This window comes from Shinella sp. BE166 (assembly GCF_051201095.1).
Taxonomy (GTDB): domain Bacteria; phylum Pseudomonadota; class Alphaproteobacteria; order Rhizobiales; family Rhizobiaceae; genus Shinella; species Shinella lacus.
Genome location: NZ_JBPEHL010000004.1, coordinates 112,021 through 168,539 on the forward strand (window position 1 = coordinate 112,021; position 56,519 = coordinate 168,539).

At 63.6% G+C, this 56,519-nt stretch carries 50 protein-coding genes and 1 tRNA gene (2 of these 51 only partly in view); 17 read left to right on the forward strand and 34 right to left on the reverse strand.

The annotated features are described in order from the left end of the window. From J2Y63_RS11190 to J2Y63_RS11240, 11 genes are all read right to left on the reverse strand, one after another. On the reverse strand, window positions 1-941 hold the 5' portion of the coding sequence (locus J2Y63_RS11190; protein WP_256121066.1) for a branched-chain amino acid ABC transporter substrate-binding protein. It extends 178 nt beyond the left edge of the window; 941 of the gene's 1,119 nt are visible here — the first part of the coding sequence; its start codon is at window positions 939-941; the stop codon falls past the left edge of the window. A 114-nt stretch (window positions 942-1,055) separates the two neighbouring features. Further along, complete coding sequence (locus J2Y63_RS11195; protein WP_256121065.1) at window positions 1,056-1,400, reverse strand: DUF6867 family protein; 345 nt, start codon at window positions 1,398-1,400, stop codon at window positions 1,056-1,058. A gap of 21 nt (window positions 1,401-1,421) precedes the next feature. After that, on the reverse strand, window positions 1,422-2,147 hold the full coding sequence (locus J2Y63_RS11200) for an ABC transporter ATP-binding protein (RefSeq protein WP_256121064.1): 726 nt from the start codon (window positions 2,145-2,147) through the stop codon (window positions 1,422-1,424). After that, window positions 2,144-3,064, reverse strand: a complete 921-nt coding sequence (locus J2Y63_RS11205; RefSeq protein WP_435266139.1) for an ABC transporter ATP-binding protein — start codon at window positions 3,062-3,064, stop codon at window positions 2,144-2,146. Before J2Y63_RS11205 ends, J2Y63_RS11200 begins: the two co-directional genes overlap by 4 nt. Beyond that, window positions 3,064-4,452, reverse strand: a complete 1,389-nt coding sequence (gene livM / locus J2Y63_RS11210) for a high-affinity branched-chain amino acid ABC transporter permease LivM (protein WP_435266140.1) — start codon at window positions 4,450-4,452, stop codon at window positions 3,064-3,066. The genes J2Y63_RS11205 and livM overlap by 1 nt, the downstream gene beginning before the upstream one ends. Window positions 4,453-4,455: 3 nt before the next feature. Continuing rightward, a complete protein-coding gene (locus tag J2Y63_RS11215; RefSeq protein WP_256121061.1) occupies window positions 4,456-5,358 on the reverse strand; it encodes a branched-chain amino acid ABC transporter permease in 903 nt (300 codons plus the stop codon). Window positions 5,359-5,640: 282 nt separating this feature from the next. Then, window positions 5,641-8,067 carry a GcvT family protein gene (locus tag J2Y63_RS11220; RefSeq protein WP_435266141.1) on the reverse strand — a complete coding sequence of 809 codons (2,427 nt, stop codon included), beginning with the start codon at window positions 8,065-8,067 and terminating at the stop codon, window positions 5,641-5,643. Between the two features lie 120 nt (window positions 8,068-8,187). After that, complete coding sequence (locus tag J2Y63_RS11225) at window positions 8,188-8,742, reverse strand: sarcosine oxidase subunit gamma (RefSeq protein ID WP_435266142.1); 555 nt, start codon at window positions 8,740-8,742, stop codon at window positions 8,188-8,190. A 10-nt stretch (window positions 8,743-8,752) separates the two neighbouring features. Then, entirely contained in the window at window positions 8,753-11,710 is a 2,958-nt protein-coding gene (locus tag J2Y63_RS11230) for a sarcosine oxidase subunit alpha family protein (protein WP_435266143.1), read from the reverse strand. Beyond that, window positions 11,707-11,982, reverse strand: coding sequence for a sarcosine oxidase subunit delta (locus J2Y63_RS11235; RefSeq protein WP_435266144.1), 276 nt, complete (start codon window positions 11,980-11,982; stop codon window positions 11,707-11,709). The genes J2Y63_RS11230 and J2Y63_RS11235 overlap by 4 nt, the downstream gene beginning before the upstream one ends. Window positions 11,983-11,989: 7 nt before the next feature. Continuing rightward, window positions 11,990-13,240 carry a sarcosine oxidase subunit beta family protein gene (locus tag J2Y63_RS11240; RefSeq protein ID WP_435266145.1) on the reverse strand — a complete coding sequence of 417 codons (1,251 nt, stop codon included), beginning with the start codon at window positions 13,238-13,240 and terminating at the stop codon, window positions 11,990-11,992. Window positions 13,241-13,428: 188 nt separating this feature from the next. Between J2Y63_RS11240 and cysQ the strand changes: the two genes are divergently transcribed. The 4 genes from cysQ (at window position 13,429) to J2Y63_RS11260 (ending at window position 17,355) form a co-directional block, all read left to right on the forward strand. Next, complete coding sequence (cysQ, locus tag J2Y63_RS11245; RefSeq protein ID WP_435266554.1) at window positions 13,429-14,235, forward strand: 3'(2'),5'-bisphosphate nucleotidase CysQ; 807 nt, start codon at window positions 13,429-13,431, stop codon at window positions 14,233-14,235. A gap of 207 nt (window positions 14,236-14,442) precedes the next feature. Then, window positions 14,443-15,852 carry a hypothetical protein gene (locus tag J2Y63_RS11250; RefSeq protein ID WP_435266146.1) on the forward strand — a complete coding sequence of 470 codons (1,410 nt, stop codon included), beginning with the start codon at window positions 14,443-14,445 and terminating at the stop codon, window positions 15,850-15,852. 25 nt (window positions 15,853-15,877) lie between these two features. Next, a complete protein-coding gene (locus J2Y63_RS11255; RefSeq protein WP_256121054.1) occupies window positions 15,878-16,672 on the forward strand; it encodes an ABC transporter permease in 795 nt (264 codons plus the stop codon). Next, on the forward strand, window positions 16,669-17,355 hold the full coding sequence (locus tag J2Y63_RS11260) for an ABC transporter ATP-binding protein (RefSeq protein WP_435266147.1): 687 nt from the start codon (window positions 16,669-16,671) through the stop codon (window positions 17,353-17,355). Before J2Y63_RS11255 ends, J2Y63_RS11260 begins: the two co-directional genes overlap by 4 nt. A gap of 84 nt (window positions 17,356-17,439) precedes the next feature. On the opposite strand, the gene J2Y63_RS11265 is transcribed toward J2Y63_RS11260, so the two are convergent. From J2Y63_RS11265 to J2Y63_RS11295, 7 genes are all read right to left on the reverse strand, one after another. Continuing rightward, window positions 17,440-18,855, reverse strand: coding sequence for a capsule biosynthesis protein (locus J2Y63_RS11265; RefSeq protein ID WP_435266148.1), 1,416 nt, complete (start codon window positions 18,853-18,855; stop codon window positions 17,440-17,442). Window positions 18,856-19,025: 170 nt separating this feature from the next. Beyond that, window positions 19,026-21,053 (reverse strand): capsular polysaccharide biosynthesis protein, encoded by a 2,028-nt coding sequence (locus tag J2Y63_RS11270; RefSeq protein ID WP_435266149.1) that lies wholly within the window; start codon window positions 21,051-21,053, stop codon window positions 19,026-19,028. A gap of 170 nt (window positions 21,054-21,223) precedes the next feature. Next, a complete protein-coding gene (locus J2Y63_RS11275) occupies window positions 21,224-22,441 on the reverse strand; it encodes a polysaccharide biosynthesis/export family protein (protein ID WP_256121049.1) in 1,218 nt (405 codons plus the stop codon). Window positions 22,442-22,785: 344 nt separating this feature from the next. Continuing rightward, a complete protein-coding gene (locus tag J2Y63_RS11280; RefSeq protein WP_435266150.1) occupies window positions 22,786-25,875 on the reverse strand; it encodes an efflux RND transporter permease subunit in 3,090 nt (1,029 codons plus the stop codon). Continuing rightward, window positions 25,872-26,945: an efflux RND transporter periplasmic adaptor subunit gene (locus J2Y63_RS11285; protein WP_435266151.1), complete on the reverse strand. Its 1,074-nt coding sequence runs from the start codon at window positions 26,943-26,945 to the stop codon at window positions 25,872-25,874. The genes J2Y63_RS11280 and J2Y63_RS11285 overlap by 4 nt, the downstream gene beginning before the upstream one ends. After that, window positions 26,942-28,048: an efflux RND transporter periplasmic adaptor subunit gene (locus J2Y63_RS11290; protein WP_435266152.1), complete on the reverse strand. Its 1,107-nt coding sequence runs from the start codon at window positions 28,046-28,048 to the stop codon at window positions 26,942-26,944. The genes J2Y63_RS11285 and J2Y63_RS11290 overlap by 4 nt, the downstream gene beginning before the upstream one ends. 531 nt (window positions 28,049-28,579) lie before the next feature. Then, window positions 28,580-30,898 (reverse strand): methyl-accepting chemotaxis protein, encoded by a 2,319-nt coding sequence (locus J2Y63_RS11295; protein WP_435266153.1) that lies wholly within the window; start codon window positions 30,896-30,898, stop codon window positions 28,580-28,582. A gap of 378 nt (window positions 30,899-31,276) precedes the next feature. Between J2Y63_RS11295 and J2Y63_RS11300 the strand changes: the two genes are divergently transcribed. Next, a complete protein-coding gene (locus tag J2Y63_RS11300) occupies window positions 31,277-32,230 on the forward strand; it encodes a ring-cleaving dioxygenase (protein WP_435266154.1) in 954 nt (317 codons plus the stop codon). A gap of 71 nt (window positions 32,231-32,301) precedes the next feature. After that, window positions 32,302-32,859, forward strand: a complete 558-nt coding sequence (locus J2Y63_RS11305; RefSeq protein ID WP_435266155.1) for an NADPH-dependent FMN reductase — start codon at window positions 32,302-32,304, stop codon at window positions 32,857-32,859. A 56-nt stretch (window positions 32,860-32,915) separates the two neighbouring features. On the opposite strand, the gene J2Y63_RS11310 is transcribed toward J2Y63_RS11305, so the two are convergent. After that, on the reverse strand, window positions 32,916-34,472 hold the full coding sequence (locus J2Y63_RS11310; RefSeq protein ID WP_435266156.1) for a VOC family protein: 1,557 nt from the start codon (window positions 34,470-34,472) through the stop codon (window positions 32,916-32,918). Window positions 34,473-34,630: 158 nt separating this feature from the next. Beyond that, window positions 34,631-34,849 (reverse strand): hypothetical protein, encoded by a 219-nt coding sequence (locus J2Y63_RS11315; protein ID WP_435266157.1) that lies wholly within the window; start codon window positions 34,847-34,849, stop codon window positions 34,631-34,633. 655 nt (window positions 34,850-35,504) lie between these two features. Between J2Y63_RS11315 and J2Y63_RS11320 the strand changes: the two genes are divergently transcribed. Further along, entirely contained in the window at window positions 35,505-36,932 is a 1,428-nt protein-coding gene (locus J2Y63_RS11320) for an efflux transporter outer membrane subunit (protein WP_256121040.1), read from the forward strand. A 3-nt stretch (window positions 36,933-36,935) separates the two neighbouring features. On the opposite strand, the gene J2Y63_RS11325 is transcribed toward J2Y63_RS11320, so the two are convergent. After that, complete coding sequence (locus J2Y63_RS11325; RefSeq protein ID WP_435266158.1) at window positions 36,936-37,610, reverse strand: GntR family transcriptional regulator; 675 nt, start codon at window positions 37,608-37,610, stop codon at window positions 36,936-36,938. Window positions 37,611-37,729: 119 nt separating this feature from the next. Between J2Y63_RS11325 and J2Y63_RS11330 the strand changes: the two genes are divergently transcribed. Beyond that, window positions 37,730-38,569 (forward strand): fumarylacetoacetate hydrolase family protein, encoded by an 840-nt coding sequence (locus J2Y63_RS11330; protein WP_435266159.1) that lies wholly within the window; start codon window positions 37,730-37,732, stop codon window positions 38,567-38,569. A gap of 60 nt (window positions 38,570-38,629) precedes the next feature. Here the strand turns inward: J2Y63_RS11330 and J2Y63_RS11335 are convergent, their stop codons facing one another. Both J2Y63_RS11335 and J2Y63_RS11340 read right to left on the reverse strand, forming a co-directional pair. Beyond that, on the reverse strand, window positions 38,630-38,791 hold the full coding sequence (locus J2Y63_RS11335) for a hypothetical protein (RefSeq protein ID WP_256121037.1): 162 nt from the start codon (window positions 38,789-38,791) through the stop codon (window positions 38,630-38,632). Window positions 38,792-38,901: 110 nt separating this feature from the next. Then, complete coding sequence (locus J2Y63_RS11340; RefSeq protein ID WP_435266160.1) at window positions 38,902-39,543, reverse strand: thermonuclease family protein; 642 nt, start codon at window positions 39,541-39,543, stop codon at window positions 38,902-38,904. A gap of 235 nt (window positions 39,544-39,778) precedes the next feature. On the opposite strand from J2Y63_RS11340, the gene J2Y63_RS11345 reads away from it, so the two are divergent. Then, window positions 39,779-40,468 (forward strand): hypothetical protein, encoded by a 690-nt coding sequence (locus tag J2Y63_RS11345; RefSeq protein WP_435266161.1) that lies wholly within the window; start codon window positions 39,779-39,781, stop codon window positions 40,466-40,468. Window positions 40,469-41,119: 651 nt separating this feature from the next. Here the strand turns inward: J2Y63_RS11345 and J2Y63_RS11350 are convergent. From J2Y63_RS11350 to J2Y63_RS11365, 4 genes are all read right to left on the reverse strand, one after another. Then, window positions 41,120-41,368 (reverse strand): hypothetical protein, encoded by a 249-nt coding sequence (locus J2Y63_RS11350; RefSeq protein WP_435266162.1) that lies wholly within the window; start codon window positions 41,366-41,368, stop codon window positions 41,120-41,122. A gap of 173 nt (window positions 41,369-41,541) precedes the next feature. Continuing rightward, a tRNA-Met gene (locus J2Y63_RS11355) sits at window positions 41,542-41,618 on the reverse strand. 133 nt (window positions 41,619-41,751) lie between these two features. Further along, window positions 41,752-42,948, reverse strand: a complete 1,197-nt coding sequence (gene mnmA / locus J2Y63_RS11360; RefSeq protein ID WP_435266163.1) for a tRNA 2-thiouridine(34) synthase MnmA — start codon at window positions 42,946-42,948, stop codon at window positions 41,752-41,754. A gap of 237 nt (window positions 42,949-43,185) precedes the next feature. Beyond that, window positions 43,186-43,935 carry a LuxR C-terminal-related transcriptional regulator gene (locus J2Y63_RS11365; protein WP_435266164.1) on the reverse strand — a complete coding sequence of 250 codons (750 nt, stop codon included), beginning with the start codon at window positions 43,933-43,935 and terminating at the stop codon, window positions 43,186-43,188. 438 nt (window positions 43,936-44,373) lie between these two features. On the opposite strand from J2Y63_RS11365, the gene J2Y63_RS11370 reads away from it, so the two are divergent. Next, complete coding sequence (locus tag J2Y63_RS11370; protein ID WP_023515011.1) at window positions 44,374-44,649, forward strand: DUF1153 domain-containing protein; 276 nt, start codon at window positions 44,374-44,376, stop codon at window positions 44,647-44,649. 107 nt (window positions 44,650-44,756) lie between these two features. On the opposite strand, the gene J2Y63_RS11375 is transcribed toward J2Y63_RS11370, so the two are convergent. Then, window positions 44,757-45,206, reverse strand: a complete 450-nt coding sequence (locus tag J2Y63_RS11375) for a paraquat-inducible protein A (protein WP_435266165.1) — start codon at window positions 45,204-45,206, stop codon at window positions 44,757-44,759. A gap of 143 nt (window positions 45,207-45,349) precedes the next feature. Between J2Y63_RS11375 and J2Y63_RS11380 the strand changes: the two genes are divergently transcribed. Beyond that, window positions 45,350-45,631 (forward strand): GNAT family N-acetyltransferase, encoded by a 282-nt coding sequence (locus tag J2Y63_RS11380; protein WP_435266166.1) that lies wholly within the window; start codon window positions 45,350-45,352, stop codon window positions 45,629-45,631. 78 nt (window positions 45,632-45,709) lie between these two features. Here the strand turns inward: J2Y63_RS11380 and J2Y63_RS11385 are convergent, their stop codons facing one another. Next, window positions 45,710-46,060: a flagellar export protein FliJ gene (locus J2Y63_RS11385; RefSeq protein WP_256121029.1), complete on the reverse strand. Its 351-nt coding sequence runs from the start codon at window positions 46,058-46,060 to the stop codon at window positions 45,710-45,712. A gap of 527 nt (window positions 46,061-46,587) precedes the next feature. Here J2Y63_RS11385 and ctrA point away from each other — a divergent pair. Next, on the forward strand, window positions 46,588-47,286 hold the full coding sequence (gene ctrA, locus J2Y63_RS11390) for a response regulator transcription factor CtrA (protein WP_024270822.1): 699 nt from the start codon (window positions 46,588-46,590) through the stop codon (window positions 47,284-47,286). A 146-nt stretch (window positions 47,287-47,432) separates the two neighbouring features. Here the strand turns inward: ctrA and J2Y63_RS11395 are convergent, their stop codons facing one another. Both J2Y63_RS11395 and chpT read right to left on the reverse strand, forming a co-directional pair. Next, a complete protein-coding gene (locus tag J2Y63_RS11395) occupies window positions 47,433-47,795 on the reverse strand; it encodes a response regulator (protein ID WP_256121028.1) in 363 nt (120 codons plus the stop codon). 118 nt (window positions 47,796-47,913) lie between these two features. After that, window positions 47,914-48,567, reverse strand: a complete 654-nt coding sequence (gene chpT, locus J2Y63_RS11400; protein WP_256121027.1) for a histidine phosphotransferase ChpT — start codon at window positions 48,565-48,567, stop codon at window positions 47,914-47,916. A gap of 217 nt (window positions 48,568-48,784) precedes the next feature. On the opposite strand from chpT, the gene J2Y63_RS11405 reads away from it, so the two are divergent. The 3 genes from J2Y63_RS11405 to J2Y63_RS11415 all read left to right on the forward strand — a co-directional run bounded on the left by J2Y63_RS11405 (window position 48,785) and on the right by J2Y63_RS11415 (window position 51,066). Next, entirely contained in the window at window positions 48,785-49,366 is a 582-nt protein-coding gene (locus J2Y63_RS11405) for a DUF1134 domain-containing protein (RefSeq protein WP_256121026.1), read from the forward strand. Between the two features lie 148 nt (window positions 49,367-49,514). Continuing rightward, window positions 49,515-50,663 (forward strand): hypothetical protein, encoded by a 1,149-nt coding sequence (locus tag J2Y63_RS11410; RefSeq protein ID WP_435266167.1) that lies wholly within the window; start codon window positions 49,515-49,517, stop codon window positions 50,661-50,663. 19 nt (window positions 50,664-50,682) lie between these two features. Further along, window positions 50,683-51,066 (forward strand): hypothetical protein, encoded by a 384-nt coding sequence (locus tag J2Y63_RS11415; protein ID WP_435266168.1) that lies wholly within the window; start codon window positions 50,683-50,685, stop codon window positions 51,064-51,066. On the opposite strand, the gene J2Y63_RS11420 is transcribed toward J2Y63_RS11415, so the two are convergent. Both J2Y63_RS11420 and J2Y63_RS11425 read right to left on the reverse strand, forming a co-directional pair. Beyond that, a complete protein-coding gene (locus tag J2Y63_RS11420; protein ID WP_435266169.1) occupies window positions 51,063-51,887 on the reverse strand; it encodes a TrmH family RNA methyltransferase in 825 nt (274 codons plus the stop codon). The genes J2Y63_RS11415 and J2Y63_RS11420 overlap by 4 nt on opposite strands. Before the next feature lie 6 nt (window positions 51,888-51,893). After that, entirely contained in the window at window positions 51,894-52,280 is a 387-nt protein-coding gene (locus J2Y63_RS11425) for a hypothetical protein (protein ID WP_435266170.1), read from the reverse strand. 37 nt (window positions 52,281-52,317) lie between these two features. Here J2Y63_RS11425 and J2Y63_RS11430 point away from each other — a divergent pair, with 37 nt between their 5' ends. Together J2Y63_RS11430 and rpoH are read left to right on the forward strand one after the other, a co-directional pair. After that, window positions 52,318-53,361: an RluA family pseudouridine synthase gene (locus J2Y63_RS11430; RefSeq protein ID WP_435266171.1), complete on the forward strand. Its 1,044-nt coding sequence runs from the start codon at window positions 52,318-52,320 to the stop codon at window positions 53,359-53,361. Between the two features lie 241 nt (window positions 53,362-53,602). Next, a complete protein-coding gene (rpoH, locus tag J2Y63_RS11435; protein ID WP_435266172.1) occupies window positions 53,603-54,508 on the forward strand; it encodes an RNA polymerase sigma factor RpoH in 906 nt (301 codons plus the stop codon). A 75-nt stretch (window positions 54,509-54,583) separates the two neighbouring features. Here the strand turns inward: rpoH and J2Y63_RS11440 are convergent, their stop codons facing one another. Next, a protein-coding gene (locus J2Y63_RS11440; protein ID WP_435266173.1) for a hypothetical protein crosses the window boundary here: on the reverse strand, window positions 54,584-56,519 show its 3' portion. Its footprint extends 233 nt past the window's final position; only the last 1,936 of its 2,169 coding nucleotides appear in the window; its start codon lies beyond the right edge, outside the window — the gene reads right to left on this strand; it ends in the stop codon at window positions 54,584-54,586.

The window sequence follows — 56,519 nt, forward strand, 5'->3', positions numbered from 1 at the left end:
GCCTTGGCGCCTTCAGCGATGACCTGGACGGCAGCGTAAGCGTAGAGCGTGTAGGCTTCCGGCTCGAAGCCGGCTGCGCGGAACTTCTCGACGAGGTCCTTGGCAGCTGCGTTCTTGCGCGGATCCGGAGCGAAGGTCATCAGCGTGCCGTCAACGGCGTCGCCGGCGATGGAAGCCAGTTCGTTCGAGACGATACCGTCGCCCGAGATGAACTGAGCCTTCAGGCCCTGGTCGGCAGCCTGGCGCTCGATGAGGCCGAACTCGGTGTGCAGGCCGCCCCAATAGACGACGTTGACGCCGGCTTCCTTCATCTTGGCGATGAGAGCGGAGAAGTCCTTGTCGCCGACGTTGACGCCTTCATAGATCACTTCCGTGATGCCGGCTTCGTTCGTCGCCTTCTTGGTTTCGTCTGCGAGACCCTGGCCGTAAGGCGTCTTGTCGTGCAGAACGGCGACCTTGCCATCCTTGAAGTTTGCAGCGATGAAGGCACCGGCTACCGCGCCCTGCTGGTCGTCACGGCCGCAGGTACGGAAGGTGTTCCACAGACCGCGTTCCGTGTAGGTCGGGTTGGTGGACGCCGGCGAGATCTGCAGAACGCCGTTTTCAGCGTAGATTTCCGAAGCCGGGATGGAAACGCCCGAGTTGAAGTGGCCGACAACGAACTTCACGCCGTCAGCAACGAACTTGTTGGCAACGGAAACGCCCTGCTTCGGGTCGGAGACGTCGTCGCCGAGCACGATCTTGACCTGCTCGCCGTTGATGCCGCCAGCTGCGTTGATGTCGGCAGCAGCCTGCTCGGCACCCTTCTGGAGCTGTGCGCCGAAGGCAGCGTTCGGGCCGGTCAGCGGGCCGCCGACGCCGATCAGGATGTCGGCCCATGCGTTGCCGCTGAATGCGACCATTGCAGCCAAAGCAACAGCCGACAGGAGAGACTTCTTCATTGTGTTACTCCCAAAATTAAACGCGGGCTCGTTTTCAACCGGTCGCAACACCCGCATCATTGCGCCGATATGCTTTATCCCGCGGCCAGGAGGCGGTCGCGGAGTTCCCTCTGGTTATTTAGACTTCCATGAAAAGAGCGAAGCCTTTTCATAGAGCCAGTAGTAGTTGTTGGTCATTTGCCGCGTGCGATAGTAGCGGTAACCGAGCGTAGCAAACAACAAAAGCACGGCGGTGTCCACGACATAGTACTGCACCGTCAGCATGCTGCCGTGGAACAGGGCGTGGTGGATGAAGCGGATGGCGACGCCGAGCAGAGCCACGTAGATCAGCAGCGTCGTATAGTTCTGCCAGTTCTCCGCAACGCTCTTGCCGGTGCGCCAGGCAGTCCAGCCGCCCATGATGACGGTGATGAACAGGAACTGCCAGATGGACGGTTCTTCGTAGAGAATTCCCTGCATTTTTTTCTCCTCTCGACCGCCCTAGTGGCGTCCACCTTCAAGATAGGCGGCGCGCACTTCCGGATTGGCCAGAAGTTCCTTGCCCGAACCGCTCATCGTCACCTGGCCGTTGACCATCACATAGGCCCGGTTGGAGAGCTTGAGAGCGGCGAAGGCGTTCTGCTCGACGAGGAACACGGTCAGGCCCTGCTCCTGGTTCAAGACCTTGATGGCGTCGAAGATCTGCTTGATGATCAGCGGCGCAAGACCGAGCGACGGCTCGTCGAGAAGCAGCAGCTTCGGACGCGCCATCAGCGCGCGGCCGATGGACAGCATCTGCTGCTCGCCGCCCGAAAGCGTGCCGCCGCGCTGGGCCTGGCGTTCCTTGAGGCGCGGGAAGAGCGTGAAGATCTTCTCCACGTCCTCGTTGAAGAACTTCAGATTGTCGAGGCTCGCGCCCATCTGAAGGTTTTCATAGACCGTCATGCGCGGGAAGATGCGGCGCCCTTCCGGCGATTGCGCAATGCGGCGACGCGCGATCAGATGCGTCGGCACGCGCGTGATGTCCTCGCCGTCGAAGGTGACCGTGCCGGTACGCGCCTGCGGACTGCCGCAGATCGTCATCATCAGCGTCGACTTGCCGGCGCCGTTCGCACCGATCAGGCTGACGATCTCGCCCCTCTTCACCTCGACATTGACACCGGCGAGCGCGCGGATGTTGCCGTAGTAGGTTTCCACGCCCTGGACGCTGAGAAGCGTATCACTCATGCGTGCGACCCTCCCTGCGGGCCTTCGCTCTCGGCGATAACCTCGATCTCTTCAATCACCTCTTCGACCTCATCGTCTTCCACACCGAGATAGGCCGCGATAACCTTCGGATCGTTCTTCACATGGTCCGGCGTGCCGTCGGAAATCTTCTGGCCATATTCGAGCACGACGACGTGGTCGGAGATTTCCATGACCACCGACATGTCGTGCTCGATGAGCAGGATCGACGTGCCGCTGTCTTTCCGGATCGAGCGCAGCAGCTCGTTGAGCGTCAGCGATTCCCGCGGGTTGAGGCCCGCCGCCGGTTCGTCGAGGCACAGGAATTCCGGCCCCGTGCACATGGCGCGGGCGATTTCCAGGCGGCGCTGCGCACCGTAGGGCAGGTCGCCCGCCGGATCGTCGGCGCGATCGATGAGGTTCGCCTTCTCCAGCCAGTATTTCGCGATATCGACCGATTCGCCTGCAGCCTTCTTGTAGGTCGGGAAACCGAGCAGGCCGAGGATCGTGTAGCCGGACGCCTTCATCAGCATGTTGTGCTGGGCGACGAGCAGGTTTTCCAGCACGGTCAGGCCCGAGAAGAGCCGGATGTTCTGGAACGTGCGCGCCACCTTGGCATCGCGATTGACCTCGAAGTCGGTCATGCGTTCCAGCAGGAACTCCTTGCCGCCCTTCTGGCGCATGGTGATCATGCCCATGGTCGGCTTGTAGAAGCCGGTCACGCAGTTGAAGACCGTGGTCTTGCCCGCACCGTTCGGGCCGATCAGCGCGGTGATATCGCCGCGATGCGCCTCGAAGGAGAGGTCGTTGATGGCCATGAGGCCACCGAAGCGCATCGAGAGATGCTCGACTTTCAGGATGGGATCGTTCGTCATGGTCTTTGTCGCTGTGTTCGTCGCCACGTTGGTCAGGGTCGCCATCAGCCGTGCCCTTCCTTGGTGAAGCTGCCGGAGACCGCCTTGCGTTCCTTGAGGAACGCTGTCGGCTCACGGCTTCCGACGAAGCCACGCGGCTTCCAGACCATTACCACCACCATCGCGATGCCGAAGATCAGCATGCGGTAGAGTTCCGGCGTGAAGTCCGGGCCGAAGACCGCCTTCAGGAAGGTCATCTCGCGCAGGAGCTCCGTGCCGCCGACCATCACCGCCGCAGCGATCGCGATGCCGACGAGCGAACCCATGCCGCCGAGAACCACGATGGCGAGGATGATCGCCGATTCGAGGAAGACGAAGCTTTCCGGGGAGACAAAGCCCTGGCGCACGGCGAAGAAGGAGCCGGCAAAACCGCCGAACATTGCGCCGATGGAAAAGGCCGTCAGCTTGGTCGTCACCGTGTTGATGCCGAGCGAGCGGCAGGCGATCTCGTCTTCACGCAGCGCTTCCCAGGCCCGGCCGATCGGCATGCGGCGCAGCTTGATCGTCACATAGGCGGTCAGCAAAGCGAGTGCGAGGATGAGATAGAACAGGAAGATCTTGTAGTAGGCCGACGACATGGGTAGGTCGAAGGCCTTGGCGAAGTTGTTCGGCGCGCTGACGTCGAAGGACCAGATGCCGAAGACCGAGGCTTTCGGAATGCCGGAGACGCCGAAGGTGCCCTTGGTGACTTCCGTCCAGTTGATCAGCACCAGGCGGATGATTTCCCCGAACGCGAGCGTCACGATGGCGAGATAGTCGCCCTTGAGGCGCAGCACCGGGAAGCCGAGGATCATGCCCCAGAAGGCGGCGAGGATACCGGCGAGCGGCAGGAGCACCCAGAAGGAGAAGCCGAACTGCTGCGACAGCAGCGCGTAGGAATAGGCGCCCACCGCATAGAAGGCGACATAGCCGAGGTCGAGCAGGCCGGCGAGGCCGACCACGATGTTCAGGCCCCAGGCAAGCATCACGTAGATGAGGATCTGGATGCCGAAATTGTCGACCCACTTCAGCGAGCCCTGCACGCCGAACAGCATGACCATAAGGGGCGGATAGACGAGCAGCGCGACGATCGCGATCTTCGAGAAGTTGCGCTTGAAGAAGCTGAATTCCTCGTCCACGGGCCTGGCCGCGGCACTCGCCTTGCGGGCTGCCGCCCAGGGCCGCAGATAGGCGACCGAGAGGAAGCGGCCGACGGCGGCGACGATCACGAAGATCGCCAGCAGCCCCCAGCGCTGGTTGATCACCAGCTCGTTGCGGATGTTCTGCGTGGTCTCGAGACCGACGAAGAGGACGAAGAGGCCGAGCGAGATGACGCCGGCATAAAAGCCCTCGCGCAGAGCCTGCGCCGTCAGGTTACCGCCGGCGCGCTCAGACGTGTTTGCAATGTTGGTCATGGATCAAACCTTCTCGACTTCCGGTCGTCCGAGAATACCGGACGGCTTGAAGATCAGGACGATGGCGAGGATGGAGAACGTCGCGACGTCCTTGTAGTCGATGGTGAAGTAGGCGGACCAAAGGCTCTCGATGAGACCGATGAGCAGGCCGCCCAGAACCGCGCCCGGAAGCGAGCCGATGCCGCCCAGAACCGCGGCCGTAAAGGCCTTGACGCCCGGAATGAAGCCATCGGTGAAGACGGTCACGCCGTAATACATCAGGTACATCGTGCCGGCGACGGCCGCGAGCGAGGCGCCCATGATGAAGGTCACGGAGATCGTCCGGTCGACGTCGATGCCGAGCAGCGCCGCCATCTTGCGGTCCTGTTCGGTTGCCCGTTGCGCTCTACCCAGCGAGGTCTTGTTGACGATATACCAGAAGGTCGTCAGCAGGATGACCGTCAGCACCATGATGATCAGCTGTTTCAGCGAGATCGAGATGCCGAAGACGTTGTAGACCGACGATACCAGCGGCGGGATCGGCTTGTTGCGCGGACCCTGCGTGACCTGGATGAAGTTCGACAGCGCGATCGACATGCCGATGGCGGTGATCAGCGGCGCCAGGCGGAACGAACCGCGCAGCGGCCGATAGGCCACCTTTTCGATCGTCCAGTTCCACAAGGATGCCGTCAGCATGGCCGCAGCGATCATCACCAGCAGCAGCAAAACCACCGGAAGACCGGCAAACACGCTGGTGAGGAGAAGGAAGACGATGAGAGCGGCGAACCCGCCCAGCATGAAGATATCGCCATGGGCGAAATTGATCATGCCGATGATGCCGTAAACCATGGTGTAGCCGATGGCTATCAATCCATAGATAGATCCAAGCGTCAGCCCATTGACGAGCTGCTGGACAAAATATTCCATTTGCAATCCCCCGGATGCGGTTCCTGATCGGCCACATCTCTTGTTCTTAACGCTCTTTTTTGAGCTTGTTAGACGAAGGGGATTCCATACCGCTTTCGATACAAAAGGGAAGCCCAAAAAGCCGGGATCGACAATTTCTTTAGCAAGAACGGTTAAATGACGCATTTAACGCCAGGGAAACCAAAAAATCGGCAGGAAAAGCCGCGCCCTTGCCCGAAAAGATGCATGAAAGCAGCAGGCGGCGCTGTCCCGTTTTGAGACAGCGCCGCCTGAACGGAACACTCAGCCGCGCATTTTCGCGCCCGAAGGGTCGAACAGCGGTTCCGGCTGCGGGCGCGCCGCCAGGATCTCGCCAAGCAGCTCGATCGACCAGCCGCTTTCGACGTCGGCGATCTCCTTCGGCACGTAGCCGACCGCGACGGAAACGCCGGCCGCATGGGCATACCCGCCCGACGTCACCCAGCCGCGCACTTCGCCGTCGAGATAGATCGGCTCGTCGCCGATGACGTCCGCATCCTTCGCGTCCAGGGTGAAGGTGCGCAGGCGCAGTGCCCCGCCTGATTCGCGCTCGGCCTTCGCCGCCGCCTTGCCGATGAAGTCGGCGTCCTTCTTGACCGCCACGAAACGCTCCAGCCCGGCTTCGAGCGGCCCGTAGAGCGGACGGTATTCGCGCGACCAGCTTCCATAGGATTTTTCGAGGCGGAGCGCGTTCAGCGCGCGCAACCCGAAGAGCTTGATGCCGAATTCGGCACCGGCCTCCAGCAGGAGATCGTAGAGGTAACGCTGGTATTGCGGCTTCATCCAGATTTCGTAGCCGAGGTCGCCGGTATAGCTGACGCGCCCGACGATCGCCGGCGCCATGCCGAGATCCATGCGGCGCACCGCCATGAAGGGGAAGGCCGGGGTCGAAAGGTCCTGGTGCGTCAGCTTCTGCATCACCTCGCGCGCCTTCGGCCCGGCGATCGCGAGCCCGACGAGCGCGAGGTTGAGCGCTTCGAGCGTCACCGAACCGTCCTTCGGCAGGTGCGTCTCGAACCACCGCATGTGATAGTCCTCGGCAATGCCGGAGCCGATGAGCAGGAAATCCCCCTCGCCGAGCTTCGCCAGCGTGAAATCGCCGATCAGCTTGCCGTCGTCCTTCAGCATGGGCGCCAGCGTCATGCGGCCGGTCGCGGGAATGCGGCAGGTGAGCAGCCGGTCGAGCCAGGCCTCCGCGCCCTCCCCCTTCACCGCATATTTGGCAAAGCCCGAGGTCTCCATCAGGCCGACGCTCTCGCGCACGGCCTTCGCTTCCGCGCAGACCGTGTCGAAGTCGGTCGAGCGGCGCCACGAGAAATGGTCCTCGACACCCTTCGGCGCGAACCACAGCGGCTGTTCCAGGCCATAGGACGCTCCGAAGACGGCACCGGCCTCCTTCAGCTTGTCGTAGATCGGCGTCGTCAGCAGCGGGCGACCGGCCGGCAGCTCCTCGTTCGGATAGCGGATCGAGAAGCGGCGCGAATAGTTTTCGCGGACCTTGGCATTGGTATAGGCGAGCGTCGCGAAGTCGCCGTAGCGCGAGACATCCATGGCGAAGACGTCGAAGCCGGGGTCGCCGTGGATCATCCAGTTGGCGAGCGCCAGCCCCACGCCGCCGCCCTGACTGAAGCCCGCCATGACCGCGCAGGCCGACCAGTAATTCGTCATGCCGCGCACCGGGCCGACGAGCGGATTGCCGTCCGGCGAGAAGGTGAAGGGGCCGTTGATGATCTTCTTGATGCCCGCCTTGTTGAAGGCCGGGAAATGGCGGAAGCCGACTTCCAGCTCCGGCGTGATTCGCTCGATGTCCTCCGCCAGAAGCTCGTGGCCAAAATTCCAGGGCGTGGTGAGCGGCGACCACGGGCGGCAGGCCTTTTCATAGGTGCCCATCAGCATGCCGTTGCGCTCCTGGCGGAGATAGATTTCTCCGTCGAAGTCGACGCAGTGCATCAGCTCCTTGCCGCGCGTCTGGTTGAACTCGATGACCTCGGGCATATCCTCGGTGATGAGATACATGTGCTCCATGGCGAGCACCGGCAGCTCCAGCCCCACCATGCGGCCCACTTCGCGCGCCCAGAGGCCGCCGCAGTTGACGACATGTTCTGCGACGATCTCGCCCTTGTCAGTGATGACGCGCCAGGTGCCGTCCTCGCGCTGCACGAGGTCTTCCACCTTGGTGTGTAGGTAGATGTCGGCGCCGTTCTTCTTGGCGGATTTGGCATAGGCATGCGTCGTGCCATAGGGATCAAGATGGCCTTCGACGGGATCGAACACCGCGCCGACGAACTGGTCGGGATCGAGCAGCGGCATCAGCTCATGCGCTTCCTTCGGCGTCAGAAGGTGCGCGTCGAGGCCCATGTAGCGGCCCTTGGCAAGGATGGACTTCATCCAGTCGAACCGGTCCTTGGTGGACGCCAGCATCATGCCGGAGGTCATGTGCAGGCCGATATCCTGGCCGGAATAATCCTGGATCTCCTTGTAGAGCTCCACCGTATATTTCTGCAGCTTGGCGACGTTCGGGTCACCGTTGATCGTGTGCATGCCGCCGGCCGCATGCCAGGTCGAGCCGGAGGTCAGCTCCGAACGCTCGACGAGCACGACATCGGTCCAGCCGAATTGCGTGAGATGATAGAGGACGGAACAGCCGACGACGCCGCCCCCGATGACGACGACCCTTGCATGGCTCTTCATGAAAAACTCCGGCTTTCGGCGGGTTGAAGGGAATTGCGGCGAACGAAGCGCAGCCTATTTTGTCCCCCGGATGCCCGACAAGCCCGTGGTGCGAAACCTCATGTCGCTTTGCCGATTTTGTCAGCGCGTGGCGAAATCCACCGACAGGTCGAAGCTCCGCGCCATCACCTTCAGGTCACCCACCAAAGCCTCGGCAAAGCTGCGCATCACGACGAGATCGAAGCTCGTTTCCCCTGTGCGGGCGAGGTTGACCGAGAGATGGTTGCACAGGACGTTCGCCGCACGGCCGACCGGGAAGGCTTCCGGATGCAGATCGACAGCAATGCCGTTCACCAGGATGCGCGCGGCATCCGGGCCGGACAGCGTCAGCGCGACGCGGCCATGGCTCTGGTCCGCGACGAAGGCGAAATGGCCGAGGCGCAGGCCGAGTTCGGCGGCGAGCGTTTCCGGCGCATGCACCTCGGAGAGCACCAGCCATTCGCCGGGGCCGGAAAAGCGGGCCTCGAACTCGCCATTGGCAACCAGGATGCCCGCTGCCTCGGCCGTCTGGCCGGGCGCCGCCAGCACCGTGGCGATCGCCGTCGTGCGGTGGGCGGCGAGGTGATTGACCCGCCGCTCGGAAATCGCGCCGATCATGCCGTCCAGCGCATGCACCGCCTGATAATCGTAAGCCATCGCCCTCACCTCACGCCATCAGCTTGCGGTTTTCCGGATCGACGAAGACCGGATCGCAGACCTCCGCCATCGCCTCGACGCCGCGCAACTGGTCCCAAACGACGATTTTCTCGCCATAACGCTCACGGCCGGACTTGAGGAAGCCAAGCGCAATGTGGCTGCCGAGCGTCGGCGAAAAGCAGGCGGAACTCACCCAGCCTTGGTCGTTCAGCGTCGAAGGCTTCGCGCCGTCCTTCAGCAGGTGCGCGCCAGCGCGCATGTCCTTGTCCGCCTCCAGCGCGCGAAGGCCAACGAGTTGGGCGCGATCCGCCGCAGTCAGGCCGAATCGCGTCGACAGCCGCTTGCCGATGAAATCCGGCTTGGCCGAACCCATCATGCGGCCGAGCCCGGCATCGTCCGGCGTCACGCGGCCGTCGAGTTCGGCATGCGTCACATGCCCCTTCTCGATGCGCAGCACGTTCAACGCCTCGACGCCATAGGCGCAGAGCCCGTGCGGCTGGCCCGCCCGCATCAGCGCATCCGCCACCGCCTCGCCATAACCCGCCGGCACCGCCAGCTCATAGGCTAGCTCGCCGGAGAAAGAAATGCGGAAGAGCCGCGCCTTCAGATTGCCCTTCAGCCGCACCTCGCGCGCGGCGAGGAAGGGGAAAGCGGCAGGCGACAGGTCATCCTCGACGACGGCTTGCAGGATGGCGCGCGCCTTCGGCCCGGCAATCGACATCTGCGCCCATTGGTCGGAGACGGAGAGGAAGCGCACGCGCAACTCCGGCCACAGCGCCTGCGCGGCGAACTCCATATGCGAGAGCACGCCGCCCGCAAGGGCCGTCGTGGTCGTGACGAGGAAGTGCTCCTCCGCCAGCCGGCTCACCGTGCCGTCGTCATAGACCATGCCGTCCTCGCGCAGCATCAGGCCGTAACGGGCCTTGCCGACCGGCAGTTTCAGCACGGGATTGCAATAGAGCCGGTTCAGGAACTCGGCTGCATCCGGCCCGAAGACCTCGATTTTTCCGAGCGTCGAGACATCGCAGAGGCCGGCATTTTCGCGAACATTCCTGACTTCCCGGTCGACGCTCTCGCGCCAGGTCTTTTCGCCCGCTTTCGGGAACCAGGAGGAGCGATACCAGAGCCCGGCATCGATGAAGACCGCGCCGTTGCGCGCCGCCCAGCCATGCAGCGGCGAGCGGCGGGTCGGCATATTGTGTTCGCCGACCGATGTGCCGGCGAGCGCGCCGAAGGAGACGGGCGTGTAGAACGGCCGGAAGGTGGTGGTGCCGACTTCGGCGGGGCTGACGCCCCGCATGGTCGCGAGAATGCCGATGGCATTGATATTGCCGAGCTTGCCCTGGTCCGTCGCCATGCCGCCCGTCGTATAGCGCTTGGCGTGTTCGACATGGCCGAACCCTTCGCGCACGGCAAGGCCGAGATCCTTGGTGTGCACGTCGTTCTGGAAATCGACGAAGGCCTTGGATTTCGCCCCCGGCACATGCCAGAGCGCCGTGAAGGACGGATCGATCTCCTCGCCGATGGAAGGGCGCTCGAAGCCGGCAACGGGCCGCCCGAGGCTCTCCACGATAGCCAATGCCTTGCGCGCGCCATCCTCGAAACATTCCGACAGGCGATAATGCCCTGCCGCGGCACCGGCCATCACCAGCCCCGCACCCGCTTCCGGCGCCAGGAACGCCTGCAAGGCTTCCGACCAGACCGCTTTGCCGCCGCGCTGACAGGCGAGGTGGATGACGGGGCTCCAGCCGCCGGACATCGCCACGGCATCGCAGGCGATCAACTCTTCGAAACCGCCGCGATCGGTAACGATGGCGCGGACACGCTGGCGCCCCTTCGTATCGACGACGGAACCGCCGCGAACCAGCCGCACGCCCGCCGGCGCGCTGTCGGCGGCATCCGCGCGACTATCGATGAGGGCCGCGACCTCGATGCCATGCGCCACGAGGTCCTGCGCCGTGCGATAACCGGACGCTCCGTTGGTGAACACCGCAACGGATTTCCCGGCAGCCACGCCGAAACGGTTGGCATAGGTGCTGACGGCGCTCGCCGTCAGGATGCCCGGCCGGTCGTTGCCGCCGAAGACCAGCGGTCGTTCTTCCGCGCCGGTGGCGAGGATCGCGTGTTTCGCCACGATGCGCCACAAACGCTCGACGGGTTTGCCGGGATCGATGGTCACGCCGTGCTTCTGCACCCGCTCGACCGCGCCGAAGACATTGTCGTCGTACCAGCCGAACACCGTGGTGCGCGGCAGGAGCGTGACATTCGCATGGTTCTGGAGTTCATCGATGGCGCGCCGGGCAAAGACATAGGGCGCCTCGCCATCCAGCTTTGTCGTCTCGGACAGCAGCGCACCACCCAGAACGAAATCCTGCTCGGCGAGAAGCACGCGCAAGCCCGACCGGGCAGCGGTGAGCGCGGCGGCAAGGCCGGCCGGGCCGGAGCCGACGACGAGCAGGTCGCAATGCGCCCAGCTTTTTTCATAAGCGTCCGGATCGCGCGGCAGGCTTGTGCGGCCGAGGCCGGCGGCGCGGCGGATCAACGGCTCATAGACCTTTTCCCAGAAGGCGGCAGGCCACATGAAGGTCTTGTAGTAGAAGCCGGCCGAGAGGAAGCGCGACATCAGGTTGTTCACCGCGCCGATATCGTAGGCGAGGCTCGGCCAGCGGTTCTGGCTGATGGCTTCGAGGCCATCGTAGAGTTCAGCGACCGTCGCCTTGGTGTTCGGGTCGCGGCGTTCGCCGCTGCCGATGGTCACCAGCCCATTCGGCTCGGACGGCCCGGCCGTCACGATGCCGCGCGGGCGGTGGTATTTGAAGCTGCGGGCGACGAGCAGGCGGTCATTGGCAATGAGCGCCGAGGCGAGCGTATCGCCGGCATGGCCTGTGAGCGGCGCCCCGTCGAAGGAGAAGCGCACCGCATGGCTGCGGTCGACGAGGCCGCCGGTGGCGAGGCGATAGGCGGTCATCGCTCGCCTCCCCTTCCCGCCGCGGCATCGCTGACGGAAAACACCTCATGGGTAAAATTGTCCCGCTCCACCACCAGCCAGCGCCGGCAGCCGGCCACATGCTGCCAATGCTCGCGGATGCGGCCGCGCGGATTGGCGCGCACATGCACGTAATTGTTCCACGCCTCGTCGGCCGCCAGCGGCGCGGGACGAACCGGTGTCGCATCGCCGCGGATGAAAAACTCTTCCTTGGCGCGTGTGCCGCAATGCGGACAGGAAATCAGGCTTGCCATCACTCACTCAATGCAGGTTCGGCTGGGTGCCCACACCCGCCTCGTCGATCGGGAAGCCGCGCTCGAAACGATCGAGCCTGAGCGCGCGCGCCACATGATGGCTTTCGCCCTTGGCAATCAGGTGCGCGAAGCAGAAGCCGGAGGCCGGCGTCGCCTTGAAGCCGCCGTAACACCAGCCGCAGTTCAGGTAGAGGTTTTCAATCGGCGTGCGGTCGATGATCGGCGAACCATCCATCGACATGTCCATGACGCCGCCCCAGGCGCGCAGCACCCGCACGCGCGAAAGGCCGGGAATCATGGTGACGCCCTCCTCCATGACATGCTCGGCCGTCGCGAGGTTGCCGCGTTGCGCATAGGAGGAATAGCCGTCGATCTCCGCGCCGAAGACCAGACCGCCCTTGTCGGACTGCGATATATAAAAATGTCCGGCACCATAGGTGATGACGTGGTCGATGCAGGGTTTCAGTCCCTCGGTGACGAAAGCCTGCAGCACATGGCTCTCGATCGGCAGCTTCAGCCCGGCCATCTCGCCGACACGCGACGTATTTCCGGCAGCAGCCAGCGCCAGCTTGTCGCAGCCGATGAAACCCCTCGTCGTCTCGACGCCGGTGACGGTACCGTTTTCGCGGCGAATACCGGTGACCTCGCAATTCTGGATGAGATCGACGCCGAGCCGGTCCGCGCCCCGCGCAAAACCCCAGGCAACGGCATCGTGCCGCGCCGTGCCGGCGCGCTTTTGCAGCAAGCCACCCATGATGGGGAAGCGCGCATGTTCGAAATTGAGGAAGGGCAGCATCTTCTTCAGCGACTCGCGGTCGAGAAGCTCGGCCGCAACGCCCTCCATCATCATGGCGTTGCCGCGACGGATATACTGATCGCGCTGGCCGTCATTGTGGTAGAGGTTGATGATGCCGCGCTGCGAGAACATTACATTGTAATTGAGCTCCTGCTCCAGCCCTTCCCAGAGTTTCAGCGAAAACTCGTAGAACGGCTCGTTGCCGGGCAGCATGTAGTTGGAGCGCACAATCGTCGTGTTGCGCCCGACATTGCCGGAGCCGAGATAACCCTTTTCGACGACCGCGATGTTGCGGATGCCGAATTCCCGGGCGAGGTAATAGGCCGTCGCGAGCCCATGCCCGCCGCCACCGACGATAATCACGTCGTAATGCGTCTTCGGTGCCGGCTCGCGCCAGGCGGGCGTCCAGCCGAGGTTTCCGGCAAAGGCTTGCTTGAAGATCGAAAGGGCGGAATAGCGCATGCAGAATCCTGGATCAGTCGCCCCACATTCGCATATGCAGCACAAACAGCAAGGCCGGCGGCGTCTTGCCGCACCGGAAACTTTCCGCGTGCAATGGCGAGGCGCGGCATTTGCTTTCGCGCCGCCCCGCGTCTAAGGCATGGGCAAGAAACGGCAGGACGAGACGCATGCAGCCAGACAGGACAGAGCTGAAGCAGGTAATGGAAAGCGCAGCCCTTGCCGCCGGGCGCGCGATCATGGCCATCCATCGCGCCGGGGCGGACGTGCACTACAAGTCGGACCGCTCGCCGGTGACCGCCGCCGACGAGGAAGCCGAACGGCTCATTCTGGAGGCGTTGGCGCTGCATTTTCCGACGATCCCGGTGGTCGCCGAAGAGGCCGTCGCCGCCGGCAGCGTGCCGGATATTTCCGGCGGCACCTTCTTCCTCGTCGATCCGCTCGACGGCACGAAGGAATTCATCGCCGGCCGCAGCGAATTCACCGTCAATATCGCGCTGATCCGCGACGGCGCCCCGATTGCCGGCATCGTCTATGCGCCTGCGCTGTCGGTGGGTTTCGTCGCCGGAGAGGATCGGGCGGAGCGGTTCGAGGTGACGGGCGAAACCGAGATTTCCCGGCGCCAGGCCATCGGCTGCCGCAGCCGCGGCAATGCACTGACGGCGGTCGCAAGCCGCTCGCATGCTACGCCGGAAACCGCGCGTTTTCTCGACGACCACGGCATCGACGCCTGCACGGCGATCGGCTCCTCGCTGAAATTCTGCCTTGTCGCGGAAGGGCTTGCCGACGTCTATCCGCGCTTCGGCCGCACCATGGAATGGGATACCGCCGCGGGCGATGCCGTGCTGCGCGCCGCCGGTGGCATCACCCACACGCTGGATGGCAGCCCCCTCCTCTACGGCAAGACCAACCAGGCGAGCGACGCGGACTTCGCCAACCCGAATTTCATCGCCGCGAGCGCGGATTGGCGCGCGGATCCAGCGGCGAACACAAAATAACCAGATTGCTCGACGAGGAATGCGCGCCGATCGCAAAGGCACCGGCTGAAGGAGGCTTATCCCCTTCTTTCCCGGCGGATGTACGGCATTTCCCGCCACTGGTCGAACGCGGCATTTTTATTGTCTGTAAAGGCAAATTCGAATAAGTTGCGGCGACAAGCATCGAGGCGACAAACCAGTTTGCTGTTGGAAAAAGAGTGAGCCGACGTGAAAGATGAAAACGCGCCCGTCGCGGCGGAAACCCCGACCCACGTCGACGACCAGACGAGCAGCCTGCTCGATCTCGCCAAGAAGCGCGCGCAACAGCGCGTTGCGGACCAGAAAATCGTGAGGATGAAGCAGGCGCCCGCCAGGCGCAGGGTCGAGCCGGAGATCGGCGACGAGGAAACCCTCCGCTCGCGTGTGGAGCCGCGGGTACGCAAGCCCGTCGACATTACCAAGAGCGTCCTGACCCTGCCCGACATGCCGAAGCAGAAGAAGGAGCGGCCCTGGGCGCTCATTTCCTTCGTGCTGGCAGTCATCGTTCCGACGATCCTGAGCGGGCTCTATTATATCTTCGTCGCGACCCCGCAATATGTGGTCGAGACGCAGTTTTCCGTTCGGGGTGCGCAGCAGGCGTCCCTCAACGCGCTCGGCCTGACCGGGCTCGTGGGCGGCGCCGCCCAGGCGGGCGATTCCTACATCGTCACCGACTATATCCATTCCTCGCAGATCCTGCCGGATATCAAGGATCAAACGGGCCTCGACATCCGGACGGTCTATTCGCGCCCGGCAATCGATTTCCTCTATCGCGAGAACGATACGAGGCCGCTCGACGAGTTCCGCGATTACTGGCGGGACATGGTCGAGATCAGCTACAATTCGACCACCGGCAACGTGACGATGCGCGTCTTCGCCTTCTCGCCGACGGACGCAAAGCAGGTGGCGGATTCGGTTCTCACCGTTGCTGAAAACCTGGTCAACACACTTTCCGACAAGTCCCGCAGGCAGTTCATCGAGGTTGCCAATCACCAGGTTGCGCGCTCGGAAGAACGCCTGCGCAACATCCGCAACCAGATCACCGACCTGCGCATCACCGAGCAGGCCGTCGACCCGACCGCCGTCGCGACGATGGAAGCAACCATCATCAGCTCGCTGGAGCAGGAACTGGCCTCGCTTCGCACGCGCTACAAAGCCCTGGTCGATTCGATCAGCAAGGATGCGCCCTCCGCCCGCGTCATCGAGCGGCAGATCAGCGCGCTCGAGGCACAGCTCGTAGAACAGCGGAACCGGATCAGCGGCGAGAACGAAAGCGACGATCCCACCAGCAAGACGACGCGTAGCGGCATGGATGGCGGCCGCGCGTTGCCGGCGATGATTGACCGCTTCACCGAACTCGGCGTCGAGCAGGAATTCGCCGTCAAGGCCTATACGACCTCGCTCGCCGCACTCGAGACGGCCATGCAGGAAGCCCAGAAGCAGGAGCGTTATTTCGCGGTTTACGTGCCGCCGCGGGAGCCGGAAATCGCGCTCTATCCGCTTGGCGCCGTGAACACGGCCATCGTCCTTGCGGCGGCGGCCTGCCTCTGGCTCATCGGCTACTTCGCCTTCCGGTCCGTGAAGGATCACGCGATCTGATCGCGCTGCAGAAACGAGTGGCGTCATGGCCCTGCTAGCTGAAAAACCCCTGAGCTACGCCCTGCGCGAGAACGCGCGGGTGATTTCCGCCCTCGTCGTGCGCAGCGCGGTGACGCGGTTCGGCGAAAGCCGCCTCGGTTTCGTCTGGATCCTCATCGAGCCCGCCGCCTATATCGGCATCTTCCTGCTCATCCATGCCGGCATGAAGGCGCAGATCCCCTTTGGCGACAATGCGCTGCTGTTCATCCTCGCCGGCGTGTTCGGGTTTCGCATGACGCGCGGCATTTCGCGCAAAACGGAACGCGCGATCTCCAACAACCAGCCGATGCTGACCTATCCGCTCGTGCGCCCGCTCGATACGATCATCGCGACCTTCTTGCTGGAATCGACGATCTGGCTGATCATCTGCGCCCTGTTCATGTGGGGTCTTGCGATTTCGCTAGACCGGGACGTCATCGTCTATCCCGGTGAATTCACGGAATGCATGTTCGCCATCCTCTATTTCGCTTTCTCCTATGCTGCGTTTAACGCGATGGCGGGGTCGCTCATACCGCGTTACGACACGTTCATGAGCATGGTGAGCATGCCCCTGATGCTGCTGTCCGGCGTCTTCTTCATGCCTGCGGAAATGCCGCCGAGTTTTCAGGCCGTCCTGTGGTGGAACCCCTTCATGCATTGCGTGGAATGGTTCCGCACCTCCACATATCTCGATTACAATGCTCTTCTCAGCAAGTCCTACTTGCTCGGCCTATCAACTGCGCTGTTGACCTCCGCGCTCATCTTGGAACGGGTTTTCCGTAGCAGGATCATAAGCGCATGATCATCTTCGACAATGTCAGCAAGGCCTATCCTCGCCCCGGTGGCGGCAAGAAGATTATCCTCGACCGGTTCACCGCGGCCTTCCGCCCGGGCACCAATGTCGGCATCCTCGGACGCAACGGCGCCGGCAAGTCCACGCTGATGAGCCTGATTTCCGGCGGCGAAATGCCGGATTCCGGGCGCATCCTGCGTGAGGGCAAAATTTCCTGGCCGCTCGGCTTCAACGGCGGTGTGCACGGCAAGCTGACAGGCGCCCAGAACACGCGCTTCATCGCCGATATCTACGGCAAGAACCGCAATCACGTATTGGATTTCGTCGCCGACTTTTCCGAGCTCGGCGCCTATCTCGACATGCCGGTCAAGACCTATTCCGCCGGCATGAAGGCGCGGCTCTCGTTCGGCATCTGCATGGCGATCGGGTTTGAATATTACCTGATCGACGAGGTGATCGCGGTCGGCGACTCCACCTTCAAGCAGAAGTGCAAGGACGTCTTCGACGAACGGCGCGAGAACGCCACCCTGCTTCTCGTCTCCCACTCTTCCGGCCTGCTGCGGTCGTTCTGCGACATCGGCGGTGTCATGAACAACGGCCAGCTCACCTTCTATAACGACATTGAAGAAGCAATCGAGGTCCACGAGGAAATCCTTCGGACCTCCTCGGCCAACCAGCGCCGTTCCGCCTGAGTTTTTCTAAGAAGCGCAAACGCCTAAGCCCCGGGAGCGTCCCGAGGGCTTGAAAAAGGCATGTCTATGAGAGATTAGCCGGCCCTACTGCGATTGCGCGAGCAGGGGCAGGACGTTGCTGGCCCGGGGAAGCTGGCCCGCGGCCCGTGCTTCCTCGTCCATGGCGCGAAGCTTTTCCAGAAGCGAATTGGTCGCGACCTCGATGCCCTCATAGGCGTAATAATCGCCGGGATGCAGGCATTGCTGGGCAATCCAGTTGAGGTAGTCGCGCCGCAGCGCCGCCGAGCCCACATGGCCGGACGACCAGAAACTATCGAGCTCGATGCCCTTGTTGACGCAGAAGGCGAGCGAGGGATGGCGGTAGAAGGCCTGCCCGAGAACGGCAAGCGGAATGCCGTGCTGAAGCGCCGACAGGCCGGACGTGCTGTTGATCGTCACCATGCCCGCCGCGTGCCGCGTCATCAGGCCGAGCGAACCGCTGTCGAGAATGTGGATACGCTCAGAGACGTTGTTGAGCACGCCGACCTGGCGGATGAACTGCTTGTCCTGGCTGTGCCCGCGCTCCATCGGATGGATCTTGAACACCAGCTGATGGGTCGGCGGCGCATTTCGCGCGAAGGACACGATCGTCTTGAGGATGAGCTTCTGGTTGTTCCAGCCGCTCGCTGCCGCACCCAGCTGGCTGTCGTCATGCACCTGCAGCGGCACCAGATAATATTTCTTGTCGTGATGCTCCAGCAGCCGTTCCATGCTGCGGTAATTGCTGCCGAGGTTGCGGAACTTCCGGTAATAATTCTTGACCCAGTAGAAGGCCTCGGGCGCAAGCGACCGCTTGTGCTTGTGGAACAGCTTGCGTTCGCTCAGCGTCGAAAAGATGCCGCGCACGGAGAAATAGGTAAAGGCGTAGGTTGCCATCGCGCCGAAGGACGAGGGGTAATTCGTCGTTCGCGGGCGCTCCCGGCGCTTGTCCTCGTCCTTTTCGGACGGCAGAAGGCCGGCGATCGGCGAACGCCAATTGTTGCCGCCGGTCTCCATCGTCACGAAGCCGGGACGGATATAACCCTCTTCCAGGCTGAGCACGGGGATGTTCGCCGCAGCGCATTGCTCGATCGCGATCTTGTGGATATCGCGCTCGCAGCCGAAGAGAACCACATAGTCGAAGCCATGCTCGCCGACGATTTCGGTGAACCAGTCGCGCCAGACGTCCGCGGTGCCGGAAAAATGCAGGATCTTGTTGCCGCGAGCAAAAAGCCGGTCGCCGGCATTGAAACAGATGCGCCAGGTGTCGAAGCCGCTGTCGTTGAGCAGCGCCTGGGCCTTGCGGAAGAACGGGCCGACCGGACCCTGCAACAGGAGCACGCGCGGCGCACTCTTGGAGGGAAAGCGCTTGGACAGTTTGCGCCGCAGCGACAGATTGATCAGCCGGGATCCACGCGCAGCACCGTTGGCTTCGGCGTCGGAGCGGCCAACCTTCATATCGTTATCATGCTGTACGCTCATGACAGGTCGGCTCTACTCAAAATGTGATGCTGGGTAGAATGGTATTCGCACAAAGGCGCCGTTTTAGCAACCACATCTACTCTATTCCCCGATTTTTGCCGCCGGCCCCTCGACTGGCAGATGCTCGCATCCTGCGGCGACTCGGACCGTCCCACGGTTTCGAGCCAAGTTTACCGCAACCGCGAGTCGCGAAGCAACACCCCGACACGGTTGATTTGTTGCGCCGCACACAAAAAGAGCTTCTTCGCCAGTCCGGGCGATTTCAAGGCGCCGGCGGAAATTTCTTCCACCAGGTCCTCCGGCCGGCATGGCAAACCGCTCAGCGGGTGCACATAGAGCGGGTAGAGAATCAGGCTCGCGGCGACGAGCGTCTCCAGGTCGATACGGCGCGTCCGGCGGGGAATGGCCAAGCGATCGTCGGTGAGCCCCCAGCCCGCATAGAACGGTGCGCCGTGAACCCCGACGGCCTTGCCGCGCAGCAGCGCCTCGAAGCCGGCGAGCGAGGTCATGGTCTCGACCCGGTCCGCCCAGCCGATCCATTGCAGGATATCGCCGCTGCCGACGGTGAGATCGGCTTCCTGCGGCGCGGCACCGCCGTCACGCACACCGGAAACCACGTCCGGATGCGCCTTGTAGACGATGAAGGCCTCGGGGAAGAGTGCGCGAACGGCGGCCACGAGCGCAGCATTGGAGCGGGTGTCGGGGGAGCCGTAGCGGATGGAGGCGTCCTTCTCCACCTGCCCCGGCACGAGGATTTTGGCCCGCCCTTCCGCCACGACCGGCAGATCGGCATCCGTCCCGAGATTGTATTTGGAAACGCCGCGCTGGATCAGCAGGCGGACGAGATCACGCGCCCGGGCCTTGAGGCTTTCATCGAAATCGCCATGGGCGATCAGCGCCTCCAGCCGGCTTTCGCCGCGCGCGTCGTAATAGACATGCTCGCCATCGAGTGCGACGGAGGACGGCATCGTCAGGTTGACGCCAAGCCCCCGGGACCGGATGAAACCGTCTTCGAGCCGGATGGCCGGCACGTCGCCTGGCAAAGCCGCATCGCTGCCCCAGACGGCGACAATCCCCTCTGCCGCCCGCGCACGCCCCGCGGCGACTTCGAGCGAGCGCTGATGCACCGGTCCCCCTGCCATGCCCTTCAGGAAGGGCGTCATCGCCGTGCGCTTCCAGGGAGAAAATCCGACAGTGAAAACCTTGCGCGCGATGCGCGCACGCTGGTTACGCACCGTGATCGCCTGCTGCATGGCATGTTCCGGCGTTGAGGGCTGTCGCGTGTGCAGGTCAAGATAGAGCGAATAGTCGATATAGGCGGCGTGGAAGACCTGCTCCAGCGAGGCCGGCGACCGCCCGGCGGACAGGCCATTGTGATCGACGGTGAGGCCGCGGCCGGAATAATAGGTGGTGCCGAAACAATGGACCTCGCGGTCCGCCATCAGCGCCTCGAAGCCGAGCTGGCTCGACACGGTGTAGACGCTGTCGGCCGCTTCCAGCAGCGGCCAGGGGTTCATGCGGCCGGGCACGATAATCTCGATGCCCATGGCGGTCGCCGCTTGTCGCAAAAGACTACGGTCACCCGCCGCCGGATGCATGCGCACGACCAGCGTCTTGCCCGGATTGTTGGCAGCCGCATGCTCCAGCATGGCGCGAAAACTCGCCGCACTCGCCCCCGCCCCGGCAATCGAGGCATCGCCCGCCACCTGGTCGACGAGCAGCACGAACGGCCGGCCCACCGGCACGCCGGCGGCCGCGGGCGTGAGCAGCGGGCTGTTGTTGTATTTCGACAGGCGCTCATGACGCAGCAGCGCCATCAGCCGGCGCGCCCGGTCGAGCGCTGCGGCGTCGGTCACCGGCCGGGAGAGCAACCGGTCGAGGCCGTTCGGATGGAGCGCATCGAAATAGATGCCGTCCCGGTCCACCACGTAGGAATGGCTCGGCTCCCCCTGCCCCGGCGAAAAGCCACGCAGGAAGCCGTCTTCGAGGGTGATCACTCCCTTGCCCGAGCGCGCTGCAAGCCACGCGGCCCTACGGCCGGAAGCCTTGCGTCCCCAACCGATGAAACCATCGATCCGTCCGGGCAGCGAAAAAGGCCAGGCGACGATATCAGCATCGAGCAAACGCGCGATATCGTCTCGCTGCTGCCAGAGACCGAAGGAAAGAAGAGCGTAGGTTTTGCGTGCCCGACCGGCCATGCAGCCCTCTAGAGTTTGTCAGGGAAAAGCGGGGACCGGTTTTCCCGAAAAGACAAACGGAAACAGAGAAACCTGGAGTCTGTCCGATTCAGGATGAACCAGACGGACTCCAGGGTCAAAACTCGATCAGCCGAAATCGAGCGCCCGCATCAGCGGCCGGCGTCTGCTAGTTACAGCAGATCCGCCGTACGCTGGATATTGTAGGCCGCGGTCGAGCCGCTGGAGACGATCGTCAGGAACTTTGCGAGGTCCGTGGCGACGTGGCGCGCCAGATAGACGACGTCCTTGTTCCGCACGGGGAAGTTCTGCGCAACGATATAGCTCTGCGTCGCACCCAGATCGAGGCGATAGACGATCGGATAACGGCCTTCCGAATCCGGCATCATGCCGCGCGAGATCAGGTCGCGGAACCGGTCGTCGCCGACGACGCTGCGGTAGACGCTTTCATCCTCGTAACGGAAGACGAAATAGCCCTTCGGGTCCGCCGTCGCGACATTGCCGCCGCCGGCAAGTGCTGCCGCCTCGACGAGGCTGAGCTTGGCCGCATCGAACGGGATCTTGCCGCTCTTCTTCGTCTGACCGAGCGCCGCGAACGTCTGCGGATCATAGGTCAGGTAGATCTGGTCGTCCGGCTTGACGTAGATGTCGTCCTTCGGGCTGTCGATGACCGACTGGAGCAGCACGCTGCGCGACTTGCCGCCGCGCTTGAGGGTCACATAGGTGTCATAGGACGGCTTGGCCGCACCGCCCGCCATGGCGATCACTTCGCTGAGACGCTGGCCGCTGAGGCCAAGCGGCACGATGGCCGACTTGTTCACATCGCCCTGGATGGAGACGGTGCGCGAGGCATTGCCGGCAAGCGTGACGATCACGTCGGGCTCGACGGCCTTGGCCTTCAGCGCATCGACGATGGTCGCGCGCGCCGAATCGATCGTCATGCCGGCGAACCTGACGGAGCCGACATAGGGGATCTGGCCGTGGCCGTCCGGCTGCACGATGACGGGAATGGTCGTCGACTTGCGCTCCGCCGTGGAGAACAGGCCGTCCGGTCCCGCTTCGAAGATCGTGACATCCACGCGGTCGCCGATACCGATGACCGGCGTGCCGCCGCCGCCGCCGAAGCCGAACGTGCTGGACAGGCCGAGGCGCGTGGCCGCGCTGACGCTGTTGGCGACGCGCTGGTCGACGCTCACCACGTCGAAGATCAGCTTCGTCTGGGGAATTTCGTAAGATTTGCCGCCGGCACCGGCGGACAGGACCTCGTGGGTCAACGGACCATCGCTGGGAACGACACATCCGGCCAGCGTCAACAGGCAACCCGCCGCGAGAACACGCACGAATGCGTTCAAACCCTTGCGCGGCCTGTTCACGTCTTCAATTACGATCATCACACTGCATTTCCCTTCGACCGTGCCACACAAGGCACGGGGCAAGAGCCAGCCGCTTGCCACGACAGGGCGCCATAGACATGCAGTTCCAACGTCTCGTCAAGTCCCATGACCAAACCTTGTCCCACCCATGCGGCCCCCGCCGATACCATGGAGCAAATCCCTTGCACATTCGTTACGGCCTGAAAAGACGCTTCCCTCTTTGGCGTTGAAAATCAACTTTTTCCACGGGCTTTTTCACAGCGGGTGCGGCAAAAAAAACGCAATCTCCCTTGCCTGCCCATGCGTTAAAACATCGCCGCGAAAAGCCATGACGGCGGAGATGGGCGAAAATATGAGGCGACTCATGTCGCCTCCTGGGGTTCGGCTTCGGGCGGCGGGGCCGCCTCTGCCTTTTCCGACGGCTTGATGCGGAACCAGGCGATATAGAGGGCGGGCAGGAAGAGCAGGGTCAGCACCGTGCCGACGATGATGCCGCCCATCATGGCATACGCCATCGGCCCCCAGAACACCTCGCGCGAGATGGGGATGAGCGCAAGGCTCGCCGCCGCCGCCGTCAGCAGGATCGGCCGCATGCGATGTTCCGTCGCCTCGCGCACCGCATCCCACGCATGCATGCCCTCCCGCCTCAGCTCCTCGATCTGCACGACGAGGATGACGGAGTTTCGTATGAGGATGCCGATCAGCGCCAGCACCCCCAGGATGGCGACGAAGCCAAGCGGTGCGCCGCTGCTGAGAAGGGCGACGACCACCCCGATGAGCGCCAGCGGCGCCACCGCGAAGACGAGGAACAGCCGCGAGAAACTCTGGAGCTGCACCATCAGGATCGTCGCCATGGCAAACAGCATCAGCGGCACGACGGCCACGATCGGCGCCTGGCTGTCGGCACTTTCCTCGACCGTGCCGCCCACTTCCACATGGTAGCCGGTCGGCAGGCTTTCGCTGAAGGCGGACACGTCCTTGTCGAGCTGCGCGACGATCGTCGCCGGCTGCACGCCGCCAGTAATGCTGGCTTTGACGGTGATGGTGGGCTCGCGCGAGCGGCGCCAGACCACGGGCTGCTCCATCTCGTAGCGGAAGTTCGCCACGGCCGCGAGCGGCACGGAAGTGCCGTTTGCCGTCGGAAGCTGGAGCTGGCGCAGCGTCTCGATGGACTCGCGCTCGCCCGCCCGCGCCCGGCCGATGATGTCGATCAGGTAGACGTCGTCGCGGACCTGGGTGACGGTCGTGCCGCCGACGACGCCGTTCAGCGCCGAGGCGATATCCTGCGAGGTGACGCCCAGCTGGCGCGCCTTGTCCTGCAGCACATCGACCTTCACCACGCGGGCCGGCTCGTTCCAGTCATAGACGATATCGCCGAGCCGGTCGTCCTTGCCGATGAGTTCGCCGAAGGCGAGCGCATGTTTGCGCACCTCCTCGATATCCGGGCCGCTGACGCGATACTGGATCGGCCGGCCGACCGGCGGGCCGATGTCGAGCAGCTTGACCAGCGCATCCGTGCCGACGAAGGTTTCGCGCAGATAGGCCTGAAGATCGGCCCTCAGACGATCGCGCGCCTCCAGATCCTTGGCGACGATGACCGTCTGGCCGAAGGCCGGCGACGGCGGCTGCACGTCGAAGGAGAGCAGGAAGCGCACCGCGCCCTGGCCGACATAGGACGACCAGCGCTCGATATCGGGATTGCCCTTCAGCTTCTCCTCTTCGAACTTGGCAATCTGCGCATTGGTCTCGGCAATAGAGGCGTTCTGCGGCAAAGACCAGTCGACGATGAGTTCCGGCCGGTCGGAGGACGGGAAGAACTGCTCCTGCACGAAGCGCATGGCGAAGACCGACAGGCCGAAGACCAGCACGGTCGCGACGATGGTCGTCCATTTCCAGTGCATGCAGGTATCGAGCAGGCGCGCGAAGGTGCGTGCGAACCAGCCCTTCTGCCCATGGAGGTTCTTCATGGTCTTCGGCAGGATCGCGACGCCAAGCAGCGGCGCGAAGACCACCGCGACCACCCAGGACACGACGAGCGAAATGGCGATGACGACGAAGAGGCTGAAGGTGAATTCGCCGGCAGCACTGTTGTTGAGGCCGATCGGGATGAAGCCCGCCACCGTCACCAGGGTGCCGGTGAGCATGGGAAAGGCGGTGGACGTATAGACATAGGTGGCGGCCTCGCGCAGCGTATCGCCCGCCTCCAGCCGCGCCACCATCATTTCCACCGCGATCATCGCGTCGTCGACGAGAAGGCCGAGCGCGATGATGAGCGCGCCCAGCGAAATGCGCTGCAAGGATATGCCGTCGTAATACATGAAGACGAAGGTGATCGCGAGCGTCAGCGGAATGGAGAGCGCAACGACGAGGCCGGCGCGAATGCCGAGGCTGACGAAGCTGACGGCGAGCACGATGATGACCGCCTCGAACAGCGCCCGCGTGAAGCCGGACACCGCCTCCTCGACCACCTTGGGCTGGTCGGAAACGAGGTGCACGTCGACGCCGATCGGCAGGTCATGCGAGAGAAGCTCGATTTCCTTCTCCACGGCCGCGCCGAATTCCAGCAGGTTGGAGCCCTGCTTCATGCCGATGGCAAGCCCGATCGCCGCCTCGCCATTGAAACGGAACAGCGCCGATGGCGGGTCTTCATAGCCACGGGTGATGGTGGCGATGTCGCTCAGGCGGAAGAAGCGGTTGTTGACCCTGAGATTGACGTCGCGAAGGCTCGCCTCGGACGAAAATTGCCCGCCGACGCGCACGCTGACGCGCTCGCCGCCCGCCTGCACCACGCCGGAGGGCGCGATGGCGTTCTGCGCCTGGAGCGTCGAGACGACCTGCTGCGTGGAGATGCCGAGGGCTGCGAGCTGGCGCGTCGAGAATTCGAGATAGATCACCTCGTCCTGCGCGCCGACGAGATCGACCTTGCCGACATTGGGAACGGTGAGGATCTGCCGGCGGGCGTCTTCCACATAGTCGCGCAACTGGCGAGAGGTCAGGCCATCGGAGGTGAAGGCGTAGATATTGCCGAAAACATCACCGAATCGATCGTTGAAGGCGGGGCCGATAACACCGGACGGGAAGTCGCCGCGGATGTCGTTGATCATGTTGCGCACCGTCACCCAGGTCGGCCCCACGTCCCGCGCGCGCGTCGTCGGCTTCAGGTTGACGAAGATCAGCGTCTGGCCGGGCGTGGTGATGGAGCGGGTGAAATCGAGCGATTCCAGCTCTTCCAGCTTGCGCTCGATGCGCTCCGTCACCTGCAATGTCGTTTCTTCCACCGAGGCACCGGGCCAGGCGGCGCTGATCGTCATGATCTTGATGGTGAAGGAGGGATCCTCCTCGCGGCCGAGATTCTGGTAGGTGAAGAAGCCGAGCAGCGCGAAGACGATCATGAAGTACCAGACGAGCGACGAGTGATCGAGCGCCCAGTCCGAAAGGTTGAATTTCTTCATAGGCTTGCCTCGTCTTCGATTCTGACTTTCTGGCCTTCTTCGAGGCTGTTCACCCCGGCGGTGACGACGCGGTCGCCATCCTTCAGCCCGCTCGCCACCTGGAGATAGCGGTTGGCGGCAGCACCCGTCTCGATCGGCGCCAGATGGACCTCACCCTTGCCGGCATCGACGAGCCAGACATGCGGCTTGCCGTCCTTCAGGAGCACCGCCGTCTCGGGGATCATGATGGCGGTCAGGTCCGGCCCCTCCAGCTCGGCGGTGATCGTGGTGCCGAGCCGCACCGTCTCCGGCGGGTTCTCCAGCGCGATCTTGACACGGCGCGTGCGGGTGACGGCGTCGGCGGAGGGTGCGACTTCGCGCACCGTGCCCATGACCTTCACCGCCGGATTGATCTGCAACGACACCGCAAACCGGCTGCCGATCGCAATTTTTTCCGCCGTCTCCGGAATGTCGACCACGGCATCCCGCTCATCCGGCCGCGCGACCGTGACGATCGCCTCGCCGGGCGAAACGGTCTGGCCGACCTCGGCCCCCGTGGCCACCACGACGCCATCGAATTCCGCCAGGATGCGGGTGTAGGAAAGCTGTTCCTCCGCCTTCACCAGTGCGGTGCGCGCCCTGACCAGCCCGGCATCCGCCGCCTCGCGCGACTGTTCGGCGCTTTCGACGGCGGCCTGTGCGGCGGCATTCGACTGGAGCAGCGTCTTCTGCCGCTCCTCGGTCGCCACAGCACTGGAAAGCGTGGCTTCGGCGCTGGAAAGCTCGGCGCGCGCCGAGCGCACCGCAAGCTCATAGGCCGTCGCGTCGAGCACGGCGAGCGCGTCGCCCTTCTTCACGAGATCGCCGACATGCACCGTGCGCGAGACGAGACGCCCGGCGACGCGCGAGCCGAGGGCGGCCTGCACCTTCGCCTGCACCACACCGGCGAACCGCGTGCCGGGCAGCGCGGTGGGGGTGACGACCAGCGACAGGACCGGCCGCGGCGGTGCGGCGGCCTCCTCTTCCTTCTGGCAGCCGGCAAGCGCCGTCGCGGCAAGCACGACGGTCGTCAACAGGATGGATAGCCTCATGGCGCGGCTCCTTCGGTCGCGGTGATCGTCTGGCCGGGCCGGAGCAGCTTCGTCCCATCGGACACGTAGGTCTCGCCTTCCTCGATGCCGCCCGAAATCAACGCCGCGCCGGTCTCGAAGGACAGCACCTCGACCGGCCGCAGATCGACCGTGTTGTTCGCCTTGTCGACGATCCACAGCGCCGGCTTGCGATCGGTGCCCGAAAGCGCCTGCCAGGGCACGACCGCCACCCGCCGGGGCGCCAGCGAACCGACGCCGACGACGGAGGCGCCGAGCGTCATTTCCGGCGGTGTTTCGGCCATGGCGATCTTGACGCGCACCGTGCCGGTCTCCGCGTCGATGGTCGGCGAGACTTCACGCACCCTGCCCTCCGTGCGCACGCGGTCGTCGCTGAGCAGCGTGATGACCACGCCGTCCTCGGAGGGCTGCGAGAAGAAAAGCGATTCGTAGACCTCGAAGACCGCGTCGCGCGGGCCGTTGTCGGCGATGGTGAACATGGTCTGCGCCGCCTGCGCCACCTGGCCGCTTTCGGCAAGCCGCCCGGTGACGATGCCGTCGGCCGGTGCGCGCAGCTCCGTATAGGAGAGCACCTCCTTGGCGGTATCGCGCTGGGCGATCGATGCCTCGCGCGCGCTTTCCGCGGTGCGCAGCGCCGTCTCGGCATCGTCAAAATCGCGCTGCGTGCTGATGCCGTCGTTCAGGAGTGATTTCTGCCGGTCGAAATTGGTGCGGGCGAGCTTCAGTTGCGCGTCCGCGGCACGCACGCCGGCCTCCGCTGCCTCGACATCCGCCCGCTGCTCCTCGGGGTCGAGCCGGGCAAGGACCTGGCCTTCCTTCACCGCGGCGCCGACATCGACGAACCAGCCGGTGATGCGCCCGCCGACGCGGAAGGACAGATCGGTTTCCACCCGCGCGACGACTTCGCCCGTAATGGTGATCGTCTGCTCACGCTCCTGGAATTTGACCGGTGCGACATGCACCGGCCGTGCGGCGCTATCGGCAAGCGCAGGCCCGGCAGTGGCGGAGAACGCCAGCATGGCCAGCAGCATCCCGCCTGACAGGACCAGCGATCGCGGCCCCGAGACAATCGGCGATCTCAGCATTGTCGTCCCCACCCTTGCAGATAACCCATTTAATATGGGCCCTCATTATATCGCGAAGATCAGACTGACAAGCCGCAGCACCACCAGATGTTGAACTTGTCGCAGCCGAGTGTGGCGGAAGCTTTGAAAAAAGCCAATCGGCAAGGCGCTAAGACAGAAAAATATAATAAATCATATTTTTCAGCACCCTAAGGGCAGAGACAAGAAAGCCGCCGGCAGCTTCGAAACCATACGGTCTTCATCAAGCTGCACGGCGGCTTTACCGGAGCGCCATTCGTTGGACGCTTCTATCTCGGTCCCCTCTGGACCTGCCTAAGAGAAGCAGGAAGCGTGCCAAGTCAGCGATATGCAAAATAGAAAAATGATTTCATATTACTAAAGGCGCAGCTAACAAACACCGGTGCCGGCCGCCTGTTCCGATCCTGGCCAATTCTTGTGCATCGCACAAAACTTGGGCGTATTTCGCCGCCCAACAAAAAAGCGGCCCGGTTCAACCGGGCCGCCTTCGATTTGTCAGCCGAATAGGAAGGCTCAAAATTCTTCCCAGTCCTGCGCCGCCGCTGCCGTGGCGGCCTGCCCGCCGCCGAAGGCACGGGTGAGCTTGTTGCCGAGCGCCCGTGCGCCGGACGCGGCCGGGCGGTGTGCGGCGGGGGATGCCGCGACCGGACGGGCCGCAACAGCACCCGTTGCCAGGCGGAACTGCGAGATGAGGCTGTTGAGGGCGGCGGCTTCCGTCGCCAGTGCATGGCTTGCCGCCGTCTGCTCTTCCACCATGGCCGCGTTCTTCTGCGTGCCCTGGTCGATGGAGTTCACCGCCGCGCTGATCTCGTTGAGGCCGGTCGACTGCTCGCGCGACGAACGCACGATCGCCGCGACGTTCTGGTCGATCTCCTGCACCTGGTTGACGATTTCGGACAGCGACGAGCCGGTCTCGCCGACCAGCGCCACGCCAAGATTGACCTGCTCGCCGGACTTGGTGATGAGCGCCTTGATCTCCTTCGCCGCATTGGCCGAGCGCTGGGCGAGTTCGCGCACTTCCTGTGCGACGACCGCAAAGCCCTTGCCGGCTTCACCGGCCCGCGCAGCCTCGACGCCGGCATTCAGCGCAAGCAGGTTGGTCTGGAAGGCGATCTCGTCGATCACGCCGATGATGTTGGAAATTTCACGCGACGAGTTCTCGATACCGCTCATGGCGCTTACCGCCCGGCGCACGACGTCGCCCGACTTTTCGGCACCGGCACGGGTGCGCTCGACCAGCTGGCCGACATCTTCCGCCCGCTTGGTCGCGTCCTTCAGCGAGGTCGTGGTCTCTTCCAGCGCCGCCGCGGTCTCCTCGACGGAGGCCGCCTGCTGTTCGGTGCGCTTGGCGAGATCGTCGGAGGCGGCGCGGATTTCCGCGGAGCCTGCCTGGATGGCATTGGCATTGCTGCCGACGGAGCGAAGCGCCGATTGCAGCTTTTCCACCGAGGCATTGAAATCGTGGCGAACCTCGTCGAGCGAGCCGGCAAAGGCTTGCTCGATGCGATGCGTCATGTCGCCATCGGCGAGTTTCTGCAAGCCTTCGGCCAGCGCCCCGACGGCGATTCGCGTCTCCTGCTCGCGTGCGGCGGCTTCTTCGGCGCGATGGCGGCGCTCCTCTTCTGAAAGCGCGCGGTTCTGCGCGGCCTCGCCTTCGAGGCGGACCTTGGCGAGCGTCGCGTCACGCAGCACGGCAAGCGAGCGGGCCATTTCGCCGATTTCGTCCTTGCGCTCGGATTCCGAGAGATCGACATCGGTGTGACCGGAAGCAATCTGGCTCGTAGCCGTAATCACTGTCGCAAGCCGCTTACGGAAGCGGGCAGCGAGCAGCCAGCCAATTGAAATCAACAGGCCAGCGGCGATCGCAATGACGGCAATCGATGTCATCGCGAGCGTTGAGAGGCTGGCGAACAGAACGGATTTCGGCACCGCGACGATGGCGAACCAGACTGTCCCAGGATCCAGTTTGACAGGAACAGCAACCGCCATCGAGGCGATGCCCGCAGCATCCGTCAACTCCAAGGCCTCGCCTGGATTGTCGAGCAGTCTCTGCCAGACGGCAATGTCGAGGCCTGAGTCTTTCAGTGACTTTCCGAGAAGCGCTCGATCCGGGTGGCTGACAATGCTGCCGCCCTTGCTCAGGAGCGCGACGTAGCCGTCGCCGAGTGGCTTCAACTTCGCCATATCGGTCGCAAGAGCATTGAGTTCGACATCGACGCCCGCCATCCCCTTGAAGGTGCCGTCGAACATCAGCGGCACCACGAACGACGTCAGCAACGTCTCCTTGCCGCCGACACTGTAAAGATAAGGCTCCGTGAGGAAGTCCTTGCCGGTTTTCTTCGGCACTTGATAATAGTCGCCTGGCCCCGGCTTGTCGTAGTCGACCAGAGGTTCGATCACCGGGCTGCCGTTCGAGCGGATCACATAGGGGACGTAACGACCACTCGCGTCGTGTCCAGGCTTGCCGCTAAACTCGGCATCCTTGCCGTCAAAGGCTTCTGGCTCCCAAGCCGTGTAAACGCCGACAGCCATCGGGTTGTCCATCAGCAGGCGCTTCAACGTCGTATCGAAGGCTGCGCGGCTCGGCTCACCAACGTCCTTTACCGCGAAGAGCGCGGAGCGCATGTTCCAGCTCAACGATTTGACGTGCGCGAAGGTGGTTTCAACTTCGCCTGCACTCGCCTCCGCTGCGTTCACCATTTCCGAAATCGACCGTTCTTTTACGGCTGTGTAGGACAACCAGAGAAGAACACCAGCCGTTGCCACGGTCATGGCAACACCGGCCGCCACGATGGCGAACATGTTTCGGGCAGTCGCAGTCTTGGGCAGCATCAATCGTCTCCTCGCAACCGTGCGGAAAATCCGGACCGGCAATCATCGGAACTGGCGGAACATGCCGGCGGACGCGGCGGAGCAGAAGACGAAGTCATTTCGCAGGGCGGCAGCGTAAGCGACCCTTGGTTTATGAAACGATAAAATTCGAATGAACTCATAATGGAACAGAAAGGGAGGAAGAACGCTCTATAGGAAAGGGCACTTCAGCCCGGTGGCGCTGCGAACAAAAAGCGCGTTCAGGAAAAGTGAACAATCCGTTCGCCCGGCCCGGTCTTCCGACAGCCCATGCGAGGGGCGATATTCACCTCGACGCAAGGCCCCGCTATCGGGGTACGCACCAGAACGCCCCGGACGTTTCCGAGGAGGAGTTTCATCATGGCTCTACAGCTCACAGGCATCCACCACCTGACCGCGATCACCGCGAACGCGCCGGAGAACCTGCGCTTCTACACGCAGGTGCTGGGCCTGCGCCTCGTCAAGAAGACCGTCAACCAGGACGATACGAGCGCCTACCATCTCTTCTATGCCGACGGGCTCGCCTCGCCCAGCACCGACCTCACCTTCTTCGACTGGCCGGTGGGCCATGAGCGGCGCGGCACGCACAGCATCGCGCGCACCGGCCTGCGCATCGCAAGCCTCGCGACCCTCGAATGGTGGAAGGCCCGCTTTGCCGAACTGAAGGTTCGTATTGGCGAGATCCGCGATGTCGGCGGCCGTGCCACGCTCGATTTCGAGGACGGCGAAGGCCAGCGCTTCCGCTTCGTCGTCGACGATGCCGGCGCGCCGTCAAATCCGTGGGAAAAGAGCACCGTTCCCGCCGAACACCAGATCAAGGGCCTCGGCCCCATCACGCTCAGCGTGCCGGATATCCGCAACACGCAGACCGTGCTGGTGCAGGTCATGAACATGACGGAGACCTCGACCTATCCGAACCCGGAAGGTGCCGGTGACGTGCATGTCTTCTCGATGGGCGAAGGCGGCCCGGCCGCCGAGCTGCATGTCGCCGTCGAGCCGGATCTGCCGGCCGCCCACCAGGGTGCCGGCGCCGTGCACCATGTCGCCTTCCGCGCACCGGACGAAGAGGCCCTGCATGCCTGGACCGAGCGCCTGCGCGGCTTCCGCCTGCCCTCCAGCGGCGAGGTCGAGCGCTTCTACTTCCGCTCGCTCTATTTCCGCGAGCCGAACGGCATCCTGTTCGAGATCGCCACCGACGGTCCCGGCTTTGCCGTCGATGAGCCGCTCGAAACGCTCGGCGAAAGCCTGTCGCTGCCGCCCTTCCTGGAGCCGCGCCGCGCGCAGATCGAGGCCCGGCTGAAGCCACTCGCCTAACTCAGACAAACCCCGGCGTGACAAACGGTCCCCCGGGGTTTTTTATGCCCGTTATCAAGAGGAGAAGTCGGATGACGAAACTGGTGGCCATCTCGGGAAGCCTCCGCAAGGGTTCCCTCAACACGGCACTGCTGCGTGCCGCACTCGCCATGGCGCCCGACGGCGTGGACATCGTCGAAGGTTCGATCCACGGCATTCCGCTCTATGACGGCGACGTCGAGGCGGCCGAGGGCATCCCCGAGGCGGTGACGCGGCTGAAGGACCAGGTCGCGGCGGCGGATGGCGTGCTGCTCTTCACCCCGGAATACAACAACGGCATTCCCGGCGTGTTCAAGAACGCCATCGACTGGATGAGCCGCCCCTCCGCCGATATCGGCCGCGTCTTCGGCGGAAAACCCTTTGCCATTACCGGCGCCTCGCCCGGCAATTTCGGCACGCTTCTCTCGCAGGAAGCCTGGCTGCCGGTGATGCGCACGCTCGGCACCGTGCCGTGGTTCGGCGCCAAGCTGATGGTGTCGCGCGCCGGGACGGTCATTCAGGACGGTAAAATCGCCGACGAGGCGACGGAAAAGAAGCTCCGCGATTTCGTCGCCGGTTTTTCGGCCTTCGTCGCGGATTACAAGCGATAGACGGAACAGCACGAATCAGAAGGGCGCGCCGGTTTCCCGGCGCGCCCTTTTTTTCGTCAGCCGATGATCCGCTCCTTGTAGGCCTTGGCCAGTTCCGCATCGGCGGCGCCGATATCGTGGCCGGCGGGGAGCAGAGTGTTCTCGACCGAGGCGCCGGCCGCCTTTAGCCGCGCTTCGAGTTCGGTGGCATGGGTGCCGTAAGGGTCCGATTCGCCGGTGAGCATCAGCACATTCGTGCCCGAAAGGTCGATCTCGGGCCGGCTTTCCAGCACATTCATGCCCCGCAGCAGCACGGCGTTGCGGATGAGGCCCGGATAGAGCTGCATGACCGCGCCGATCATGTTCGCCCCGTTCGAATAGCCGATGAACAGCGTTTTCGCCGGATCGAGCCCGTAAGCCGCATTCGCCTCCTCCATGAAGGCCGCAAAGGCTTCCGCTTCACCGGCAATGTCCTTCTGGTCGAAGGTGAGAGCGGTCAGCCGGCGGAAGAATCGCGGAACGCCCTCCTCGAAACTGCGCCCGCGCGGGCTGAGCAACGCGGCGCGCGGCGCCAGCCTTGCGCCGAAGGGCAGCAGGCTCGTCTCGTTGCCGCCCGTGCCGTGCAGCAGCACGACGGTCGTGCCGTCCGGATCGTCGGGGCGGTGCAGCCGGTGCACGAACGGCAAATCGCGCTCGCGCATGCGCTCTTCTCCCGGCAGCGAAAACTGCGGAAGCCGCGCCCGGACGTCATCCGGATCGGTCCGGAAATGCCGGGGCACGAACAGCGCGCTGCCGAGCGTCTCCAACGGCTCGTCCACCGTCATGCCGGGGCCGTCCGTCGCATATTCGACCAGCGAACCGCCGGGCTCGCGCACATAGAGCGAGTGGAAATATTTCCGGTCGTGCATGTTGGTATCGCCCACGTCTTCCGCGGCAAGCCGGGCGGCGACCGCTTCCACGGCGGCCAAATCCGGTGCCCTCAGCGCGATATGGTCGATCGTGCCGGTGCCGGGCGCCGAGGTCCAGAAGCCGCTGGCATTGCGGATGTCGAGCACGTCGCCCGCCTCCCCCGCAAGCCGGGTGATGCCGTTCGCCTCGGCAACCGTGCGAAAACCGAAATGCCCGGCAATGAAGGCCGCCGTCTCCGCCGGCTTTTCCGACAGGATCGTCGCACTGCGGATGCGCTGAACGGCGTCCGCAGCCACAATGTCCTTCGTGACATGCGGCGCCGGCCCTTCGACATCCGCCTCGCCGACGAGCTTGACGATGATGCCGTCCGGATCCTTCAGCCGCAGCACGGCTTCGCCGAATTCCTGCGTCGGCCCGGTGAGCGCGATATTGTAGGTCAGCGCGCGCGTCAGCCAGAAGCCGATCGCTTCCGGGCGGATGGAAAGCGCGATCTCCGACGGCTGGCCGAGCCCGACGCGGCCGGGGGAGCCATCCTCCCAGGCAAGGAAGGTGACGAGCGAGCCGGGGCTCGCGACCGCATCGCCGTAAATCAGGTGGAGCTGGTCGGCGTCCTCGTAACCCGCCGTGCGCTTGACGAGCCGGAGGCCGAGGAAACCCACGTAGAAATCGACATTCGCCTGGATTTTCCGGGTGATCGCCGTGATGTGATGGATGCCGCTTGTCATGGAGCACCTCCTTTCGGGAGGTACACAAGCAGGATTTGGTAGCGCGCGCCAGCGGATGGCCGGTGAATGGACTGTCTACAAAACAAGACCGGCCCCGCTGTCGAGCGAGGCCGGCCGATGATCGGCGCGAATGGCGCCAGATCGTTCAGAATCCGGGTTCAGGCGGCCGCAATATTGGCCGGGGACCGCGCCCGCGCCGAGGCGGACGGATCATTGAGGAGACGGCGGATCGCCACGCGCACTTCGTCTGCCGACGAGAAGCGCTGGGAATCCAGATCCCACACGGAATATTTGACCGCGACGAACTTCAGTCGATCCTCATCGGGAACGACAACGCCGACGGCCTCACCACCGATTTCGATAACCTGCTTTTGCATAACAACTCCTGCCGTACCCGAGGGCACAGCCAATTCTCATTTGCGCTTAATTCGAAGAGGGAAACCAACTCACATTCGGCGGAGGGCCGTATGCGCTTTCCCTGTAATCGTTTCACGACAGGAGTACGCCACACGCACGGAGGCGATGCAGTTGATATTGTACATGACACACTCCCTCTTGTTGGCGCTGGAACCTTGAAATGAAGGCTCCAGAGTGTGGACCGGGGGAAACGCATGCGGTCCTCATGCGATGCTCAAACACATAATCAGCTCTCCCTTCTTTGTCAATGGAATCGGCATAATTTTGGAAAAAATTACTGCCGAATTTGTGTGACAATTCGAATCGCAAAATAATGTTCGCGCTTGCAGCATTTTTCAGGAAAATATGTCGCAAAGACGGATATTCCGGGGAAATGCCGTGGCGCAACCTGGCGGGGCGTTCAAAATCGGAATCTTCCGCTAAACGAGCAAAGGTGCGACGCTGGAGCAATTGCCCCAGTTGCACGGCGGACACACCCTTCCAGGGAAGCGGGGAAAAAACGTTGTGGGACCATTCTTTTTTGGGCGGGGGCTCGATCTTCCGTCCAAACATGAATAAAGAGTGAATCTCGATTTTGTTCAGTTAATATGCCGCGACGGCCGACAAGGTATGACCATGAATTTCACCAGGACGCTTTTTCCTCTGAGCATGCTCCTCCTGTCGGGCTGCGTCGTAGGCCCCGATTATCAGAAGCCCGACACCGCGCTGCCGGCGAAGTTTTCGGAAAGCAAGGCAACGACCGGCGAGAGCGTTTCGCTCAATCCGTGGTGGGAATCGTTCCGCGACCGGCGCCTCAATGATCTCGTGCACCAGGGCCTGGGCGAAAACCTCACCGTGCTCCAGGCGCTGGAGCGCATCACGGCGGCCGAGGCCAATGTCATCGTCGCCGGCGCCGGCGCGCTGCCGAGCATCGGCGCTTCTGCGGACGCGAATGCCAGCGGTCAGGACGGCAACTACCTGCGCCGCACCTCGGGCCGCGATTCCTCGTCGTCGAAGCAGCTCAATGCCGGCTTGAGCGCCTCGTGGCTGCTCGACTTCTTCGGCCAGTACCGCCGCTCGAAGGAAGCCGCGAATGCCTCGCTCGACGCCGCCTATGACGATGTCAGCGTTGCCCGCCTCGCCTATCTCTCGGATCTCGTGTCGAGCTATGTCAATGCGCGCTACTTCCAGGAAGCGCTGGCGCTCAACCGCAAGAACCTGGTGTCGCGCCGCGAAACGCTGAAGCTCACCAACGAGATCAAGGAAGCGGGCGCCGCCTCCAGCCTCGACGTGCTGCAGGCCGAAGGCCTCGTCAACCAGACGCTCGCCGACCTGCCGGCGCTCGAAACCGGCTTCCATCAGGCGGCCAACCATATCGCGACGCTGCTCGGCGTGCCGGCCAGCACGATCACCTCCAGCCTGATCAAGGGCTCTGCCCAGCCGATGCCGCGTTATGCGACGCGCACCGGCGTGCCGGCCGATCTCATCCGCAACCGTCCGGACATCCGCGCGGCCGAGCGCCGCCTCCAGGCGGCGACGGCCAGCATCGGCGTCGCGGAAGCCGATCTCTACCCGAGCATCGAGCTCGGCGGCTCGATCGGCGCAACGCGCAACTTTACCAATGCGGCAACCGGCAACCTGACGAGCTGGTCCTTCGGCCCGACGTTGAGCCTGCCGATCTTCAATGGCGGCGCGCTTAAGGCGCAGGTCAAGATCGCCCGGTCTGAGGCCGAGCAGCAGTACCTGACCTGGAAGTCGACGGTGCTGCAGGCGGTCGAGGAAGTGGAAAATGCCCAGACGGCGCTGATCCGCGACGGCCAGACGGTCGCAGCCCTGCGCAAGGTCGTCAGCACCTTCGAGCAGACCCTGAACCTCGCGCGCGAAAGCTATCGCGGCGGCGCCAGCACCATCCTCGACGTGCTCGATGCCGAACGCAACGTCGCTGATGCCCGCCTCGCGCTCGCTTCGGCAATTCGCCAGCTTGCCCGCGACTACGTGGCCCTCAACGTGGCGATCGGCGGCGGTGCCGAGATCGGCGCGCCGACGGCCGTCGCCAGCAAGTAAGCGTCAAACCTTGAAAAAACCCTCGAGCGCTGCGGCCGTCCGGCCGTAGTGCTCGCGGAGTGCCGCGGCCGCCCCATCGGCGTCGCGCGCCAGCGCGAGTTCCATCAGCCGGCGGTGTTCGCCCGTCACATCCCGCGCGCCGCCGGTGAGGCTGACCGACAGGCGCCGGTAACGATCGGCACGCGAAAAAAGCTTCTCACAGATTTCCAGCAGGATCGGCGAACCACAGGCCGCGATCAGCGCTGCGTGAAACGTCGCATGCCGCGCCTCCCAATCCTCCCGCATGGCCGACGGAATATCCTCGCGCGCCTGCGGAATGCGCGCCATCAGGTGATGCGCGGCGATCAGGCCGGCTTCCCAATCTCCATCCCCCTTCGTCACCGACAGCCGCAGCGCCTCGCCCTCGCAGAGCTGCCGCGCGGCGGTGATGTCGCGCAGCTCCGCAAGCGAGAGGCTCGCGACGCTATAGCCGCGGTGATCGTCCAGCACGGTAAACCCTTCCGCCGTCAGCCGCGCCAGCGCCTCGCGCACCGGCGTGACACTCATGCCGCACAGCGCCTGGAGGTCGGCGAAGCGAAGCCGGTCGCCCGGCTTTACCGCGCCCGTGCGGATCGATTGGCGGATCGCCTCATAGGCATCGCCCGCAAGCGTGCGCCCGCCCGGCTTCTTCTGGTCCATCGCCCCTCACCCAATTTATAAAATCACAGAGATTTTCGAAAATCGTTGACTCGATGTAAAACCGGATGGAAGGTGCGCGCAACCGAAATCGGTGAAACAGACAGTTTACGGAGAATCTCATGAAGCTGGTGCGCTTTGGCGCGGCGGGCGCGGAAAAGCCCGGAATGATCGATGCAGACGGCAAGGTGCGCGACCTTTCCGGCGTGGTGGCGGATATTGCCGGCGACGTGCTCGGCCGCGAGGGCCTGAAGCGCCTCGCCGCGATCGATCCGAAGAGCCTGCCGCTCGCGCCGGAAGACAGCCGCTTCGGCGCCTGCGTCGGCCGCGTCGGCAATTTCATCGCCGTCGGCCTCAACTATGCCGACCACGCGGCGGAAAGCGGCATGGCCGTGCCGAGCGAACCGGTGCTGTTCAACAAGGCCCCCTCCTGCATCGTCGGCCCGGATGACACGATCCTCATTCCGCGCGGCTCGGAAAAGACCGACTGGGAAGTGGAACTCGCGGTCGTGATCGGCGAGCGCGCATCCTACGTCTCGGAAGCCGACGCGCTCGACTATGTGGCGGGCTATTGCGTGTGCAACGACGTCTCCGAGCGCGCCTACCAGATCGAGCGCGGCGGCCAGTGGACCAAGGGCAAGGGCTGCCCGACCTTCGGCCCGATCGGCCCCTGGCTGGTGACGACGGACGAGGTGGAGACCGGCGACCTCGCCATGACGCTCAGCGTCAACGGCGAACTGGTGCAGAACGGCTCCTCCAGCACCATGGTCTTCAAGGTGCCCTTCCTCGTTCACTACATCTCGCAGTTCATGGTGCTGGAACCCGGCGATGTCATCACCACCGGCACGCCGCCCGGCGTCGGCATGGGCATGAAGCCGCCGCGTTACCTGAAGCCCGGCGACCGCATGGAAGTCTCCATCGCCGGCCTCGGCACGCAGCGCCAGGTCGTGGCCGCGAGCTGATTCGCCTCGCGATCCTCAAAAAGCGAGAGGGGCCTCAAGGGCCCCTCTTCGTCTTGGCGATCAGTGGAAAGTCGCAGGCGACGCTTCGTCGTCGAGAATGCGGAAGGCCTCGTCCAGCGCGGCCACCAGGATGTCCGTCAGTTCGTCCGCATCGTTTTCGAGGAGGAAGAGCGCGACCGTTGCATTGTCCGGATCGCTATAGCGCTCGAGGTCTTTCGACATATCATTGTCCCTTTCCAGCCGGCACCATCCCGGTTAACGGAAAGCATAGGACCGCAGGCTTGCGCATGGCTTGTGCCGGAAAGGCACAGGTTGTGCAAGCGTCAAAGCCATCAACCGCACCAGGATTGATGCCGGCCCGTCCACGGTTTCGCGAGGCCTTCGCGCACCATGCGGTTACCGATCGACTGCCCGCCGCGCAGCACCAGATGCGGCGCCGACTTCGTCTTTCCATCCGCGCCGCTTTTGGCCGAAACCAGCGTCACGTCGCCCTCGTTCAGGATTTCCCGCAGCCGCAGCTTGGCATCGCCGCCGCGCGAACGCTCGGCATCGCAGCGCGCCTCGGCGATCGCCGGCGCATCGATATCGGCCAGCCGAACCTTGCGACCGGCATAAAGAATAGTGCTGCCGTCGAGCACGCAATAATCGGTCTGCGTCGTGCAGATGAACCATTTTCCCGAAAAGGCCGGCAGTTTCTCCGCCGCAGGCAACGCCTGCTCCACCGCCTCGGCCGGCCGCTGCTTCGGCCGCGGCAAAACGGCCTCACGCTCCACCGTCTTGGCCTTGCGCTCGATGGAGGCCGTGCGGATCCCGGTCGCCGCCGTTTCCGGCCCCGGCACCCAATTGTCCATATAGACAATCCCGCCCACGACGGCCGCGCCCAGCACATACCAATGCGCCATGCCGCCCCGCCGCGCCGCCGTGGAACGCTTCGTCCCCGACGTCTTCTTCCGCCTGGTCGTCTTCTTCACCATCGCCTGTCTCCTGCGCGAGACAGTGCTACGATCTCTTGAAGATATGGTTACCGGGATGTGGATGCGGCAGGCAAAGAGGCCGAAAGCCCCTCTGCGCGCGCGGGCGGTTTACCGCTCTCGATCCCGCGGCTCTTGCGTGCTTACCCAAGGAGCTATCCTTCTTCATCCATGGCGGATGCATTTCCAGACGCGTCGGATATGATCCGGACGCTGGCGGCAAGAGAGACCGGATAACATGTTGCGCAACCTCGATTTCAGCTCCTGGTACAACCTTCTGGCAACGCTGATCGGGCTCGCCCTGTTTACGCTGATCAGCATCGGCATCCGCCTGATCATGATGTTCACGATCCAGCAGCGCCGGGAGCGCACGAACCGCCAGATCAACGAACGCCTGAAAACCCTCATCGCGGCCTACAAGACCTTGGGCGGCTCCTTCACCGGCAATCTCGCCGTCGACCCCACGCATCTTCGCGATCTGCGACGACGCGCAGAACCATCCGCTGAGCCAGTGGACGGAGAGGCGGACGGCGTCGTCGCGAGTTCCGAGCGTCGCAGGCGCATCCGCGACGACGTCGAGGCAGCACTTTCCGATATCATGCTGCTCGGTACGGAGGCGCAGGTTCGCCTGGCGGAGAAAGCGGCCCGGGAACTCATCGCGGGCCGTCCCGTCCACACCCACGAACTCGTCGTCTCCCTCCGCGCCTTCATCCGAGAGGCGCTCGATCTCGACCCCGTCCCATCCGACCTGGCAATCCCGATGCAAGGCCCGACCCGCCCGGCAAGCAGCGGCGGCCGCACCAAGGGTGAGCGCGGAAAAGAAGGCTCGCGGGGTGGAGGTGGAGGTGGCGGCGGCATGGGAATGGGCGGCGGCGGCCTCGGCCCTGCCGGCGGAGGCGAAGATCCCACACCTGCGGACCGGAACTAACAACGAGATTTGAAAAGGTGAAACCTGTTGATGCATCAATCACTGGCCAGATGCAGGGTGATTGGACTGAACGGATCGAGCGTGCGTCATAGCGATGACGTCCTTGGCGGCGACGCCAAATTGGCAGACGCGTAGCATCTCCCATGTCCGGAGCCCGATCTAGTGGAAGTCTTTTCAGCCTCGCGCGTGCTTTTCTTTCTCAATCCCGCGGCGGAAGGTCGTGACTCGCGCGTGACATCCGGCGCCGGACACTACGGGACTGGCACAACCGCCCCCTCGGAGGCGTAGATCAAATCGACAGGCCGGGTATATGCTACTCCTAATTGGGGAAGCTACCATGCAGGATGTTATCATCAGAGCCTATACTAGTGGAGGCGCCCGTGAACTATTGGCTCTCATCCCTGTCCCTGACGATGGCAGCGCTACCGATAGCCAACTGATTGCCTTGGCGATGATAGCGCTTCGAGAGCAGGGACGGTTTGCAGATACCGAGATCGAGACCTTCCAGTATCGGCTGGACCGCCCAAGGGCATCAACGCTCCAGTCCCCATTCCCGCGACGCCTCCAGGCGCTGTAGCCGAACGGTTCCGCGGCCGGAAGCGACTGTGGGCGGAACACTCGAGCAACGGCAAGGCGGCCCTGACGAAGCGATCAATTGATGAGGGTCGGCTGCGAATACGCTCGTTCCGTCACGGGGCAACCTTCCTGGATCTTGGTCCAGGACGAGACGTTAAGCTTCATCTCACAGCGCGCGAGGTAGGAGCCTCCATCAACCCTCAGGCAGGAGGTCTGGCCAAGCTCGAACATGACATCACGATTTCGGCATTTGCAATTGTGGGCATCCGCCAAGGTGGGGATCGCGGCAATTGCCAAACCAACGACGAGCACTCCAACACGCATGGCTGATGCTCCCAATGATATGCATGCAGATTACACCTGTCCGATAGCATCGTCAAAGCGAGCGACCGATCAGCCGAGCTGGGTCGCGGGCGGTGAAACGGTAACCCTGCGAAATCAAAATCAAGGGATTATATGGCCGGTTTAATCGACACGGAACTGTCCGTGATTCCGGCTGGTAGCGGAGGAGGGATTCGAACCCCCGACACAAGGATTATGATTCCTCTGCTCTAACCTACTGAGCTACTCCGCCGACCGAAGGGACGATGGAAACGAGGTCCGTTTTCCGTCCGGTGGGCGGCTTATAAGGTGCTGTTCCTGCGGGTGTCAAGCGACGTTCGCACAAAAATCGCTTTGTCCGCAAAGGCCTTGGCGGGCGTGGCTTTTCAGGCGGCCACGGGGGTGGAGAGAATGCGCTTGAGGGCGTCTTCCGCCGCCGTTTCGCGTTCCGAGCGCTGGATGAAGCCGCCGCCGTAAATGCGGGCGTCCTCGCCTTCGCCGGAATAGAGCGCGCAGGCCTGGCCTGGAGCGACGCCGGCTTCGCCTTCCGCAAGCTCGACATAGATGCCGCCGGGGCCGGACTGCAGGCGTGCAGGGCGCGGCGGGCGCGTCGAGCGCACCTTGGCGTAACAATCGAAACCGGCCGCAGCGACGGTTTCGAGATCGCCGTCGCCGAGCCAGTTGATGTCGCGCAGATAGAGGCGGCGCGTTTCCAGCGCTTCCTTCGGGCCGACGATGACGCGGCGCGAGCGGGCGTCGAGATAGACGACGTAGAGCGGCTCGCCGGTGGCAATGCCGATGCCGCGGCGCTGGCCGATCGTATAGTGCAGGATGCCGTCATGCTGGCCGAGCACGCGGCCGTCGATATGCACGATGTCGCCGGCGAGCGCCGCGTTTGGCTTCAGCTTGTTGACGATATCGGTATATTTGCCCTGCGGCACGAAACAGATGTCCTGGCTATCGGCCTTCTTGGCGACGACGAGGCCCATCTCTTCCGCAAGCGCCCGGGTTTCGGCCTTCGAAAGATGGCCGAGCGGGAAGCGCAGATAATCGATCTGCTCCTGGGTGGTCGCGAAGAGGAAATAGCTCTGGTCGCGCTCCGCATCGACCGGGCGGTAAAGCGCGCGGCGCTCCGGCGCTGCGGCGGTCGGGTTCGGGCGCGAGCGGATATAATGGCCGGTCGCCAGCGCATCCGCGCCGAGTTCCTTGGCGGTGGCCAGGAGATCGGCGAACTTGACGGTCTGGTTGCAGGCGACGCAGGGGATCGGCGTTTCGCCGGCGATGTAACTTTCGGCAAAGGGGTTGATCACCGTCTCGCGAAAACGCTTTTCGTAATCGAGCACATAGTGCGGAATGCCGATCGTTTCGCAGACGCGGCGCGCATCGTCGATATCCTGGCCGGCGCAGCAGGAGCCGGCACGGTGCATGGCGGCGCCATGATCGTAGAGCTGCAGAGTGATGCCGAGGACGTCATAACCCTCGCGTTTCAGGATTCCGGCCACCACGGAACTGTCGACGCCGCCCGACATGGCGACGACGACACGCGTATCTTCTGGCTTCCGGTCGAAATCGAGACTGTTCACGCGAGGTCCGTTCCGATGCTGCGGCCGCCGCCTTCGGGGCTTGCCGCAAACACCTTTGACTGAAACGCCGGAAACCGGCCGTTGCGGCGCCCCGTCACTGTCGGGACGCCTCTGGGGCGACATATAGAAACTTGCCGCCCCGAGGGCAAGAGAAGGCCGGAAACCTCGTCTTTCCGGCCGCACGCGGGATCGCCCCTCCCGGTCCGCAGAAAGGGGCTATCGCGCGCGAACGGAAAGTCAGATGAGGCGCAGGCGGAGCGCGATCGCAATCGCCTGCATGCGGTTGACGGCCTGGAGCTTGCGGGTGGCGCTCTTGAAATAGCTGCTCACCGTGTAGACCGAGATGCCCAGGATGATGGCGATCTCGTCGCTGCTCTTGCCGGCGGCGGCCCAGCGCAGGCACTCGACCTCGCGGCTCGACAGCTTTTCCCGCCCCGCCGTCGCCGCGACAAAGGTCTTTTCCAGGCATTCGAACAGCTGGAGGGCGGCGAAATGCAGCTCCGTCAGCTCCGGCCAGGCAAGCGGCGTGCGCGTGCCGGAGAAGACCATCAGATAGGGATCGGAGGTCGTGGAATGCATGAGCAGCGCCGTGGAACCGGAAAGGCCGTAGCTTTCGGCAAGCGTGATCGCCTCGCCGGCCTGGCCGCTTTCCCAGTCCGATGGTGCCAGAAGCGAGCTGTCGCCCTGAACGGGCAGCTTCGTCATACCGGTCTCGATCGCCAGACGGCTGACGTGGAACAGGTTCATCGCATCATATTTGCGCACGAGATCGGCCGGCCAGTTGCTGACGAGCAGGCGCTCTGCAAAACGCTGCTGTCCGTTGGCCGGAAAACGCGACACCAGGAAATGGCTGAAGCGAAAATGGTTGGCGCACTGGCGCATGAGGTGCAGCACCTCATATTCGGTCTGCACGGTTTCAATATTGGCCGTCGACAGGAATTCGGGCGACCAACCCTGCTGCAGGAGCATGTTGTCTGGATCTCTCATTTTCCGTTTCCAACAGCCGGCGCGGACGCGCGCCGGGCTCGTGTGCATTCTCGGTCCGGAAAATTACAGGAGCACCATCGCGGTGAAACACGACGAAAAACGCCGCGTCAGCCATGTCCCAAAGGGAAACAGCTCGCGGATAGAATTCATTTGGATGCATCCTGGGGGCTTCCGGTGACATCAACGATGCCGCCCCCAAATTTTCGGGCTTATTAGCAGTATTTGAATAAAAGAGAAACGTTTTATTTGCATGGCTCCCATGCAGGCTCTGCGAGAGCGCGCATAGACAAACGTAACGGAAACCGGCGCTTACAGAGCCCCGCACGATCGGCGAAGCCGCTCAAATGATTAGAAAATTGTTAGCATGCGTTTAGGCAAATCTTAAATGTGGCAAGCTACAGTCCGGGGATATGGTCTTGAGTTTATGTAGAGAGTCCAATGACCGATCTGATACGACCACGCGTTAAATACGTCATCGGCCCCGATGGCAGCCCTCTGACAATTGCCGATCTGCCGCCGGCCAATACGCGGCGCTGGGTGATTCGCCGGAAGGCAGAAGTCGTCGCCGCGGTGCGCGGCGGGCTCTTGAGCCTCGAAGAAGCCTGTGAACGTTATACGCTGACGGTCGAAGAATTCCTCTCCTGGCAGTCCTCGATCAACGACCATGGCCTTGCCGGCCTGCGCACCACGCGCATCCAGCAATACCGCCACTAGCGTCCCATTTTTGATCAAGACCCCTACGGCTGCGCCTCGCGCAGCCGTAGTTTTGTTCAGGGATGGGGGGCTGCGCCTCGCGCAGCCGTAGTTCTTTTTATCAATTTTCAGCGCGGTTGCAGCTTCATCTGCAGGAGCCCGGTCATGATGGCCGAGGCGGCGTAGAACCACACGCCAGGCTGGGTGAAGGCCGAGGCCATGCCGCTCGTCTTCGCCGCGACGATGACCAGCGCCACCAGCATCACATCCATCATCGACCATTTGCCGAGCAGCGGAAGCAGCCGGGCGATCCAGTTCGCCTTGCCGTCGGCCGGCGTCGGCGCGGTCGCCTCCAGCGCGATGGCGAAGAGCTTGATGACCGGGAAGACGATGGAAAACAGGCCGACCAGCACGGCCAGCCCGCCGCTGCCCTGCGCCCAGAGCGAGACGACGATATCGATCAGGGACGGCGTCTCGTTGAAGAAATACAGTTTTTCGAAGCGCACGAGCGGCAGGACAAGGCCGAAGGCCAGGAACAGCGCGGAGAGAACGAGAAGAGCGGGTACGGCGAGAATCATGGGCACACGTCGAAGGTTTCGATGCGCCCTGCATAGCATTCGCCAGGCTCTGACGCAGCACACTCCGTTCACATCCGGATGGCTTGCCGGATCCGCCGGGACAGGAAAGGATGGCGCCAACGCAACCGCAAGCGAGGACCATCATGGATATCAAGGACGAAGAAACCGGTTCGAAGGGCCGCTATTCCATCATCGTCGAGGGGCACGAAGCGGAGGTGACATACTCCCGCACCTCGCCGAAGCTCGTCATCGTCGATCATACCGGCGTGCCGGATGCGCTGCGTGGCAAGGGCGTCGGCCAGGCGCTCGCGGCCCATGCGGTGGAGGCGGCGCGGGCGGGCGGCTGGAAGATCATGCCGCTCTGCCCCTTCTTCCGGGCGCAGGCGATGCGCCACAAGGACTGGCAGGACGTCGTCAATCTCTAAGCGGAAATCGACGCAACGCGAAGAACCCTCGTGAGCGGTCTTCCGGCCGCTCGCGAAGGTCCTTCGAATTGAAACGGATCAGGCGCGAAGCCGAACCGCGTTGTCGCGCTCTTCCAGCGCCGAAGCCTTGGCGAACTCCGCCTCCGCCTCTTCCAGTGCCAGTTCCGCCGCATCCTGCTGCACCTTCAGTTCCCGGATGGAGACCTGAAGATTGTCGGAGCGCTGACGCGCTGCCTTGGCGAAGGTGGGATAAGCGAAGTGGTTGGGATCGGTGATCCCGGACTTCTTTTCCTCGATGGCGATCTGGGTTTCCAGTTCCTTCGACATCCGTTCGAATTCGGACATCATCAACTGAAGCTGGGCCAGCTGCCGTCTCTTGTCTTTCACCTGAAATTCCTTCAGGCGAACTAGGCTCTCACGCGACTTCATACGCAATACTCCCGTGGATAGCGAGACCCCGGCATTGGAGCGAATGGCGGCCTGATTCTCTCGGCAACCACGCACTCCGCATTCCAAATCAGCCCCCGAAGCGCGGTGTTTTCCACACGCCGGAAGCCGTCTTGCGCCCGAAACCCGGCAAAACGCACCGGGCCCCGAAAAAAATTCAGCGATATTAATAAAACCCTACCGCTGGTAACCTTTCGTTTACGGGCATCGTTAATCATAGGTGCGAGGATTTAAGGCTCAGTAAATGCGGTTCGCAAAAAAGAGGTGGGGCGCATTGATGAGTCGAAAGAGTCGGTTAGCTGTGTTTCTTGAAGGAACATATTAAGAGACACAATTCTGATTCATCCATAAAATCAGGAGCCTGCCTAAAATAATTAACAGATCGATGCATCTTGCCAAACTGAATCAGGATTTGTTAACCATTTCATGGCAGCCTCCAAATCAGGCAACGACTGGATCCGTATCGCGTAGGGGGCCAGAAACCTTGAGCGGCGGAAAAGGGGACAGATATGCGGGTTCTACTCATTGAGGACGACAGCGCGACGGCGCAGAGCATCGAATTGATGCTGAAGTCCGAAAGTTTTAATGTGTATACCACCGACCTCGGCGAGGAAGGTGTCGATCTGGGCAAGTTGTACGATTACGACATCATCCTGCTCGATCTGAACCTCCCCGACATGTCGGGTTACGAGGTTCTGCGCACGCTTCGCCTGTCCAAGGTCAAGACGCCGATCCTCATCCTCTCCGGCATGGCCGGCATCGAGGACAAGGTGCGCGGCCTCGGCTTCGGCGCCGACGACTACATGACAAAGCCGTTCCACAAGGACGAGCTTGTCGCACGCATTCACGCCATCGTGCGCCGTTCCAAGGGCCATGCCCAGTCGGTCATCTCGACGGGCGAACTCATCGTCAACCTCGATGCCAAGACGGTCGAGGTCGGTGGCCAGCGCGTGCACCTGACGGGCAAGGAATACCAGATGCTGGAGCTGCTTTCGCTCCGCAAGGGTACCACGCTCACCAAGGAAATGTTCCTGAACCACCTTTATGGCGGCATGGACGAGCCGGAACTGAAGATCATCGACGTCTTCATCTGCAAGCTGCGCAAGAAGCTTGCGAACGCCGCCGGCGGCGCGAACTATATCGAGACGGTCTGGGGCCGCGGCTACGTGCTGCGAGAGCCCGATGGCGACTTCGCCGAAAGCGCCTGATACCACCCTCCCCGCTCCAGAATTCCAACCCGCCGCTTCGCCGGCGGGTTTTTTCGTTGTGTGTCAGAGAGATTAGCCCGGAACGAAAACGCGGCCGGCTCTTCACGAGCGGCCGCGTCGATGTCGTCAGATTAAGGTCAGTCGTTTCAGGCGGCGATCGAAAGATTGCCGAAGACCTGGGTCAGGATCTTGCGGTCGAACGGCTTCAGCAGGAAGTCGTCGGCACCGGCGCGCTTGCCCATCATCATCTTCTTGAGGTCCGCCTCGACCACGCAATAGTAGATGCGCACCGACTTGCCCTGCGGCAGGTTGCGGATATTGCCGATCAGCTCGATCGCACCGTCCATCGTCGCATCGACGATGATGATGTTCGGCAGCTCCGCCTCGCAACGCACCAGCGCCTCGAGCGAGCTCGACGCTTCCAGCACGAGGAAATTGAAACCGGAGAGAATACGCTTGCCGACCTTACGGACGACGTCGGAACCATCGGCGATCATCAACCGCTGCATTAGCTGCTCCTAGGGTCTCCCGCTCTTGAGCTGCGGGAAGATTACAGGTTGCAACTGTACCGGCGGCTGGCAAACAAAGCGTTAGCGGCCATGGTTAACGAACCCTGGCCGCATTGTTTTACGCCTCGGCGGCGACCACGCGGGCGGAGAAGACGATCTCTTCGGGCGAAGCCGCCACGTCGAGCTGCATGCCCGCCTCGTCCGCCAGCAGCACCGTGTAATAGGGCTGGATCGAATGGGCGTCGACCGACTCTTCCGGCGTGCCGGAGAGGATCTCCATGAATTTCGGCGGCACGCGCAGCATGCGGCCCTTGGCGGTGAGCTTGAAGACCGCATCGGTTTCCGGGTTTTCCAGCGTCACGTCGATCGAGCCGCCGCGCGGGATGGCGCCGTAGGCGACGAGGAACAGGTTGAGCAGAAGCTTGACCCGGTTCTTCGCGACGATGGCGCGCGGCCCCGTCCAGGTGATCTCGGTCTTCTTCTCGGCGACGGCGAAATCGCGCGCCGCCTTTTCCGCCTCGCCCGTATCGATGGAGGCGCCGACCGAGCCGGAGGCACCGAAAGCGAGCCGTGCGAACTTCAGACGGACGGACGCATTCAGCGCGCTGGTGCGGATGAGGTCCATCGCCTCCGAATCAGCGCCGCCCTCGTCGAGCAGTTCCAGCCCGTTGTTGATCGCGCCGACGGGCGAGATGACGTCATGGCAGACGCGGCTGCAAAGAAGCGCTGCCAGATCGGGACCGGTCAGCGTAAGGTTCGGATTTTTCGCCATAAATTTCTCCCAGGTCCACGTATTCTTGCAACGCGGCGGCCTCACAGGGCACTGTCGCGGGCATCCTGCGCGACGCATAACACGCCGGAATTGCGCGAGGCGTACCCGAATTGAAGACAGCCATAATGACACCACATTTGGTAAACCGATTGTTAAGACGATCGGATCAAATTGCTGCATGGAACGGGGCCGAGACATGAAGGAAGGCGAACGGGACATGCGTGTTTCAAAACTGGTCACGACGGCGTTCAGGATCGTCACAACGGCGCTGCTGGCGCTCTTCTGGATTTTGCCCGCTCAGGCGCAGCAGAGCAGCGGCCAATATTCCATGCAGGAAATCGTCGATGCCGGCCACGGCTTCTTCGGCTCCACCTCGGGTGGCCTTGCCAAGGTGGTCGAACGCGCTTTCGAATCCCACGGCCTGCCCAACGGCTACATTCTCGGCCAGGAAGGGTCCGGCGCCTTCGTCGCGGGCCTGACCTATGGCGAGGGCACGCTGAACACCAAGAATGCCGGCCAGCATTCGGTGTTCTGGCAAGGCCCGTCGCTCGGCCTCGACTGGGGCGGCCAGGGCAGCCGCACCATGATGCTCGTCTACAATCTGCCCGACGTCAATGCGCTCTATGAGCGCTACGGCGGCGTTTCCGGCTCGGCCTATGTCATTGCCGGCGTCGGCATGCAGGTCAATGTCAACCGCGACGTCGTGCTCGTGCCGATCCGCACGGGCGTCGGCGCCCGCATCGGCATCAATGCCGGCTACCTGAAGCTCACCCGCGAGCCGACCTGGAATCCCTTCTGATCACCCCCTTGGTCGAATGAATGGCGGCCCTCACTCGTCAGGTTAACCGAGAGTTGATTTCGCCGGGCATCCCCCTGTGAAAGTTCGAGCGAGCCGCTATAGTGCGCTTGCTTGAACCGTTTTGGGCCGTTTTGGAACGAGTGGACCTGTGATCGAGTATGCCCTTCTCTTCGCGCTCGGCTTTCTCGCCGCCACGCTGACCGGTCTGCTCGTCGCGCCGGCCATCCAGAAGCGCGTCGTCAAGTTCACCGAAGAGCGCATGCGCGCCACGATGCCGCTCAGCCCGCAGGAAGTGCGGGCGCAGAAGGACATGGCCCGCGCCGCCTATGCCGCGGAAAACGCCCGCCTGTCGCAGAGCGTGCGCCGCGAGCGCGAAAAACACACGCTGGAAATGGTGCGCAACGAGAAACTCCTGGCGCAGGCCGCGTCGATCGGCACGGAAAACGCCGAGCTACACGCCCAGATCGCCGACATGAACATCGAGGCCGGCGACATGCGCTCGGCGCTGCGCCGCGAGGAAATGAAGACCGAGCAGCTGAAGACGGCGCTTTCGACTGCCGACCGCGAGATCCGCGGCAAGGAAGCCGACATAGAGAGCCTGCACGGCCGCATCGATCATCTCGAGGCGGACCTCGACAATATGAAGATCGACCTCGCCACCCGCGACACGGCGATGGAGAGCCTGAAGAGCCGCATCGGCAATCTCAAGGACGAGCGCGACAAGCTGCGCGAGGACATCAAGACGGCGAGCCAGGCGGCAAAATCGCTGGAAATTCGCCTGTCGCGCGAAGAGGGCCGCGTGCGCCAGCTCGAAACGCGGCTGACGCGCGAGCTGGCCGGCAACGCCGACAAGGACAATGCAATCGAACGGCGCATCGCGGAAATCAGCCGCCTGCGCGACAAGGTGAAGACGTTGACAGCGGAAAACAAGGACACGGTGAAAGCGATGCGGTCCACCGGGCTCGCCCGCACCATCGCTACAAGCCGCATTTCCGCCCGCCGCACCGAAAAGCTGGTGCCACCGCCGATTGACATCGGCGCGCTGGAAGAGGACGTGCGCAACCAGGGCACAGCACTTTCGGAACGGCTGCTCGCCGCGAAAACCGGCGACAACGACGCCGCGCTGCGCGAGGAAATGGCCGATCTCGCCAGCAAGATGATCGTGCTGACATCCGCGCGCGAAGGCGCCGGCTCGCCGGTGCACGACCTCATCGCCACGATCGATCCGGCGCTCGACGGCGACGAACGCAGCCTCGCCCAGCGCGTGCGCGAACAGATCAGCGGCGACGAAGCTTGATTCGTCCCCGGAGGGCGGCATGAAGGCAGCAATCCTGGCATTGGTGATCGGCATTTCCGGCGCGACCGCCCCCTCGCCCAAGCAGGCGATGAGCATCGACGGGCGCTATTGCGGCCGGCTGTGGAGCAATGGCGACCTGGTCGAGGCGATCACCGTGCTGTCGCTAACGGGCGACGGCCGGCTGACCGGCACCTACGAATTCGCCGACGGCGACGGCCGCAGCACCGGCACGCTGACGGAAGATCCACCCGGCAAGGGTCTCGACCGCCGGCTCGACTGGCGCGATATGTATGGCACCGGCAAGCTCTTCATCACCATAAGGCCGGATTACAGCGGTTTCACCGGCAAATGGCAGGACCAGACCGGCTCGCCGAACGAATTGTGGGACGGCGTGCGCTGCTAGGCGACACGCCCCATGGTGAGCGCAATCTGGTAGAGCGCGATGCCGCTGGCCGTCGCGACGTTGAGGCTGTCCAGCCCCGGCCGCTGTGGAATGCGCGCCGTGCGGAAGGAGGACAGGATGTTTTCCGGCAGCCCCTCGCCTTCCGTGCCGAGCACCAGCGCAATGCGACGCGCCGCCGGGATTTCCCCTACCGGGACCGCACCGCGCGGCGAAAGACCCCAGATCTCGTAGCCCGCCTCGGCCAGGCCCCGCAGCATCGCCTCGGCAGCGAGCCCGCGGGAAAACGGTACCGTCAGCACGGAACCGACAGAGACCCGGATCGACTTGCGGTAAAGCGGATCGCAGCTCGTTTCGTCGAGAAACACCGCATCCGCACCGAAGGCAGCGGCATTGCGAAAGATCGAGCCGACATTGTCGTGGTTGGAGAGACCACAGCCGGCGAGCACAAGGCTCGTTTCCGGCAGCGATGGCAGCAGCGGCGGCGCCTGCGCCGGCTTGCGGCCGAGCGCCAGCACGCCGCGATGCATGTTGAACCCGGCAATCGCATCGAAGACCGGCGCCGCAGCGACATAGATCGGCACGGTCTCCGGAAAGGCGGCAAGCACCTCGGCAACGCCCGCGACGCGGCTTTCAAGAAGCAGGATCGCCTCGGCGGCAAAGCCGTTTTGCCGCGCCTGCGCGCTGCCGAGCATGCGCAGCACCACCGTGCCCTCGGCAATGAACAGACCGTCACGGCCCGTGAGATCGCGCTCGCGGATCGAGACGAAGCCGGCAATGCGCGGGTCGGCTGGATCTTCTATGCGGAGCGGTTCGGCCGCCATGGCGGATCAGTTGCCCTTGACGTCGATCTCGGCGACGATGCGGCTTGCCGCGATGTCGAAGAGGAAGGCCTTGCGCAAGCCGTCCGCCATCACGCCGTAAAACAGGATCTGGCCGGCCGATTGCGACACGGCCGAGACGGCGAAACCGTCGGGCAGCGTCGCGGTCGCCTTGACCGGCGCATCGCTCGGCACGGCAACGCCGCCGGCGACGGCGGCTTCCGGCTTGCTTTCGCGCGTGTTGATCTTGTAGACAATGGCCGCAAGCACCGCCATGAACATCAAAAGCATGATGCCGCCCGAGACCAGTTGCAGGCGCATCATCTTGCGACGAACGTTTTCCATCACCGGGTCGAGCGGCTTGTCTTCCTGATCGTCGTTTTCGATGTTGGACATGGCAAGGCGACCTTCCGGCAATGAGCTGAGTTGAACGATGACCGACCCCTTTAAAGAAGCCGAGGCGACAAGAAAAGTCCTGACGGTGCCGGAAGACGCCGAAGGACGCATCGACGCCTGGCTTGCGGCCACGCTTGCGGGCGATTTTTCGCGCAATCGCATCAAGGCGCTGATCGAGGAAGGCGCCGTGCTGGTCAACGGCGCGGCGGTCGGCGAGCCGAAGCGCAAGGTCCATCCCGGCGACCGCGTCGAGATCGCCCTGCCGGAACCGCGCGATCCCGAGCCGCAGGCCGAGGACATCCCAATCGACGTGCTCTACGAGGATGACGACCTGATCGTGCTGGTGAAGCCCGCTGGCCTCGTCGTGCATCCCGGCGCCGGCAACTGGACCGGCACGCTGGTCAACGCGCTCATCCACCATTGCGGCAAAACCCTTTCCGGCATCGGCGGCGTGCGCCGCCCGGGCATCGTGCACCGGCTCGACAAGGAGACGAGCGGCGTCATGGTCGTCGCCAAGAATGACGCCGCGCACCGCCACCTCTCCGACCAGTTCGCCGACCATGGCCGCACCGGCCCGCTGGAGCGCGCCTACCAGGCCGTCGTCTGGGGCCGCCCCCGCCAGCTGAAGGGCACGATCGACGCGCCGCTCGGCCGCGGCAACGACCGCACAAAGCGCGCCGTGAAGCACGAGGACGCCGACGACGCCCGCGAGGCGATCACCCATTACGAGGTGGTCGAGCGCTATGGCGAAGCCCCCGATGCCACCAGCCTCGCCTCCCTCGTGGAATGCCATCTGGAAACCGGCCGCACGCACCAGATCCGCGTGCATATGGCGCATATCGGTCACCCGCTGGTCGGCGACCCGGAATATGGCGCCGCCTTCAAGACCAAGGCGAACCGCCTGCCGGACGAGGCGCGCGACGTCGTCAACGGTTTCCGCCGCCAGGCGCTGCATGCCTTCATGCTGCAGTTCGAGCATCCCGCGACCGGCGAGACCATGCATTTCGAAGCGCCGCCGCCGGAGGATCTCGAACGTCTGATTTTGGCGCTGCGCGCAGTGGAAAATACCACCAAGCCTTGATTTCCGGGTACAAAACCCCACCTTGGGAATGTATCGAAAAATCCGTTTCGCCTGGCCCGCTTTCACGTATCCGTGAAACTCGCGGACGCTTGAACCATTGTTTCGCCATACCTATCTGTACACTCAGTGGGGTCGCCATGACCCACTGGGGAGCATGGTTGCTGACGGGGATCCGGTTTCAGAGGATCGTGCTCCGTACCAAGGCTTGCCGAATGGAAGCCGCTTCAGAAAGGGGTGCTGAATGGCCCGCAATACGTTGCCGTCGATCACGGCCGGAGAAGGTGGTCTCAACCGCTATCTCGATGAAATCCGCAAGTTTCCAATGCTTGAGCCGCAGCAGGAATACATGCTCGCGAAGCGTTACCAGGAGCACGGCGACCGCACCGCGGCGCATGAGCTCGTCACAAGCCATCTCCGGCTCGTGGCCAAGATTGCCATGGGCTATCGCGGCTACGGCCTGCCGATCGGCGAAGTCGTTTCCGAGGGCAATGTCGGCCTGATGCAGGCCGTCAAGAAATTCGACCCGGAACGCGGCTTCCGCCTGGCGACCTATGCCATGTGGTGGATCAAGGCTTCGATCCAGGAATATATCCTGCGCTCGTGGTCGCTGGTGAAGATGGGCACGACTGCCAATCAGAAGCGCCTGTTCTTCAACCTGCGCCGCATGAAAAGCAAGATCCAGGCGATCAACGACGGCGACCTGAAGCCCGACCAGGTCAAGGAAATCGCGACCAAGCTGAAGGTTTCGGAAGACGAAGTCGTCTCGATGAACCAGCGCCTCACCGGCGATGCCTCGCTCAACGCGCCCATCAAGGCCGGCGAAGGCGAATCCGGCCAGTGGCAGGATTGGCTCGTCGATGACCACGACAGCCAGGAACAGACGCTGATCGAGCAGGACGAGCTCGACACCCGCCGCGCCATGCTGGCGCGCGCCATGGGCGTGCTGAACGACCGCGAACGCCGCATCTTCGAGGCCCGCCGCCTCGCCGAAGATCCGGTGACGCTGGAAGAGCTGTCGTCCGAGTTCGACATCAGCCGCGAGCGCGTGCGCCAGATCGAGGTCCGCGCCTTCGAGAAGGTGCAGGAAGCCGTGCAGAAATACGCGGCCGAGCAGGCCCGCGCGGTGCGCGTCATCGAAGACGCCTGAAGCGCGAAGCAATAATCCAAACGAAAAGGCCCGGCAGCGATGCCGGGCCTTTTTTGTTGTGAGAAGCGAGTGGCCTTACTGGCTGCCGGCCGCGCCGAGCGTCGTCCAGGCCTTCATTACCGTGTCGAAGGCTTCCGTGCCGGCCGTGCCCTTGTCGAGCGTCATCAGCGCGCGCCGGCCGTTGCGGTAGGTGATCGGAATATCGATCCAGCTGCGCGTGCGCAGGAGTTCGGTGTTCTTGGCGATCGCCTCCGGGAAGTCGTTGAGCGCGATCATGTGGAAGTCGTCGGTGATCTTCGCCGGCACCGCGATCAGCGCATCGCCGCGGTCCTGCTCGGTCCGCTTCATCGCCACGCGCTGCACGCTCTCGATGCCGCCGCCTTCGAAATTCTCCGGCAGCGAGAAGACGAGCTCGACGAGATGGCTTGCCGGCAGTGACCGGTCGCCATTGCGTCGGAAGGTGATCAGCGCGGTCAGGCCTTTGGAGGGCACGTTGATCTGCGCGCGCACCACCGGTTCGGCCTTGGCCTCGCCACCCGGCGATTCTTCCGCGCTCGACCAGGCGACCGTGCCTTCGATCGCCGTTGGCGCCGTCTGGCCGAGGCGCTCCTCATAGAGGAACATTTTTTGCGTGACGCCGATCGCGGCCGGCTGCTCGCCGGTGGCCGCAGGCGTCTGCGTGTCCGTCGTGGTCGCGGTGCCGGTGCCAGTGGTGCCGGCCGGCGTCTGCGTCGTGCCGTCCGTCGTGGTCGTGCCCGCGCCGGTGGTGCCCGCGGCGGCCGCGCCGTCCTCGGTTACCACACCTGCGGTTTCAGTCGACTGGGCGGCAACGGACTTGCCCTCTTCCGGCGTTGCGCCGTCCAGCGCTGCCGCCGGGCCTTCGTCCACTTCGGTGCCATCCGTCAGCAGGCGCTGGGTGAACTTGCCGTTGCCGGTCGGCGTGGCAGAGGCCACCTCGGTGTTCGCCGTGGTCGTGCCGGCGGCATTGTCCGTCGTCTCGGCCGTGTCGGCCGGCGTGGTGTTGGCCGGCAGGTTGCGGCCGCCTTCGGCGGTGTCGTTGGTCTGCTGCTGGGTCTCGGCCGGCGTCTCGGTCGAGGGCGCGGTGAACGAGGCGATGCGCTCATTGACCCAGCCGTTGACGGTATCGCGGTTGAACCAGTAGCCGGCACCCACACCGCCGACGATGGCGATGAGCGCGATCACGGCGGCAAGCGCGCCAAAATTGATGCGCGACTTGCGCGGCTCGGCGCGGAAGGAGCGCTGCGGCGCGCGGGCCGGCTCGAAAGCGGGCGTGGACGATGCGGCCTCGGCGGTGGTGGCCGCCGCCACGGTGGATGCGGCAGCAGCGCCGGCCTTCGGCGTATGGCCGAGAAGGTCGTCGAGATCGCCCCATTCCGGGCTCTTGGCGGTTTTTTCGCGCTCGGCTTCCGGCTGGGCAGCCTTGTCGTCCGGCCAGTCCCAGGCGAGCGGATCGCTGGTCACCGCCGGCGTCGGCTCGTGTTGCTCCACCTCGACCGCGACGGGGGCGGCCTCGTTCCAGTTCCACTGGGCTTCCGCCGAGGGCATGCGGGCATCCGCGACCGGCTCAGCTTCGGGCAGCTTCTCGTCGTGGACCGGGTAGACCCGGGCCTCCGGCTCTACGGCCGCGACGGTCTCCACCGCTTCGGCCTCTACGGGGCGATCCGGCTCAGGCTCCTGCCAGGAGGGCACGTAATCGTCGGCGGGCGCGGCCTCGACATGCCAGGACGGCTCGCTATGGGCCTCGGCAGCAACCGGCTGCGGCTCGTCCGCGACGCGCTCTTCCTCGACAACCGGCTCGGGCTCGACGGGGGTTTCGGCGACCGGCTCGTCTTCGATCACCGGCTCGACCGGCACGGCCTCGTGGACATGCTCCACCGGCTCGTCGTGCTGCTCCGGTTCGGCTACCGCGACCGCCTCTTCCGGCTCGTCGACGGCGACAGGTTCTTCCGCCACCGGCTCCGGCTGGACGATATCCTCGACGGGTTCCGGT

What these genes read in the sequence shown, in the direction of transcription:
- J2Y63_RS11195 (WP_256121065.1), bottom strand. Translation starts at nt 1,400, where the DNA reads ATGCAGGGAATTCTCTACGAAGAACCGTCCATCTGGCAGTTCCTGTTC.
- J2Y63_RS11215 (WP_256121061.1), bottom strand. Translation starts at nt 5,358, where the DNA reads ATGGAATATTTTGTCCAGCAGCTCGTCAATGGGCTGACGCTTGGATCT.
- J2Y63_RS11330 (WP_435266159.1), top strand. Translation starts at nt 37,730, where the DNA reads ATGAAGCTGGTGCGCTTTGGCGCGGCGGGCGCGGAAAAGCCCGGAATG.
- J2Y63_RS11220 (WP_435266141.1), bottom strand. Translation starts at nt 8,067, where the DNA reads ATGAAGAGCCATGCAAGGGTCGTCGTCATCGGGGGCGGCGTCGTCGGC.
- J2Y63_RS11320 (WP_256121040.1), top strand. Translation starts at nt 35,505, where the DNA reads ATGAATTTCACCAGGACGCTTTTTCCTCTGAGCATGCTCCTCCTGTCG.
- J2Y63_RS11415 (WP_435266168.1), top strand. Translation starts at nt 50,683, where the DNA reads ATGAAGGCAGCAATCCTGGCATTGGTGATCGGCATTTCCGGCGCGACC.
- J2Y63_RS11290 (WP_435266152.1), bottom strand. Translation starts at nt 28,048, where the DNA reads ATGCTGAGATCGCCGATTGTCTCGGGGCCGCGATCGCTGGTCCTGTCA.
- J2Y63_RS11295 (WP_435266153.1), bottom strand. Translation starts at nt 30,898, where the DNA reads ATGCTGCCCAAGACTGCGACTGCCCGAAACATGTTCGCCATCGTGGCG.
- J2Y63_RS11430 (WP_435266171.1), top strand. Translation starts at nt 52,318, where the DNA reads ATGACCGACCCCTTTAAAGAAGCCGAGGCGACAAGAAAAGTCCTGACG.
- J2Y63_RS11385 (WP_256121029.1), bottom strand. Translation starts at nt 46,060, where the DNA reads ATGAAGTCGCGTGAGAGCCTAGTTCGCCTGAAGGAATTTCAGGTGAAA.
- J2Y63_RS11325 (WP_435266158.1), bottom strand. Translation starts at nt 37,610, where the DNA reads ATGGACCAGAAGAAGCCGGGCGGGCGCACGCTTGCGGGCGATGCCTAT.
- J2Y63_RS11200 (WP_256121064.1), bottom strand. Translation starts at nt 2,147, where the DNA reads ATGAGTGATACGCTTCTCAGCGTCCAGGGCGTGGAAACCTACTACGGC.
- J2Y63_RS11345 (WP_435266161.1), top strand. Translation starts at nt 39,779, where the DNA reads ATGTTGCGCAACCTCGATTTCAGCTCCTGGTACAACCTTCTGGCAACG.
- J2Y63_RS11205 (WP_435266139.1), bottom strand. Translation starts at nt 3,064, where the DNA reads ATGGCGACCCTGACCAACGTGGCGACGAACACAGCGACAAAGACCATG.
- J2Y63_RS11350 (WP_435266162.1), bottom strand. Translation starts at nt 41,368, where the DNA reads ATGCGTGTTGGAGTGCTCGTCGTTGGTTTGGCAATTGCCGCGATCCCC.
- J2Y63_RS11315 (WP_435266157.1), bottom strand. Translation starts at nt 34,849, where the DNA reads ATGCAAAAGCAGGTTATCGAAATCGGTGGTGAGGCCGTCGGCGTTGTC.
- J2Y63_RS11265 (WP_435266148.1), bottom strand. Translation starts at nt 18,855, where the DNA reads ATGAGCGTACAGCATGATAACGATATGAAGGTTGGCCGCTCCGACGCC.
- J2Y63_RS11365 (WP_435266164.1), bottom strand. Translation starts at nt 43,935, where the DNA reads ATGAGAGATCCAGACAACATGCTCCTGCAGCAGGGTTGGTCGCCCGAA.
- J2Y63_RS11275 (WP_256121049.1), bottom strand. Translation starts at nt 22,441, where the DNA reads ATGATCGTAATTGAAGACGTGAACAGGCCGCGCAAGGGTTTGAACGCA.
- chpT (WP_256121027.1), bottom strand. Translation starts at nt 48,567, where the DNA reads ATGGCGAAAAATCCGAACCTTACGCTGACCGGTCCCGATCTGGCAGCG.
- J2Y63_RS11405 (WP_256121026.1), top strand. Translation starts at nt 48,785, where the DNA reads ATGCGTGTTTCAAAACTGGTCACGACGGCGTTCAGGATCGTCACAACG.
- J2Y63_RS11225 (WP_435266142.1), bottom strand. Translation starts at nt 8,742, where the DNA reads ATGGCTTACGATTATCAGGCGGTGCATGCGCTGGACGGCATGATCGGC.
- J2Y63_RS11240 (WP_435266145.1), bottom strand. Translation starts at nt 13,240, where the DNA reads ATGCGCTATTCCGCCCTTTCGATCTTCAAGCAAGCCTTTGCCGGAAAC.
- J2Y63_RS11260 (WP_435266147.1), top strand. Translation starts at nt 16,669, where the DNA reads ATGATCATCTTCGACAATGTCAGCAAGGCCTATCCTCGCCCCGGTGGC.
- J2Y63_RS11235 (WP_435266144.1), bottom strand. Translation starts at nt 11,982, where the DNA reads ATGGCAAGCCTGATTTCCTGTCCGCATTGCGGCACACGCGCCAAGGAA.
- J2Y63_RS11370 (WP_023515011.1), top strand. Translation starts at nt 44,374, where the DNA reads ATGACCGATCTGATACGACCACGCGTTAAATACGTCATCGGCCCCGAT.
- J2Y63_RS11270 (WP_435266149.1), bottom strand. Translation starts at nt 21,053, where the DNA reads ATGGCCGGTCGGGCACGCAAAACCTACGCTCTTCTTTCCTTCGGTCTC.
- J2Y63_RS11255 (WP_256121054.1), top strand. Translation starts at nt 15,878, where the DNA reads ATGGCCCTGCTAGCTGAAAAACCCCTGAGCTACGCCCTGCGCGAGAAC.
- J2Y63_RS11285 (WP_435266151.1), bottom strand. Translation starts at nt 26,945, where the DNA reads ATGAGGCTATCCATCCTGTTGACGACCGTCGTGCTTGCCGCGACGGCG.
- J2Y63_RS11395 (WP_256121028.1), bottom strand. Translation starts at nt 47,795, where the DNA reads ATGCAGCGGTTGATGATCGCCGATGGTTCCGACGTCGTCCGTAAGGTC.
- J2Y63_RS11380 (WP_435266166.1), top strand. Translation starts at nt 45,350, where the DNA reads ATGGATATCAAGGACGAAGAAACCGGTTCGAAGGGCCGCTATTCCATC.
- J2Y63_RS11310 (WP_435266156.1), bottom strand. Translation starts at nt 34,472, where the DNA reads ATGACAAGCGGCATCCATCACATCACGGCGATCACCCGGAAAATCCAG.
- J2Y63_RS11280 (WP_435266150.1), bottom strand. Translation starts at nt 25,875, where the DNA reads ATGAAGAAATTCAACCTTTCGGACTGGGCGCTCGATCACTCGTCGCTC.
- J2Y63_RS11230 (WP_435266143.1), bottom strand. Translation starts at nt 11,710, where the DNA reads ATGACCGCCTATCGCCTCGCCACCGGCGGCCTCGTCGACCGCAGCCAT.
- J2Y63_RS11335 (WP_256121037.1), bottom strand. Translation starts at nt 38,791, where the DNA reads ATGTCGAAAGACCTCGAGCGCTATAGCGATCCGGACAATGCAACGGTC.
- J2Y63_RS11425 (WP_435266170.1), bottom strand. Translation starts at nt 52,280, where the DNA reads ATGTCCAACATCGAAAACGACGATCAGGAAGACAAGCCGCTCGACCCG.
- J2Y63_RS11420 (WP_435266169.1), bottom strand. Translation starts at nt 51,887, where the DNA reads ATGGCGGCCGAACCGCTCCGCATAGAAGATCCAGCCGACCCGCGCATT.
- J2Y63_RS11375 (WP_435266165.1), bottom strand. Translation starts at nt 45,206, where the DNA reads ATGATTCTCGCCGTACCCGCTCTTCTCGTTCTCTCCGCGCTGTTCCTG.
- livM (WP_435266140.1), bottom strand. Translation starts at nt 4,452, where the DNA reads ATGACCAACATTGCAAACACGTCTGAGCGCGCCGGCGGTAACCTGACG.
- J2Y63_RS11340 (WP_435266160.1), bottom strand. Translation starts at nt 39,543, where the DNA reads ATGGTGAAGAAGACGACCAGGCGGAAGAAGACGTCGGGGACGAAGCGT.
- J2Y63_RS11300 (WP_435266154.1), top strand. Translation starts at nt 31,277, where the DNA reads ATGGCTCTACAGCTCACAGGCATCCACCACCTGACCGCGATCACCGCG.
- J2Y63_RS11305 (WP_435266155.1), top strand. Translation starts at nt 32,302, where the DNA reads ATGACGAAACTGGTGGCCATCTCGGGAAGCCTCCGCAAGGGTTCCCTC.
- rpoH (WP_435266172.1), top strand. Translation starts at nt 53,603, where the DNA reads ATGGCCCGCAATACGTTGCCGTCGATCACGGCCGGAGAAGGTGGTCTC.
- ctrA (WP_024270822.1), top strand. Translation starts at nt 46,588, where the DNA reads ATGCGGGTTCTACTCATTGAGGACGACAGCGCGACGGCGCAGAGCATC.